This window comes from Psychrobacter sp. TPE 89C, assembly GCF_055522395.1.
The window spans coordinates 1-46,291 of sequence record NZ_JBVFXW010000027.1 but is presented as its reverse complement, the minus strand read 5'-3'; the positions used below and the strand labels follow the sequence as shown (position 1 = coordinate 46,291).

General features: G+C 43.7%; 42 protein-coding genes. 26 read left to right on the top strand and 16 right to left on the bottom strand.

Annotated features, from left to right (window positions below):
- Positions 1-88: 88 nt before the first annotated feature.
- From ACZW67_RS09435 to ACZW67_RS09425, 3 genes are all read right to left on the bottom strand, one after another.
- The gene (locus tag ACZW67_RS09435; protein ID WP_465183043.1) at positions 89-490 is read right to left on the bottom strand and encodes an ExbD/TolR family protein; all 402 of its coding nucleotides are present in this window, start codon (positions 488-490) and stop codon (positions 89-91) included.
- 134 nt (positions 491-624) lie between these two features.
- Positions 625-1,296 (bottom strand): MotA/TolQ/ExbB proton channel family protein, encoded by a 672-nt coding sequence (locus ACZW67_RS09430; RefSeq protein WP_465183042.1) that lies wholly within the window; start codon positions 1,294-1,296, stop codon positions 625-627.
- A 196-nt stretch (positions 1,297-1,492) separates the two neighbouring features.
- Positions 1,493-2,383 (bottom strand): hypothetical protein, encoded by an 891-nt coding sequence (locus ACZW67_RS09425; protein ID WP_465183041.1) that lies wholly within the window; start codon positions 2,381-2,383, stop codon positions 1,493-1,495.
- A 424-nt stretch (positions 2,384-2,807) separates the two neighbouring features.
- Here ACZW67_RS09425 and ACZW67_RS09420 point away from each other — a divergent pair, with 424 nt between their 5' ends.
- The 5 genes from ACZW67_RS09420 to ACZW67_RS09400 all read left to right on the top strand — a co-directional run bounded on the left by ACZW67_RS09420 (position 2,808) and on the right by ACZW67_RS09400 (position 7,354).
- Positions 2,808-3,833, top strand: a complete 1,026-nt coding sequence (locus ACZW67_RS09420) for a siderophore ABC transporter substrate-binding protein (RefSeq protein WP_465183040.1) — start codon at positions 2,808-2,810, stop codon at positions 3,831-3,833.
- 206 nt (positions 3,834-4,039) lie between these two features.
- Positions 4,040-5,017, top strand: a complete 978-nt coding sequence (locus ACZW67_RS09415) for an ABC transporter permease (RefSeq protein ID WP_227686696.1) — start codon at positions 4,040-4,042, stop codon at positions 5,015-5,017.
- Between the two features lie 36 nt (positions 5,018-5,053).
- Positions 5,054-6,196: an iron chelate uptake ABC transporter family permease subunit gene (locus tag ACZW67_RS09410; protein ID WP_465183039.1), complete on the top strand. Its 1,143-nt coding sequence runs from the start codon at positions 5,054-5,056 to the stop codon at positions 6,194-6,196.
- 40 nt (positions 6,197-6,236) lie between these two features.
- On the top strand, positions 6,237-6,995 hold the full coding sequence (locus tag ACZW67_RS09405; RefSeq protein WP_465183038.1) for an iron ABC transporter ATP-binding protein: 759 nt from the start codon (positions 6,237-6,239) through the stop codon (positions 6,993-6,995).
- A 35-nt stretch (positions 6,996-7,030) separates the two neighbouring features.
- The gene (locus tag ACZW67_RS09400; protein ID WP_465183037.1) at positions 7,031-7,354 is read left to right on the top strand and encodes a hypothetical protein; all 324 of its coding nucleotides are present in this window, start codon (positions 7,031-7,033) and stop codon (positions 7,352-7,354) included.
- 74 nt (positions 7,355-7,428) lie between these two features.
- On the opposite strand, the gene ACZW67_RS09395 is transcribed toward ACZW67_RS09400, so the two are convergent.
- The 4 genes from ACZW67_RS09395 to ACZW67_RS09380 all read right to left on the bottom strand — a co-directional run bounded on the left by ACZW67_RS09395 (position 7,429) and on the right by ACZW67_RS09380 (position 14,849).
- Positions 7,429-8,778 carry a PepSY-associated TM helix domain-containing protein gene (locus tag ACZW67_RS09395; protein WP_465183036.1) on the bottom strand — a complete coding sequence of 450 codons (1,350 nt, stop codon included), beginning with the start codon at positions 8,776-8,778 and terminating at the stop codon, positions 7,429-7,431.
- Between the two features lie 145 nt (positions 8,779-8,923).
- Positions 8,924-11,221 carry a FepA family TonB-dependent siderophore receptor gene (locus ACZW67_RS09390; protein ID WP_465183035.1) on the bottom strand — a complete coding sequence of 766 codons (2,298 nt, stop codon included), beginning with the start codon at positions 11,219-11,221 and terminating at the stop codon, positions 8,924-8,926.
- A gap of 535 nt (positions 11,222-11,756) precedes the next feature.
- Positions 11,757-12,515 carry a siderophore-interacting protein gene (locus tag ACZW67_RS09385; protein WP_465183034.1) on the bottom strand — a complete coding sequence of 253 codons (759 nt, stop codon included), beginning with the start codon at positions 12,513-12,515 and terminating at the stop codon, positions 11,757-11,759.
- 231 nt (positions 12,516-12,746) lie between these two features.
- The gene (locus ACZW67_RS09380) at positions 12,747-14,849 is read right to left on the bottom strand and encodes a TonB-dependent receptor domain-containing protein (protein ID WP_465183033.1); all 2,103 of its coding nucleotides are present in this window, start codon (positions 14,847-14,849) and stop codon (positions 12,747-12,749) included.
- 778 nt (positions 14,850-15,627) lie between these two features.
- Here ACZW67_RS09380 and ACZW67_RS09375 point away from each other — a divergent pair.
- Positions 15,628-17,034, top strand: coding sequence for a uracil-xanthine permease family protein (locus ACZW67_RS09375; protein WP_194197767.1), 1,407 nt, complete (start codon positions 15,628-15,630; stop codon positions 17,032-17,034).
- 93 nt (positions 17,035-17,127) lie between these two features.
- Here ACZW67_RS09375 and ACZW67_RS09370 read toward each other — a convergent pair whose 3' ends face one another.
- On the bottom strand, positions 17,128-17,793 hold the full coding sequence (locus ACZW67_RS09370; RefSeq protein WP_194197766.1) for a TetR/AcrR family transcriptional regulator: 666 nt from the start codon (positions 17,791-17,793) through the stop codon (positions 17,128-17,130).
- A 284-nt stretch (positions 17,794-18,077) separates the two neighbouring features.
- On the opposite strand from ACZW67_RS09370, the gene uraD reads away from it, so the two are divergent.
- The 10 genes from uraD to ACZW67_RS09320 all read left to right on the top strand — a co-directional run bounded on the left by uraD (position 18,078) and on the right by ACZW67_RS09320 (position 27,563).
- Complete coding sequence (gene uraD, locus ACZW67_RS09365) at positions 18,078-18,599, top strand: 2-oxo-4-hydroxy-4-carboxy-5-ureidoimidazoline decarboxylase (RefSeq protein ID WP_465183032.1); 522 nt, start codon at positions 18,078-18,080, stop codon at positions 18,597-18,599.
- Positions 18,600-18,634: 35 nt separating this feature from the next.
- The gene (gene uraH / locus ACZW67_RS09360) at positions 18,635-19,003 is read left to right on the top strand and encodes a hydroxyisourate hydrolase (RefSeq protein WP_465183031.1); all 369 of its coding nucleotides are present in this window, start codon (positions 18,635-18,637) and stop codon (positions 19,001-19,003) included.
- Between the two features lie 161 nt (positions 19,004-19,164).
- Positions 19,165-20,520 (top strand): urate hydroxylase PuuD, encoded by a 1,356-nt coding sequence (locus tag ACZW67_RS09355; protein WP_465183030.1) that lies wholly within the window; start codon positions 19,165-19,167, stop codon positions 20,518-20,520.
- Between the two features lie 121 nt (positions 20,521-20,641).
- Positions 20,642-21,622 (top strand): allantoinase PuuE, encoded by a 981-nt coding sequence (gene puuE / locus ACZW67_RS09350; RefSeq protein ID WP_465183029.1) that lies wholly within the window; start codon positions 20,642-20,644, stop codon positions 21,620-21,622.
- A 74-nt stretch (positions 21,623-21,696) separates the two neighbouring features.
- The gene (locus tag ACZW67_RS09345; RefSeq protein ID WP_465183028.1) at positions 21,697-22,533 is read left to right on the top strand and encodes a bifunctional allantoicase/(S)-ureidoglycine aminohydrolase; all 837 of its coding nucleotides are present in this window, start codon (positions 21,697-21,699) and stop codon (positions 22,531-22,533) included.
- A 180-nt stretch (positions 22,534-22,713) separates the two neighbouring features.
- Positions 22,714-23,250, top strand: coding sequence for an ureidoglycolate lyase (locus tag ACZW67_RS09340; protein WP_227686689.1), 537 nt, complete (start codon positions 22,714-22,716; stop codon positions 23,248-23,250).
- 216 nt (positions 23,251-23,466) lie between these two features.
- Complete coding sequence (locus ACZW67_RS09335; RefSeq protein ID WP_201591764.1) at positions 23,467-23,742, top strand: Trp family transcriptional regulator; 276 nt, start codon at positions 23,467-23,469, stop codon at positions 23,740-23,742.
- Between the two features lie 244 nt (positions 23,743-23,986).
- On the top strand, positions 23,987-25,399 hold the full coding sequence (locus ACZW67_RS09330) for an anthranilate synthase component I family protein (RefSeq protein ID WP_201591762.1): 1,413 nt from the start codon (positions 23,987-23,989) through the stop codon (positions 25,397-25,399).
- A gap of 78 nt (positions 25,400-25,477) precedes the next feature.
- Positions 25,478-26,125, top strand: a complete 648-nt coding sequence (locus ACZW67_RS09325; protein ID WP_201591760.1) for an anthranilate synthase component II — start codon at positions 25,478-25,480, stop codon at positions 26,123-26,125.
- Positions 26,126-26,609: 484 nt separating this feature from the next.
- Positions 26,610-27,563, top strand: coding sequence for a DMT family transporter (locus ACZW67_RS09320; protein WP_110923193.1), 954 nt, complete (start codon positions 26,610-26,612; stop codon positions 27,561-27,563).
- A gap of 115 nt (positions 27,564-27,678) precedes the next feature.
- Here ACZW67_RS09320 and ACZW67_RS09315 read toward each other — a convergent pair whose 3' ends face one another.
- The 4 genes from ACZW67_RS09315 to ACZW67_RS09300 all read right to left on the bottom strand — a co-directional run bounded on the left by ACZW67_RS09315 (position 27,679) and on the right by ACZW67_RS09300 (position 31,226).
- On the bottom strand, positions 27,679-28,425 hold the full coding sequence (locus tag ACZW67_RS09315) for an amino acid ABC transporter ATP-binding protein (RefSeq protein ID WP_465183027.1): 747 nt from the start codon (positions 28,423-28,425) through the stop codon (positions 27,679-27,681).
- A gap of 153 nt (positions 28,426-28,578) precedes the next feature.
- The gene (locus ACZW67_RS09310) at positions 28,579-29,322 is read right to left on the bottom strand and encodes an amino acid ABC transporter permease (protein WP_110923335.1); all 744 of its coding nucleotides are present in this window, start codon (positions 29,320-29,322) and stop codon (positions 28,579-28,581) included.
- Positions 29,323-29,336: 14 nt separating this feature from the next.
- Positions 29,337-30,173: an amino acid ABC transporter substrate-binding protein gene (locus tag ACZW67_RS09305; RefSeq protein WP_465183026.1), complete on the bottom strand. Its 837-nt coding sequence runs from the start codon at positions 30,171-30,173 to the stop codon at positions 29,337-29,339.
- Positions 30,174-30,482: 309 nt separating this feature from the next.
- Positions 30,483-31,226 (bottom strand): UTRA domain-containing protein, encoded by a 744-nt coding sequence (locus ACZW67_RS09300; RefSeq protein WP_465183025.1) that lies wholly within the window; start codon positions 31,224-31,226, stop codon positions 30,483-30,485.
- Between the two features lie 303 nt (positions 31,227-31,529).
- Here ACZW67_RS09300 and hutU point away from each other — a divergent pair, with 303 nt between their 5' ends.
- The 4 genes from hutU (at position 31,530) to hutI (ending at position 37,356) form a co-directional block, all read left to right on the top strand.
- Complete coding sequence (hutU, locus tag ACZW67_RS09295) at positions 31,530-33,248, top strand: urocanate hydratase (RefSeq protein WP_465183024.1); 1,719 nt, start codon at positions 31,530-31,532, stop codon at positions 33,246-33,248.
- Between the two features lie 63 nt (positions 33,249-33,311).
- The gene (gene hutH / locus ACZW67_RS09290; RefSeq protein ID WP_194197752.1) at positions 33,312-34,874 is read left to right on the top strand and encodes a histidine ammonia-lyase; all 1,563 of its coding nucleotides are present in this window, start codon (positions 33,312-33,314) and stop codon (positions 34,872-34,874) included.
- 23 nt (positions 34,875-34,897) lie between these two features.
- The gene (gene hutG / locus ACZW67_RS09285) at positions 34,898-35,956 is read left to right on the top strand and encodes a formimidoylglutamase (protein WP_465183023.1); all 1,059 of its coding nucleotides are present in this window, start codon (positions 34,898-34,900) and stop codon (positions 35,954-35,956) included.
- Between the two features lie 110 nt (positions 35,957-36,066).
- Positions 36,067-37,356, top strand: coding sequence for an imidazolonepropionase (gene hutI / locus ACZW67_RS09280; protein WP_465183044.1), 1,290 nt, complete (start codon positions 36,067-36,069; stop codon positions 37,354-37,356).
- Positions 37,357-37,492: 136 nt separating this feature from the next.
- Here the strand turns inward: hutI and ACZW67_RS09275 are convergent, their stop codons facing one another.
- Together ACZW67_RS09275 and gdhA are read right to left on the bottom strand one after the other, a co-directional pair.
- The gene (locus ACZW67_RS09275) at positions 37,493-38,074 is read right to left on the bottom strand and encodes a PepSY domain-containing protein (RefSeq protein WP_465183022.1); all 582 of its coding nucleotides are present in this window, start codon (positions 38,072-38,074) and stop codon (positions 37,493-37,495) included.
- A gap of 310 nt (positions 38,075-38,384) precedes the next feature.
- Positions 38,385-39,731 (bottom strand): NADP-specific glutamate dehydrogenase, encoded by a 1,347-nt coding sequence (gene gdhA, locus ACZW67_RS09270; protein WP_465183021.1) that lies wholly within the window; start codon positions 39,729-39,731, stop codon positions 38,385-38,387.
- A 621-nt stretch (positions 39,732-40,352) separates the two neighbouring features.
- On the opposite strand from gdhA, the gene ACZW67_RS09265 reads away from it, so the two are divergent.
- The 5 genes from ACZW67_RS09265 (at position 40,353) to ACZW67_RS09245 (ending at position 43,602) form a co-directional block, all read left to right on the top strand.
- Positions 40,353-40,715 (top strand): roadblock/LC7 domain-containing protein, encoded by a 363-nt coding sequence (locus ACZW67_RS09265; protein ID WP_010201036.1) that lies wholly within the window; start codon positions 40,353-40,355, stop codon positions 40,713-40,715.
- Positions 40,716-40,892: 177 nt separating this feature from the next.
- Entirely contained in the window at positions 40,893-41,387 is a 495-nt protein-coding gene (locus ACZW67_RS09260; RefSeq protein WP_465183020.1) for a PAS domain-containing protein, read from the top strand.
- A gap of 3 nt (positions 41,388-41,390) precedes the next feature.
- Positions 41,391-42,140: a PhnD/SsuA/transferrin family substrate-binding protein gene (locus ACZW67_RS09255; protein ID WP_465183019.1), complete on the top strand. Its 750-nt coding sequence runs from the start codon at positions 41,391-41,393 to the stop codon at positions 42,138-42,140.
- Positions 42,141-42,223: 83 nt separating this feature from the next.
- Complete coding sequence (locus ACZW67_RS09250) at positions 42,224-42,847, top strand: hypothetical protein (protein WP_465183018.1); 624 nt, start codon at positions 42,224-42,226, stop codon at positions 42,845-42,847.
- Positions 42,848-42,987: 140 nt separating this feature from the next.
- Positions 42,988-43,602 carry a hypothetical protein gene (locus tag ACZW67_RS09245; RefSeq protein WP_197216660.1) on the top strand — a complete coding sequence of 205 codons (615 nt, stop codon included), beginning with the start codon at positions 42,988-42,990 and terminating at the stop codon, positions 43,600-43,602.
- A 127-nt stretch (positions 43,603-43,729) separates the two neighbouring features.
- Here ACZW67_RS09245 and ACZW67_RS09240 read toward each other — a convergent pair whose 3' ends face one another.
- Positions 43,730-44,266, bottom strand: coding sequence for a GNAT family N-acetyltransferase (locus ACZW67_RS09240; RefSeq protein WP_465183017.1), 537 nt, complete (start codon positions 44,264-44,266; stop codon positions 43,730-43,732).
- Positions 44,267-44,462: 196 nt separating this feature from the next.
- A complete protein-coding gene (gene nfsB / locus ACZW67_RS09235) occupies positions 44,463-45,119 on the bottom strand; it encodes an oxygen-insensitive NAD(P)H nitroreductase (protein ID WP_465183016.1) in 657 nt (218 codons plus the stop codon).
- A 417-nt stretch (positions 45,120-45,536) separates the two neighbouring features.
- Here nfsB and ACZW67_RS09230 point away from each other — a divergent pair, with 417 nt between their 5' ends.
- A complete protein-coding gene (locus ACZW67_RS09230) occupies positions 45,537-46,190 on the top strand; it encodes a DsbA family oxidoreductase (RefSeq protein ID WP_465183015.1) in 654 nt (217 codons plus the stop codon).
- Positions 46,191-46,291: the final 101 nt, after the last annotated feature.

Genomic DNA, 46,291 nt, shown 5'->3' with positions numbered 1-46,291 from the left:
TACTAGCTACCTATCTTGCTATATACCTATCTGATGGTTGGCTATCTAACAATCGTCATATGACGATTCCACCATTTATACACTCACCTTACTCATTGACAAAGGCTATCTTAGTCAGCCCTGCTTCGCTGGCAGATGCCAGTACTTGTGCAACCATGTCATACTTGCTTTCTTTATCCGCACGCAGTTGAATAGAAGGGTTTTTGCCTTGCACACTTTCTTGTTGCAAGCGCTTATCCAGCTCTTCTATCGTGATAGGATCACTGTCCCAAAACACACCTGCATCCTGATCGATACTGATCTGAATAGCTTCTGGTGGTGGTTCATTGACTTGTGCACTCGTCTCCGGCAGGTTAAGCGGAACAGTCGGATTAAGAACGGTCGCAGTCAACAAAAAGATAATCATCAAAACCAGCATGACATCGATAAGCGGAATGAGGTTCATCTCATTCATGCCTTGGACGTCATCATCACCTAACTGAAATGCCATAATTACTCTCAATATATGCTTGCTATGTGTGCTTAGTCAGTACTTGTCTTCACTGTTTATCTCATCGTTACTTATACGATGATAGGAAGCACTGTTACCCGCTAAAGGTCACCGTCGCTATCCCATGATACCGTCTATAACTGCGAAGTAGACACATTACGATACTGTTTATTAGTATTGCTCGCTTGGGTATCAGCTGAGCTTTTCACTGAAGTTACTTGCTCGGTAGGCTGCGTGCTCGCTACTGCTTTTATATTCGCAGAATCCGCCAGCAAGTCGTGCGCTCTATCATTTGCATGATACATTACACGGCGATTGATACGCACAGCGAGGTTATAAAACACCACTGCGGGAATAGCCACCGCAATACCCAAGCCTGTCATGATAAGAGCCTCACCGACTGGCCCTGCTACTTGACCCAATCCTGCTTGTCCGCTCGTACCGATATTATGCAGCGCATGAAAAATGCCCCATACGGTACCAAACAAACCAATGAATGGTGCAATCGCTGCCGTCGTACCAAGGATAGGCAGTCCACGCTCACTAGAAAAGCGATAGCGCCCGATATGCTTGAGCAACGCCTGCTCTATCACTAAGCGACGAGTGGGTGCATCTACTTCTCTCAACCCAGTCTGTTTGGCTTGGACTTGATGAGTTAAATCATCGGCAACCGTCGCCGCCAACTTGCGGCTCTGTAGTACACGAATGATACCCGTTACCCAAGAGATAAGGGATAAGGCGAATAGTACAAAGAACAAGGTTTTGGTCACCATGTCACTATATTGCCAGTATTGCATAAAGTCCATGTCAGACTCCTTCGTCTTTTGTGTTATGGCTTAGTATTGATACGTTTTGTCGTGTTATACATCTATTAATTAAAATCATGATAAGAGTTAAAACAGATAGTTATAGATTTTGAAACTGCTTGTCAGAAAATTACTTTTACTGATGTTACTTTTATAAATAATACTAACTATCAGGTAGTAGACTTCATATAAACCTTTATTGGACAACAACTGACATAGTAACGTTACCCACGACAGCTACCCCGCCTCTTATAAAAGGCTTTATTTTACTATTACCCATTCTCCTTTTAACTTCCCGAACTGCATCTCGATCCTTACCACTAACATTGATACTTTGAATCACACCTTGTTTTGTCACAGTAAACCGTATCGTCAAGGTCTGGGCTTTACTAGAAATATCTGTAAAATCTGGCGCTACTATCCATGATGCATCGCTACCACTAAAATTTTGTGGGGTATTGCTTGCTTCAGCTGCGGCTTCTGCATCAGCTTTTGCCTGTGCATCGGCTTTTGCCTGTGCATCGGCGGCGGCTTTAGCATTAGCTATTTCTTGAGCTCTCTTTGCATTATCAGCAGCTACCTGTGCTGCTTTTCTATCAGCATCGGCTTGTGCTTTTTGTTGTTCAGCTAATAATGCATCTCTTCTCGCTTGTTCGGCTTTCGCCGCCAAAAGTCTACGTTCCTCATTAGCCACTTTCGTATCAGGGCTCTTTTTGGGTGTAGTGTCTTGTTTAGCAGGTGGTGGCGTCAATTTGGCAGGTTTAGGCTTCTCTACTGGCTGATTTTTCTGAACAACTTTAGGCTTGGGTGCAGCAACTGGCTTCGCTTTTGGCTTAGGCTTAACCTCTCTGACTGGCTCTGGATCTTCTTTCAGATTTACCTCTTCAATCTCCACAGGTGGCGGAGGAGGCGGTGGCGTAATCAGCTCTATTTCAATAGGTGGCGTCACTTTTTCTGGTTCTACTTTCATCTCAGGCGTTTTGACCGCCGCTAATGCTACTGCCGTCAGTACATGCAATCCCACAACTACCGCAATAGTCGCAAGCGTCAACTTAGGTGATGGCGCGTCTAAATTCGTTGAACTCATAACACCCTAATATTAATTAACTGAGATAGAATGGCGTAGATAATAATGCAAACGATAATTATTATCAATAATAAATTGAGATAATTGCTCTTTTATTAATACAATTATAACAAACGGAATCTACCTTGTTAATAAAAATCATTATCATTTATATTGATAATGAATCTCAATTGCCTTATCATTGCGGTTCTTGAGTTGTTTATCGAAGATTGCTTATCGAATACTATCTCTTATTTTACACCGTAAGATAATTAAACAATTTAAGTTATAAGTGCACAACCACCTCATAAAAACTATAACAGTTAAATAAATACCGCCGAGCATTGTCTGGTATATACATCACATTGGACAAACTCATTTCATTTTTATATGGGTAATCATCTTTTTAACAATCTGCCCAAACTGCTAATATACCGAGTTATTTATGTCTATCGCTTTATTGTCTAACCGCTCTCCTAGCGCCTTTTTTAAACGCCCATTACTGACTGCTATGACGACCGCACTCGTTGCTAGTATCAGTGTGGCAGGCTGTAGCTCACCAGAATCAACGGACTCTGAGCCAACAGATACCACGACTGAAAATCAAACTGCCGACAACAGCGCTGCTAGCACTATCACAGTGGATACCGTAAAAGGAGACGTCGAGTTAGCGGTAAACCCATCGCCAATCGTGGTGTATGACATGACATTGATGCAGGATTTGGCAGCGCTTGATGTGGCTATTGATGGCGCGCCAGCCACAACACCTCTAGATAACTTACAAGCCAAAAATCAACCAGCACCTGCAGGCGTCGGTACGGTATTTGAGCCAGATCTTGAGGCATTGAATGCTATGCAGCCGAAAGCTATCTTAGTTGGCTCACGTATGGCTGAAAAATATGACGAGCTCTCTAGCATTGCCCCAACGCTAGACATGTCTATCGATACGGCCAATATTTATGAATCAAGCAAACGCCGCTTGGCCGATTTAGGCGCATTGTTTGGCAAAAGTGAACAAGCCGCTAAATTACAACAAGACATTGATGGTTTGATTGAAGAAACCAAAGCCGTCACCAAAGACAGCGGTACTGGCCTAGTGGTCATGGTCAATGGCAATAAAATGTCTGTCTATGGTGCTGAATCACGCTATGGCTTTATTCATAATGTCGTAAACGTACCCATCGCTGATGATCAAATCAAAGAAGGGCGTCATGGTCAGCCAATCTCTTTTGAGTACTTACAAAAGACAAATCCAGACTGGTTATTTGTAGTGGATCGTAGTGCGGCTATCGGCGAAGACAGTGTCGGTGCAAAAGCGGTATTAGACAATCCACTAGTGGCACAAACCACTGCATGGAAAAAAGACCAAGTGGTTTATCTAAGCCCAGATTCTTACCTTGCATTTGGCGGCTATTATCAGTGGATGCAAGATTTGACGACCATCAAAGATGCCTTTACTAACGCTAAGTAAACGCCATCATTGCTTAATTAACTGTTGTTGATGGCCGTTTTTAATGACCGTTTTTATACCTCATCTGTATGCCAGTAGCCGTTATGTCATTATTTTCACATCGTGCACAGCCCAGCGTTAAAGCCAGTACTTCTTCACCAGCCGCATCAGCGAGTTGGAAAGGAAGTACTGGCAACAGTCTAAATGCTAAACATCGCCGTGCCGCCATGCCACCATGGTTAATCAACACGGGAAGCCTCATTATTATGGGGCTTTTGGTGTTATTGAGCTTATCTATTGGTGTCGCAGATTTTTCGTGGTCCGGTTTTCTACACAGCCTTATCAATCATAGCGCCAACTCCGATAGCTCGCTTTTTTTAGTCAGCCGACTACCCCGCACTATTGCGATTATCTTGACCGGTATCTCGATGGCAGTTGCAGGGATGATTATCCAAGTGGTGCTAAAAAACCGCTTTGTTGAGCCTTCAATGGTTGGTGCCACTCAGAGTGCAGCGCTTGGATTATTGGTGGTCAGCCTGCTGTTTCCAGCCAGCGCACTCATTATCAAAATGGGTGTGGCGACCGTCGCAGCCGTATTTGGCATGATGCTGTTTATGCTGCTTATTCATCGGATTCCACCGACAGATTTTTTGATGATTCCACTTATTGGTATTGTCTTTGGTGGCATTCTCGAAGCAGTGACAACCTTTATCGCTTATCAGACTGAGTCATTGCAGATGCTCAGTGTTTGGCAGTTTGGTGATTTTTCTGGTGTGCTAGCCGGACGCTATGAGTTGCTATGGCTGACCGGAGGTCTGTGTGTATTGGCCTACATCATTGCGGATAAGCTCACCATCGTAGGATTGGGCGATAATATCGCACTGAACTTGGGTATTAGTAAACGGCAGGTCACTTGGCTTGGTGTCGGCATGGTCGCAATGATGAGTGCTGTTGTCGTAGTCACTGTTGGGATGATTCCTTTTATCGGCTTAGTCGTGCCCAACATTGTCAGCCGATTGATGGGAGATAAGTTACGTCGTAGCTTGCCAGCAGTCGCATTACTCGGTGCATCCGCTGTCCTACTCTGCGATATCATTGGTCGCTCTATCCGCTATCCATTTGAAGTGCCCGTTGCGACGGTATTTGGCGTGGTTGGTACCGTGCTATTTTTGTGGCTACTATTGCGCGCACCGGCTGATCGATAAGCCTGATATTTATGCTTGATACTACAGGATTCGCGTATGTTTTCACCGTCTACGCCTCGCTCTGAAAAAACGACCATGGCTAAAACCAATACAACAAAATACAGCTCGATAGAAAGCGGTGCCTTGGAAAATAGTATTTTGGAAAACAGTACTTTAGAAAATAGTGCTTTGGAAAACAGTGCTACTGCCACAGCTTGGCAAAGTCGTCTATCACAACTTTGGGCATGGATCGTCAATCATCCAAAGTCGATTGCCACTGCTATCTTGGTTATCTCAATGTTGCTATTTTTGACACTCAACGTCAACGGACATTGGGACTTTGCCCTACCATTACGTGGCAAAAAACTGCTAGCCTTGATGGTGGTGGGCTATGCTATCGGGGTGTCGACACTACTGTTTCAAACCTTAACGCACAACCCTATTCTCACGCCCTCCCTGTTAGGCTTTGACTCACTATATATCTTACTACAAAGCCTACTGGTGTTCTTTTTGGGTGCGATTAGCTTTACCAGTATCGACCCTCTTGCCAAATTCACACTTGAAACTGTTTTGATGTTTGGCGCGTCATTATTGTTATTTAAGCTACTATTTTCAAAAAGCAGTCAAGATTTGACGCGGCTAATATTGGTAGGCGTTATTTTTGGCGTGCTATTTCGTAGCTTATCAACCTTGATTGCTAGGCTGATTAATCCTGATGATTTTGTCATCGTACAATCTAGCAGTTATGCGCAGTTCAATACGGTCAATCCACAACTGCTTGGCATCAGCCTAGTTATTTGCCTTATTAGTGCCGTGTTTATCTGGCGATGGCGCTATCAATGTGATGTATTGATGCTCGGTAAATCACAAGCCATCAACCTTGGTATTCATTATCAACGTCTCGCGTTTGGACTATTGACTGTCATCGCCATATTAGTCGCCACTGCGACGGCTTTGGTCGGCCCTGTGACTTTCTTTGGCTTATTGGTATGTGCATTGACCAATCGTATCGCCCGTCACATGTACCATAGCGAACGACTGATATTGGTCAGTCTGGTCGCTATGATTTGCATGGTACTCGGTCAGACCATCTTTGAGCAAATACTGGGTATGGCAGGTGTGTTATCAGTCGTGATTGAACTCGCGGGCGGCTTGGTATTCTTATTATTAATTTTTACGACACAACGTCGCCGTCGATAATACCAATAAAAATTAGCACTCTATAAAGACAAGAAGCTCTATGATTAAATTAGACAACATCTCATACCACATCGGTAAACAGCAGATTCTACATGACATTACGTTGTCCTTACCAAGTGGACAAGTCATTGCGTTGATCGGTCCAAACGGTGCTGGTAAATCCACCTTGTTTTCCGTTATGGCACGCCTGCAACCGCTGCAGTCAGGGCAAGTGTGCTTTGGTGAGCATGATATCGTCAGTTGTCATGCGCGGACATTGTCCAAGACAGTCGCTATGCTCGGGCAGGAAAACCACGTGCAAGGACGACTGCGCGTACATGAGCTACTGATGTTTGGGCGCTATCCTTATCATCAAGGGCAGCCAACCGCTGACGATCAGCAGAAAGTGCTAGAGATTATTGAGCGATTTGAGCTGGAACTATTGGCCGACCGCTTCTTATCGACATTGTCCGGTGGTCAACGCCAGCGCGTATTGATTGCCATGATTGTTTGCCAAGATACGCCGTATCTATTGCTAGATGAGCCACTGAATAACTTAGACATGTATCACGCTGGTCGCCTGATGCGAGAGCTACGAGAACTGAGCCACAGTCAGCAGAAGACCGTCATCATCGTCTTACATGATATCAATCAAGCCGCACAATTCGCTGATACCGTGGTCACGATGAAAGAAGGCCAAGTGATGGCTGTTGGTCAGCCTGTCGATGTCATCACGCAAGAAACGATGAAACAGTTATACAATGTCGATGTGACCGTGCTAAACCATCAAGGTCGCCCAGTGATTGTTGATGCGGTTTAAGTACAGGACTTTGCAAACGAAAAAAGGAATTGTCGATGCATAAAGCTTTATTGAATAATCGATGGATAAACTATAAAAATCTATCTATATTAATTTTAGTGATTAGCTTTTGCTTGTTCATTTTTAATGCTTTAAATAAAGAGATAGCAAATACTTTTTTTTGGCTAGGAATCACTTTATATGCTTTAAGATTGGTGGTTATTCCTATGGATTTTACTCAAAACATCTCTTCAGTAGATTACACAAAGAACTACGATGAAAATAATATATGGCATAAATGGGTCATACTAGGTGAGAGATTTTCTTCCTGTATTTTTACTGTCTTGATAGCATACACAATATTTTTGCAATTCAGGTGATAACTAGGGCTTGCCTTTAATTCAGTACATAGCTATTTACTGAATTAAAAGCCTACCTTAGAAATCTGGCAATATTACCTACCCTTTTGCAACGCTTTTAAGCGCTGTTGACGCCCTTTCCACCACAGATAAACGCCAGTAATAGACAACACTGTCACAGCCAAACCTATCAATGCTAAAAATATTTGATACAGTAAATGGCCAATACCTTGACTAATATGCCCCATATGTAAGGTCGATAGCCATTGATCGGCTTTGCTGCCAAATGATGAGCTTTGATAGCCAAAGTTGACGCGCTCGATGCTACCAGTCCCTGCATTGACAGTAATAGACGAAGCGCCGCCTTTTTTGCCGATATCTCTATCTGTTTTAAAGCGCAGTTGCCATTGACCTTCATCCTCTACCCAGCGTACGCCCAATAGCTGCTGTACTGTCATACCCTGACTTTTAGCCGCGATGTTCGCATGCTCACTGAGATAAGCAATGCTATTGGCTTTGTTGACGACATCAATAGTATCGACATTACTAGCCTCGTTACTCAAAGCCTCGCCCTTTGCAGCGCCAATCCTCGCACCTCTGTCTGCACTAGCAGTCTGCCCAACTTTTTCACGTGGTTTTTTTGATTTTTCTTGTTTTTCGCCTCTGCCTTCGAGCCCAACGACTGCCTGCATGACAGGGCGATAAACTTGCTGTAAATTGAAGCCAACACTCGACCAAGCAATGACAAATAGCATGCCCCAGAGCCACAACCCAAAGGCATGGTGCAAGTCATAATTCAGTTTAAATAGATTGCTCTTGGTACGAATTTTCCACGCTGGTAACCAACGCTTAAAAAAGGACGCACGTTTTTTAGAAGAAGATTTTTTTTGTGCGTTTTTCTTTTTAACTGCTCTCGGAAACGTTAAGTAAAAGCCGATAAAGCAGTTAATCGTCCAAACGACAGACACGATACCTAATACCCATTTGCCGATATCGCCAAGCAATAAATCGCGATGCAACCAAAAAACTTTCCACATGGTATTGTGCAATGCCCATTGGTCTTTATCACGAGTTCCAATGATATTACCGTCATAGGGGTTCACATACACTTCTTGAAACGGTGCTTTTGGTTGATTTTGAGCAGCCTTACCTCGGGCTCTATCTACCGAAAATACTGCCGACCTGTCTGCCGCTATCGACGTTGGCATGCTAGAAAAATTATGTTCTGGATAGGCACTAAGAACCCTATCATGCAGCACCGCAATAGGAAGATGCGGCGTGTCTTGGACATCAACCTGAGCCAGTTTATGATTGAACACATCGTCCAATTCCTCATGAAATGCCAACAATGTGCCAGTAATACCAGCGATAATTAAAAAAGCTGCCATGGCAAGCCCCGTATAACGGTGAATCCAAAGACAGCTGAGGCGAAGATTGAATGACATAAATAAATCTGCTGTTATATTGTGATAGTTATTGATTAGAGAATTTTAATTAAAAAAATCCATTTAAAAAAAGTTACTGACAGCACAAAAGGCCTGAACCAATAGCTCAGACCTTTTTTAATCTAACAAACCCAGTGTTTACCTATTAAAAGTCAACGCTAACGTCAAACACATAAGTACGACCCGGCTCATTGAAGGTACGTGCACCAGCATCGGTACTAGTACCTTCGCGATAAACACCCGTATCAAACAAGTTTTTGACACCCGCACCAACGGTAATCGCCTTTGTCAGATCATAGCGAGTGCTCACATTAGCAATGGCGTACGGATCACGGTCGAGCGACAAGGTATCAAGATCGTCACCTGTTGTCACCGAAACATTAGGCGCCTCAATCGTGCCATAGTAGCTCACGTCAGCGTTAGCATTCCAACGCGGCGTAATATCCCAATCGACACCAGTATTTAGAGTAAATTTAGGAATCAATGATAGCGGCTCGCCATTGTCTTTTCGCTCTGAGCGCAGAATACCGGTTACGTTAGAAGACCATGACACCGTATCGGTAACAGGGACTTTTACAAACCCCTCTAAACCTTCGATAACGGCCTCGCCTTGATTTTCCCATATAAAGATAGAACGATTAGTCGCTGTATCTACTGCCACACGGTCGACACCAGCACCAATGCGATTATCATAGGCATTATGATAGTAGGTCAAGCCAGCAGACAACCCAGTACCATCATCATAAGTAAAGGTCAGCTCTTTGTTCCAAGAAGTCTCACTTTCTAGATCAGGATTACCCAATACCTGACACCCTCTTTCGTCGGTGGGCACCCAAGATGGGCAGCCATTACCATTGGTATAGTAGATATAGTTTGGATCAAGTTGATATAGCGAAGGCGCTTTAAATGCACGACTGACACCGCCTTTCACTGACCAATCAGGGCTAAAATGCCAAGTGCTGTTAATACTGGGCGACCAGTTACTACCCGCCTCGCTATGATAGTCAAAGCGTAGACCTGGTGTAATATACCAGTCAGGTGTAATCTCATAGTTGTCTTCTAAGTAAGCACCGACAAGATAAGCATCTGAGGTTGGATCACGCTTCTCAGGGTCAGTCTCTACATCACCAAACTCAAAACCATCAGCAAAATCTAAAGTAGAAACGACAGGGTTATCTAGCTTTTCACCACGGAACTCAGCGCCAGCTGTTAAAGTATGACGGTCAAAATAGACATCCCACTCTGATTTGGCATTTAACGTATCATAAGTCGCCTCTACCCATGCAAAGTCCTCTCCATCGTCAGGTATGACAATCTGACCTTCGCCACCACCAGCACTGCCTTCACCCAAGCGCTCATTAACTGTCTTAGTATATTCTATGAAGCTGTTACTGCTGGCGTTATCGTACTCACCGCGGTGAGTGATTGCCGCGCCATAGCGCTGCATTTTATTGGTTGTTTCGCCTTCTAACTCATCCACTAGGGTCTCATTGATGGATTGGAACTGTGAGTCACCTGCCCAGCGATTCTCTTGGCGGCTATAGTTCACTTCAAAACCGACGGTATTCATCGCATCCATTGCATATTCGAACAGCTGACGCACATCGATATTTTCGACACCTTCAGTACCTGCGGCAATAGAATCGTCTTGCGCTTCTGCTGCATTAATAGAAGGATCGTCCGCTTCACTATCGTGGTAACCAAGAGTGGTACGCGAGGACAGCTTATCAGTCAATGCACCAGACATATTGACGTTGGTACGCCAGCTACTGCCTTCTAGATCGCTTTCTGGTGCTTCGTAATGTCCACTGACAGAAAACTCCGTTTCTGTTGGGCGCTTGGTAATGATGTTTACCACACCGCCCATGCTACCAGAGCCATAACGGGCTGCTGCTGGTCCACGCAGTACTTCGATACTCTCAATAGCGCTTGGTGGTACCCATTGTGAGTCACCACGCGTGTCTTGCTCACTAGCACGGCCAGGGCGTACGGCATTGCGAGAGGTCACAGGACGACCATCGATTAAGATAAGCGTGTTGTTTGGACCCATGCCACGCAAATCAATTTGACGTTGGTTACCACGTTGACCCGAAGTCGATGAACCCGATAGATTCACACCTGGCATTTTACGTACAATCTCTGAGATGTCATTAGAAAGCGAGGCTTTTTCGATGGCCTCTTCGCTAATGATAGACAGCCCTGCCGCCTGCTCTAACTCCTCTCTCGCCGCTCGTACCACAATCGTGTCTAGTGTGGCTGTAGGTACTGCTTCCTGCTCAGTCGCTGCTTGCGTCACCATCTCATCGCTTTCTGCTGCAACAGCCGTGCTACTAAGAATAGAGGCCACAGCGATACTGAGCAAAACTTTGCCCGTCACTAAGCGTTGAGAGTTCTTTGGAGAAGTGAGGTATGAATGATCAGAGCGACCTGATTGGTTTAACATAAATAACGTTCCTTGAAGCACTTAGGCTCATTAGTACCTTTCAATTGCACCGACAGCGAATATTTTTAGCCACTTCGTAACAAACATGTCATGAAGTATGCGTATGCAAAGTGTGACTAAAGCATGGTCAAGTGGCTTAAATATCGATGTAAGACAAATTAGTAAAGGTAAGTACTGAGTAGGGTTAAAAGTTTGGTAACGCGACAACTGGCATAGACCAACTGCTTAAAATATGAATCACGATAAGTTCTCTAGAATAGGTACAGCAAAGAATCTTTAACTATTCTGTAATGAACGGAACACACTTTAGCAAGATAGAAAAGATAATGCAAACATTAATGATACTTATTCTCATTAATGTTTGCACACGCTATCTAATAGCTATATTAAATGCGAAATCAGTGATCAACATGCCAATAGAAACGCCTCATAATACCGTCCGTATAAGCCAAGAACTGCCAAACTTTATCAGCACCTTCAAGAGCTATCAGAACATACAAAACCTTCAGTGATAGCCTACATCGTTATATAAACGCTATGAATCAGATTCTGCATCCTGACGCTTGATCACCTTATGCTCATCTTCGCTATTGTCCAGTTTCCAATAGCTCGAAATATACAAATGGGTTTTAGCCACATTTCGGTCATTTTTGAAGTACTGGCGCAGTGCTCGCATACTATTGAACTCACACGCTGTCCACACCGCGGCCTCGCCCTCTAACCAAGTCAGTGCTTTGACTTGCTCTAGCAAGGGATAGTGGCTATCGCTTGTAGCTGGATTGATAACCCAATGAATCTCTATATTTTGCGGTTTTTTAATAGACTGAATATCAGCGTCGCTCAGCACTTCTATGACCGCATAACCCACTGCGTCATCAGGTAGCTGTGCTAAATTCACCGTGATAGCTGGCAGTGCCGTCATATCACCTACCAACAAAAACCAGCCTGCCTGATGATTGATCAGCTTTTTTTCACCCGGGCCGCCAATCAAAATCCTATCTCCTATGGTAGTTGTTTTTGCCCAGTGCGATGCCAGTCCTTCGGTACCTTGATGATTGAGACCATGTAATACAAAATCGACATCGATCTCATTGTCACGCTGCTGAACAATGGTGTAAGTGCGCAGAATTGGTTTGCGCCCTTCACCCTGTGGAAACATCAACTTGATATAGCCGCTTTCCTGATCGGCGGGAAAGCCGTCAAACGCCTCCCCGCCTAACGTAATACGGCGCATGTTGGGCGTGATATCAACAATACTTTTAACCTCTAAAATTCTAGGCGTTGGTTTGGCCATTTTTTACATCCTTTTCTATAAATTTATCTCTAACGTTTAGTGTCTGATAACAACTCAATCAATAGTTCTTTAACAGGGGTAAAAATAGAACAGTCAATCTCATATAAACATTAAAAAGCCAGCCACCTCAAAAAGGTAACTGGCTACTATTAGCTGTCAAATTGACGTGTTCAACATGAATTATTAAATGCCAGTTTTCTAGCTATTAAACCTATCTATCAAACCTAGCTATTAAAATTGATAGGTTAAAGAGGTTTTGATGTTGCGACCCATTTCAAAATCTGTATAGTTGTCATCTAACGCGTTGTTACGCGAGGCATGGCTAGCATAAGTTTCATCAAATATATTATAGACCCCAAGTGTGGCTTTTAAGCCTTCAATTTGAGCTGGAGTGTAAGTCATATAAATATCATGCACATCATAGTTAGGTTTTTCGATATCATCATCACCTGTATTAGGTGTTACTGAAGCAACGTACGTACTACGCCATCCAAGGTCAATAGTGTCCGTTGGTGCATAACCAAGGTTCACCATATACTTATCACCAGATTCAGAGCTACTACCGCTCACTGACGCGATATTATAACCAGTATCTTCGCCTTTGCTACGTGCTCGGGCATAACTTAAACCCATACTAAAGTTATTAGCTCTGTAATCAGCTGCTAGCTCAACACCTTTAATTTTATAGTCTTCATCGCTATTAACCACACCCTGACAGCTGCCGCCTAGCGCTCCTGTATTACAATCTAAACCAATTCTAGTACCGCCCGTACGTACAAACTCAATATAGTTTTCGATATTAGTTTCAAAGTACTTGGCACTCAATTGTAGCGTATCATCACTGGTCGTCAGACCACGCAACGTCTTGACAATACCGACTTCAGTGTTATCACCTTCCTCTGCTTTTAGATCGCTATTCACAAAAGTGTCTGAGCCGTCTTGGTTGAAGATTGCTTGGCTTAAATCTGGGCCATTGAACAGCTGAGTATAACTGGCAAATACTTGTGTGCTTGGGGTAATTTCATAACTGGCCGCTAGTGCACCGACGACATTGTCGTAAGTTTGGCCAGCAGATACAAACTCTGGAGACTCGTAACGATCATAACGAACCCCAGGTGTTAGGGTTATTTTACCTATCTGCCACTGGTCTTCTAGATAGACTGAAGTATTGGTCGCCTCATCACTACCAGTCGTAACCGCATCTCGCGACATCTCTGACTCTTTTTTGTAGTGCTCAATACCTGCAATCAGCTTATGAGTGCCTGTGATACCTTTAATGATGCTACTGTCAATAACACTGGTATTTTGAATTTTGGCACCAGTGGTTTGGACGCCTGCTTCCCAATCATAACCTAGGTTTTCGGTGTAATCCGTATCCCGTGAGATGGTCGTCTCTGTTTGATAAACATTGGCATCTACATCGATCAGGCTACTCGCTGGATTATAGTTATAATCTAGCGCATAAGTCTCACGTTTTACTTTTTGTGGAAGAATTTCATTCCAACTTCCCACACCTGTGCTCGCTGGAAAATCGGGACGCAAAGGATACAAACCTTCGTTTTCGGTACTACTAAAGCTAGCACCGACATGATGTGCATCGCCAACATAAGCACCCGCTTTTAGTAGGATGTTTTCACCTTCGCTATCTTCTGTCTGAATACTGCGACCTTTACCATCTTCACCAGAATCGGCATTACGCTTACCATAATAAGCAAGCAAGTCGATGTTGTCTGTCGGTGCAGCATAGACGGTCGCTGATGTTAAAAGCTCATCATTATTACTACCATACCCTGCATGTAATTTGGCACCGATTTTTTGACCTGATTTTAATAGGTCTACAGCATCGACAGTCTCGAAAGCAACCCCGCCACCAATAGCATCATTACCAAGCGTCACTGAGTTGTTACCAACTGCAACTTCTGCTTGTTTTAACAAATCTGGGTCAATCGTGACATCACCCATATGATAAAACAAAGCGCCCTCTTGACGTGCGCCATCAATCGTTACTTTTAGATTGGTATCATCTAATCCACGGACTCGTACACGCTGATTAACTGATGATGTGCCGCCAACTTCAACGCCTGGCACTACGTCTAAAAAATCGCTCAAATGGCTCGCTTGTGCAGCAGGTACATAGTCATCTATATAAACAGAATCCGATTGTACTCCATCACGTACAGAGCTATTGGCTGTCACTGTGATGGTCTGTAACGTGACGTTTGGCACGTCTTCTGCCGGAGCCGCACTAGTCGCTTGCGACCATAATACCGCAGCAACACCCATAGATAATACCGTTAATGGGCTAGAGAGCTTTGATGATTTTACTTCACGCATAACGAACTTACTCACTTTATTTACTATTAGGAATTAGAAGTTTTGAGACGATTTATTCAAACGTTGATTGTTTTGAATAACCGCTTCTATTAATGATTAACAACTGCTTTTTGCATGATAGGCATTCAGATGAATAGCCATTTTTACCATGCTAAATCTATCTCATAAATAAAAATGCTAATGATAATTGTTAGCATTTATTGAAGACAGGTATCCTAACTAAATATTAACAATTTAGCAATAAATACTATGATTAATTTCATATTTAGACAGATTTGAAGTCCTAACCCTTCATCAAAACATTCTGATTATTTATTAGTCAAAGCCTTATATAACAGTTCATCCAACGTAAAACCTATATCCACATTCTTATAATAAATAACCATTATTTTATAAATAAACATGCTAATGTTAGAAAAATGTTGCAATAACTAACCCTTTCCCTATACCCTTAGGTAGTTGACCAATTAGTCAGGTTTGTAATAATGGCTATTTGCTAGACTCATAAATAACTAATAGCTACCTACTTTTATGTATTCACATAAGAATAAGTGCGACTCTTTGTGAGATGGCTAAACAATACGACTGGTTCTCTAAACTAGAATCAATTCAGTTGGAAAGTATGACAGGGCAACCGAGTGTAGAGGTATATTGGATACTTCAAGTGAGGCTGACGCTGTAACGCATTTATAGTGCATTGATTGACACTATGTATCATCGCATTGCTTAATAATCTCCATAGAGCTGGGACTGAAAGTCACCTTAGGAGGAAGCCAAGATGAGTGAGCACACTCAAGGGAACCCCGATTTATTATATGGACTGCATGACCGTCCTGCTCCTGCAAAAGCATTTTTAGGGGCAGTACAACACGTACTTGCCAGCTTCGTTGGTATCATTACTCCATCATTAATCATAGGCGGTGTCTTGGGTTTAGGGGAACATATCCCCTATCTCATCAGCATGTCATTGATGGTTTCAGGTATTGCAACTTTTATCCAAACACGTAAAGTTGGGCCAGTGGGTTCAGGTTTAATGGCGTTACAAGGCACCAGTTTTGGCTTCTTAGCCGCGGTACTAGCAGCAGGCTTTGTGGTAAAAAACAGAGGCGGTAGTCCAGAGGAAATTCTCTCTGTCATCTTTGGGGTGTCATTTCTTGGTGCCTTTGTCGAAATTTTCTTGAGTCAGTTCATCACCAAACTCAAATCATTGATGAGTCCAATCGTGACAGGTTGTGTGATCGTAACTATCGGTCTATCACTAACTAAGGTTGGTTTGACAGATTTGGCAGGCGGTGTCGGTGCTGAAGACTTTGGTAGTATGCAAAATTTACTACTAGGCGGTGGTGTATTGGTCAGTGTGGTACTGATTAGTATCGTCAATAATAAAGTCATTCGCTCAAGTGCGATATTTATTGGGTTGATGCTAGGGCTGATAGCTGCTGTCTTTATGGGGCGTATAGATTTTTCTTTGGTCTCTGAAGCCCCTCTATTTACGATGCCTGTGCCTTTTAAATTCGGTTTTGGTTTTGACTGGCAGGCTTTTATCCCTATTGCCTTTATGTATGTCATTACCAGTATTGAGACATCAGGTGATTTGACAGCGACTTCGATGATCTCAGGTGAGCCAATCAAAGGCCCAGTATACGAGAAACGTATCAAAGGCGGTGTACTAGGTGATGGTGTCAACTCATTGATTGCAGCCGTATTTAACACCTTCCCAGTGACGACTTTTAGCCAGAACAATGGTGTTATTCAGATGACGGGGATTGCCAGCCGCTATATTGGCTTTTATGTTGGCGCTATCTTATTCACCATGGGCATGTTCCCTATCCTTGGCGCTATCTTCACTCAGTTACCCAAGCCGGTCGTTGGCGGTGTGACATTGCTGATGTTTGCAACGGTAGCGACTGCTGGTATTCGCATTCTATCAACAGTGAACTTCACCCATCGCAATATCCTAATCATCGCGACCTCTCTAGGTCTATCAATGGGTGTGGCCTTTGTACCTGATGTATTCGCACAAGCACCGCAGCTCTTCCGTAATATCTTTGGTTCAGCGGTGACCATGTCGGGTATCGTCGCCATTGCACTTGATATGATTTTACCCAAGAACTACGGTGTTGAATTTGATACAGCAGAGCAGCATTTGGATGATGGCTTAAAGCCGCTTAGACAAAAAATTTAACCTTTCCTAATGAAAATAACGCTAGCGCATTGATAATGCACTAGCGTTATTTGTTTTTATAATTCGTTTTTATGAAATGATAATAAACAATCGTTATTCAAGACCACAGCCGCGTAAGATAAACGGCACCAAGAAATCAGCGGCACGTGTTTCGTCCTGCTGGTCATAATCAGTCTTTTCCATCAAGCCAACGATTTCTGTTTCAAATTCAGCATAGCGTTGCGTTGTTGCCCAAATCAAAATCAATAACTGTAATGGGTCAGCAATGCCAATTTTGCCTTGCTCATGCCAGACTTTCATGACCTTTGCCTTATCAATCGCCCACTCTTTCATCGTCGTCGACATAAAATTATTCAAATGTGGTGCACCGCCGATGACTTCCAGCGCAAACAGTTTATGTCGGTTTGGATTAGCAAAGGCTTGATGTAGTTTGGTACGAACAAATTTTTCGATGACCACTTTAGGATCACTATCAACTGTCATGGTCACTAGACCATCGTTCCACTCTTGAATAATAGAGTGCAACACCATCTGATACAGATTCTTTTTATTTTTAAAATAGTAATGAATATTGGCCTTTGGCAGCTTGGCTCTATCAGCGATACTTTGCATCGTCGCACCACCAAATCCTTGCAGCACAAACTCCTCTTCAGCTGCCGCTAGAATAACAGCCTGATTGTGTGCACGAATGCCTTGCTGGTTATGCGGTGTCGCCGCCTCAAACGTCTCTTGTATGTTTATGTCGGTCTCTTGGGCCATGTGAGTTATACCTGTCGTTATTATGATGAATAAATAGCAGGATTCGAATAAGTATCTCTATTTAATTTCTAATTTTTATGAAATATAAGCCACTTAAATAAAATATCCTGATAAAGTAGTTGACCAAATGGTCAGGTTTGAGCAGAATAGTAATATTAAACCAATTATTATTCGATAAATACTATTTCAGTATGTGATTTTGTATCTAGCAGTATGAGCGTATCACCATAAACCCAATGCTCGCCCATTCTAATCCATCACTGTTAAATGAAAAGGAGATTACTGTGAAATTATCTTTACAGCAATTTAACGAACTCTCGCCAGCTGACGCAACCTCACATCTATTGACCTGTTGTACCAGCACTCATTGGGCGCAGACATTAGTAAATAAACGTCCTTTCATCGACATGCACGCCGTGCTCGCCCATAGTGATGACGCTTGGATGCAATCTCAAACGGATGAGCAGAATCTATTAGAAGCGTTTGATGGGCATCCACAAATTGGCAATGTCGATTCGTTAAAAGCAAAATATCGCAACACGCAAGACAGTGCAGCACACGAGCAATCAGGTGCCAATGACGCTGAAGACGATGTCATTGCAGCATTGGCACAAGGCAATCAAGATTATCTCGATAAATTTGGTTTTATCTTTATTGTATTTGCCACCGGTAAGAGCGCTCAGCAAATGCTAGATCTACTGTTAGCGCGGCTACCAAATGATCGCGATACTGAACTCGTCAATGCCGCTACCGAGCAAAATAAAATCACGCGTTTACGGTTACAGAAACTGCTGAGCGCCGAGTAAACCTCATCTGCCCCACATATATAAATGGAGTTATTATGTCAGCCACTCTCTCATCACATATTTTAGACACTCATCTAGGCAAACCAGCGGCTGATGTCGCCGTGACCCTACATCGTATTAGCGATAGCGGCGAAGCCACTCTATTGGCAAACGGTATCACCAATGCCGATGGCCGCGTGGCTCCTGACAGCTGGCAGTTTGGCTCAGAAATTAATGGTAGCGAATCTGATTTGAGTCATGGCCGTTATACGCTGACTTTTGATACGCAGTCTTATTTTGATACGCAGCAGCTCACCGCATTTTATCCGCAAGTCATCATCGATTTTATGGTGCGTGATGCCAATCATTACCACATACCGTTATTGCTTAGCGCACATGGCTACAGCACTTATCGTGGCTCGTGATTGTATTTAATGTCATTTGATTTGATGGCATTTAATTTGATGTCATGACGACGAAATGACGGTGCAAGAGCACATCGCAGTACAACGGTATATTAAATACCAAAGCATATCGAACAAAAAAACGCTGACGACAGAATATCGTAAAAAAGGACATTTGCCACATGGGCGCTTATTATCTCGACTGGTTAAATTTATTTTTCCGCTGGTTCCACGTCATCGCTGGCGTAGCATGGATTGGGGCTTCATTTTATTTTGTTTGGTTAGATCTCAGTCTACGTAAACCACCACAGTGGAAAACGGACAAAGGTATTTCCGGTGACCTATGGGCGGTACATGGCGGTGGCTTTTATGAAATTGCCAAATATAAGCTCGAACCTGAACAGATGCCCAAAACGCTACATTGGTTCAAATGGGAGGCTTATACCACTTGGCTGACGGGTATGGCCATGCTGTCTATCGTCTACTATGCCAATGCTACGGCGTATCTGATTGACCCAAGCAAAGTTGCCTTTGGTAGCAGTGTTGGTGCTATCTCGACCAGCTTGTTGTTCTTATTCGGTAGCTACTTTATCTATGAAGTGATTGTCCGTAGTCACTTGGGCAAAAACTCACTCATCTTTAGTAGCATTATTTTTATCCTATTGATTATCGCTTGCTGGGGTTCGTACCAGTTATTTAGTGACCGAGCATCATTCATCCATATTGGTGCCATTTTAGGTACGGTCATGGCAGGTAACGTCTTCTTTGGTATCATGCCCGCCCAACGAGCGCTAGTCGATTGCGTGAGGCGTGGAGAGAAACCGGGCAAGGAAGTAGCCGATTTGGCACTACAAGCCAAAAACCGCTCATTGATGAATAACTACTTCACCCTGCCGCTTATTTTTATCATGATTAGCAATCACTATCCGATGATGTACGCTCATGCTCACGGTTGGTTGGTTTTAGTCTTTGTCTGTATTATCACTGCAATCGTACGTCATTACTTTAACCAAAAGCATTTGGACAATCATAAGCCGCGCTATTTGGTTATCCCTGCTGTATTAACGGTTTTGTTAATTATTTGGATGCGTCCTGAGCCAATTGAACCATTGCCTGTTGCTACTGCTGCTACTGCAGTCGCAGCTGAAACAGTAACACCTGACAGTGTGCCACCAACTACTGAGAGTGCAGTTGCCAGTTCTGCTGTGAGTACTGATGCCCTCTCTGATGAAGCTGTCTCCAATGAAAGTGTCACTGCCGATGTCGTACCAGTTACGGCCTCTGTAGCTACTGGTGTTGACGACGCCATGATGAATGTTGTGCACACTCGCTGTAGTACTTGCCATGCGGCACAGCCTACTCAGCAGGGATTTGCCGCGCCGCCCGCAGGTATTATCTTACAAACGCCAGCAGACATAAAAATGCATAAAGCCAAAATCATTACTGCCGTACAAACAGGCTATATGCCATTGGCCAACCTCACTCAGTTGACGGATGAAGAACGTCAGCAGATGGTTGCCTATGCGTCAGGGTTATAGATCACAGTCGATAGATACAGATCATATAAATCCAAAGTTACGCCTTATAAAGCTACGCCTTACTTTGCTGCAGTTGCTCTAGTTTATTTAAGGCATTTAAGATATTGAGGATACATTTACAATGAGTAAAAAAATAACCAGTGATTTCAATCAAGATGCCTACCCTCGCGACTTAAAAGGCTATGGTGATAAGCCACCAAAAGCCAACTGGCCGGGCGGTGCCAAAATCGCTGTTCAGTTCGTTCTCAATATTGAAGAAGGCGCAGAAAACAGCGTCATTCATGGTGATGGTCAGTCAGAGCGGTTTTTATCGGATGTTTTGGGCACGCCAGAGTTTAACAATCGCCACCAGTCGATTGAGTCAGCATTCGAGTACGGTAGCCGCGTCGGTGTGTGGCGAGTATTGGATACCTTTAAAGAGTATGGTTTGCCTATTACTACCTTTACTTGTGCTGCGGCTGCCGAAAAAACACCACATATTATCGAGCGCGTATTAGAAGATGGACACGAAATTGCCAGTCACGGTTTACGCTGGATTACTTATCAAAATATGTACCGCGAAACCGAGCGTGAGCACGTGCGCCGCGCGACTGAGATATTCGAGAGCATGATTGGTGGTCAGCCGCTTGGTTGGTACACTGGTCGCGATAGCCCCAACACTCGTGAGCTGGTCGCCGAGCAAGGTGGCTATATTTATGACTCTGACTCTTATGCGGACGAGCTTCCTTACTGGCTCAATGTCAAAGTAGAAGACGGTAACAAAAGCGCGCGCAAACCGCATCTCGTTATCCCTTATACGCTAGAAACCAACGACATGCGTTTCGCTTCTAGTCCCGGGTTTACCAATGCTGAACCTTTTTATCAGTATCTAAAAGACAGTTTCGACACCTTATACGAGGAAGGCGAACATACACCTAAAATGCTCACAATCGGTTTGCATTGTCGCATCATTGGCCGTGCAGGTCGCATCACCGCCCTCAAAAAGTTTTTGCAATACATCACTAGCAAACCTGACGTGTGGGTATGTCGCCGCGATGACATTGCCAAACATTGGTATAAAAACCATCCAGCCACTGCGGACAACACGGCAAACTGGCTGTAACCCTACGTTTAGATACCCATTTATCGCAGCACACCATTATTATCGCGGCACAACACCATTAAGGAATATTAATAATGTCAAAAAAAAGCACCTATTACGCACCAACTGGCGGATTACCTCCACAAACACAACTACTATCCGATCGCGCTATCTTCACCGAAGCCTATGCAATTATTCCCAAACGTGTCTTAACCGACATTGTTATTAGCTACCTACCATTTTGGGAAGGCATGCGGATGTGGGTAATTGCACGTCCTTTAACTGGCTTTTCAGAGACCTTCTCACAATACATCGTTGAAGTAGCGCCAAACGGAGGCTCTCAGAAGCCTGAGCTAGACATGAAAGCCGAAGCCGTATTGTTTGTCGTTGAAGGTGAAATGGATATTACCATTGAAGGCGAAGCGCATCATATGGAAGCAGGTGGCTATGCTTTCTTACCGCCGGAATGTAAGTGGACGGTGAAAAACAACAGTGATAAGCACGTTAAATTTCATTGGATCCGCAAGGCTTATCAGTTTGTAGACGGTATCGATGCGCCCGAGCCTTTTATCACCAGCGATCACGAAGTTGATGCTATTGAGATGCCGGGCACAGATGGCGTATGGGCAACCACTCGATTTACAGAGCAGTCTGATATGCGTCATGACATGCATGTGAATATCGTTACTTTCCAGCCAGGTGGCGTGATTCCATTTGATGAAACTCATGTGATGGAACATGGGTTGTATGTACTAGAAGGTAAAGCCGTCTATCACTTAAACGGTGAATGGGTAGAAGTGGAGGCAGGTGATTTTATGTGGCTACGCGCATTTTGCCCGCAGTCTTGTTATGCCGGTGGACCGGGTCCATTTAGATACTTGCTATATAAAGATGTGAATAGACATATGCCATTTATTCGCCCAGAGCGATAAGTCGTCTCTTTTTTGTATTAACCTGACTATAAATAAACAATATAGACGCATCATCGTTTATTTGAGTATGTCATTTATTCTCAAGTGGTGATTTAAGTCACATACTGGTTTATGATAAATTAGCTCATAATAATTATAAACAGTGATTATACATAGCAATCACCAAAAGTAAGGCAAGTCATGAGTACTCTTATGAAGACTACGATCGTTGCAAAACCTTTAACCAAAGCTGATTTTGCGCCCTATGGCACCGTTATCGAACCCTATGACAAGGGCGAGCAAACGCCTGAAAACAGCTACCATATCAATAAAGGCTATGCATGTCGCCATCATGCCATCGCCGAGGCTAAGCTTGACGGTGGTAATGTCGGCATGAGTATCTTCCGTGCCAAAAAACGTGATTTCCCTATCTGCTTATCGGTGATGGAATACCATCCGTTTGGCACGCAGGCGTTCTTTTCCATGAATGCTCAGGACTATGTCGTTGTCGTTGCGCCCGCAGGTACGCCACCTCAATCTGCTGATGATTTGACCGTGTTTTATGCCAAATCTCATCAAGGGGTGCAGTATGACGCCAATGTTTGGCATCACCCCCTACTCGCACTGGGTCATGACTCTGACTTTTTAGTGATTGACCGTATCAATGGTGAAGGCAAAAATTGCTATGAGCTTGATATAGACGGTTGGCAGGTACAAATTGAGCTTGCCTCAGAGTAGGTTAAAACAGTATTAATAATAAATGATAGACAGACCAGCTAATCACCATTAGCTGGTTTTTTACTTTGGACGAATTGAATATTATAGAAAGGTTTAGTGAAAGTAAGACAGCATTTTATGACTTTACTTGTTTTTTACGTACTACTGTACTAGAATACTGAAACAAAGCTAAAGCAAGCAAGATAATCATCTATCCTTTTATTAAGATTGAATATTATGAGTACCGACCCTTATCGCAGTTTATTAAAGCATCTAGCGGATTGTCATGACAGTGCTGATATCGAAGTACTGTTTAGTGCGCTATTGACCGACAAAGAACAACGCGAAATTGCCAACCGTATCCGTATTTTTGACTTGTTAGAACACAACATTACCCAACGTGAAATCTCTGAGAAGTTAGGCGTCGGTATCGCAACCGTCTCGCGCGGTGCCAAAGTTATGCAAAGTCATGACGTCAGCGCGCTGTTAGCGACACACAGACAAGACACTTAATGTATTAAACAATACTCTCAACATTCTTTTTATTTTTAGCTAGGGCGTGTCATCAATTAGATAATGAGGCTTAAAATGAGAAAAATTGTAGATAAACAAGGAAGCAATTGCCGTTAATATGAATATATTGACAAAATTGCTGACGATGTTTAGCAAAATTTAGCCATTTTAAGGCCATTAAATGCATTAATGTGCTAATTGGTGACACGCCCTAATACATATTTGAACTATTTCGGACTTTGTTATGACATCCACGACTCGTATACAGACCACGCCTGCTCCTATCGATATTCCGAGCAAACCACAACGTATCAAACTCACGCAAGATATTGATTTTTTCGCATTATTCAAACGCATCGAAAGCGCTTTTGACACCTGTTATTTACTCGAATCCTTGGGCGAAGATAGCCATATCTCACGTCATCATGCCATTGGTTTTGATCCAGTTATGACCATCGCAGCATTAGACCGCACTACCCTTGCGATTACGGACAACAAAACTGCCCAAACAAGCCATTATCAAACTGAAAACCCGTATCAGCTATTACGTCAGATTACTCCTCAGCATGTCATCGCTCGTGATCAAAGTGGTGGTTTGGTCGGCTATCTAGGCTATGACAGTGTGAATTTCTTTGAGCCCAGCCTCGATGCCAAGTCTAGCGACGACTTTGAACCATTTAAGTTTGGCGTATATTTAGATGGCTTGACGCTCGATAAGATGACGGGTGAAATTTTCTATTTCTATTATCCAACCGCGCAGCAAGAAAACCGCATCGAGCAAATTAAAGCCTTATTTGATATCGATATTCCAAGCTATGATAAGCCTACGGTTGAGTTTTTGGGCGATGGTATGAGCCAAGAGGAACATGCCAAAGTAGTAATGAAGGTCAAAGAAGACATCATCTCTGGGCGTATCTTTCAGTGTGAAGTAGGGTTCAAGTCTAAGTATCGTATCGCTGGTGATAAGATGCCAATTTATGAAAAACTGCGCGCTGTTAATCCTTCACCGCACATGTACTTTATGAAGTTTGCTCAGCAGTGCATCATCGGTGCCTCACCTGAGCTACTATTTCGCTTACGTCAAGGTGAGATGGAAACCTATCCACTTGCAGGGACAGCCAAGCGCGGCGTCGATGTGATCGAAGACCGTAAGCTCGCCCGTGCATTGCTCAACGATGACAAAGAGATTGCCGAACACAATATGTTGGTCGATTTACATCGTAACGATATTGGCCGTGTGGCACGATTTGGCACCGTAAAAGTCCGTAGTTTGATGGATATCAAGCGATTCTCACACGTGCAGCATATCTCCTCTGAAATCGTCGGTATCCTACATCCCAATGAAGACATGTTTAGCGCACTTGCCAGCAACTTCCCAGCAGGCACATTGTCTGGTGCACCAAAAGTTGAAGCCATCAAAGTCATCAATGAACTAGAGCCTGATGGTCGCGGTGCCTATGGTGGTGCGCTTGGGTCATTCAATTTCAATGGCGATTGTATCTTTGCTATTCCTATTCGCAGCCTCTTTATCAGTGGCGAATCTGCCTATGCACAGACCTGTGGCGGTAACGTTTACGACTCCAATCCTGCCGATGAATACTTGGAAATTCAGCGCAAACTGTCTGCGATGAAAGTAGTACTAGACAGCTTTATGTAGCTGTCATTTGTACCAGCCACAATTCGTAAATTGACCACATTTTACCTAGCTATATTTTTATCAAAGAGTTTATGACCCATGAATGTTTTAATTATCGATAACTACGACTCGTTTACTTTCAATCTTTACCAATATATTGGTGAGATTTTACAAAACATGGATGGCGATGAAGAAGCAAGCGTCATCGTTAAACGCAACAATGAAATTACGCTGGCTGATGTGCAAGCGATGAATCTTGATCGAATCATTATCTCACCAGGCCCTGGTGCACCTGATGACCCTGCCTACTTCGGTATTTGTGCTGAGGTCATCGAAGTGATGGGCAAAACGACGCCGTTACTGGGTGTTTGCTTAGGTATGCAAGGCATTGCTCATGTGTTTGGTGGTGATGTGATACGTGCCAATGTACCGATGCATGGCAAGGTGTCATCAATTAGCCATGATGGTTCAGGTGTCTATCAAGGCCTGCCGCAAGAGATCGAAATCATGCGCTATCACTCATTAATGGTGAAAGCAGATACGTTACCAGATTGCTTGACTGTCACCGCCGTCGTGACTAACGATGCCCATGTTGAGCATAGCTTAGCGGAATCGGCGTTAGCAGGTGATGAGATTATGGGACTGGCGCACAAAGTCTATCCCATTCAAGGCGTACAATTTCATCCGGAATCTTTTGCTACCGAAGGTGCCAAGCGCTTGCTCAGTAACTTTTTGATGCAGGTATAAATCCGTCATATTAGGGCAATTATATTTATATCGATGGCATTTCTGAGCGACTCCATAATATTTTCATGATAGACTAAAATAACGAACAAACAAAAGACAGCCCTCAATCGGGTTGTCTTTTCTTATTTCAGTATTGTATTACGTCAGACCATTCACAAAATTTGAGCAGTGAAGAAAGCGAGTTCAAACGCTATTTTTGGTAATGCCTGAACATAGTAGTGCCTGAACATAGTAGTGCCTGAACATAGTAGTGCCTGAACATAGTAGTGCCTGAATAAGTTAACACAGCTGACTGTATTTTTTGAGTTTGGTATATCGTCAGCACGCAATATCGATATAAGAAAACCTTATTAGCCATACGTTGGTATGGTTAACGAAGTTGCTACCCTAGCAGTTTTATAGTGATTAGATTGTAGTTACCCAAGAGGCTTGGACAGCCTATAACTTGTAAATCTTGCGACACTCAAATAAAAAAGAGAACGATATGGCGAACATGGATACAGCAGTGCCATCACCAAAATCATGGATAGGCATCATTCAAATTATCACGGCAGCTATTTGCTGGGGAACACTGGGTATATTTTCTACCTACCTTAATCAAATCGGCTTTAGTGGCTGGCAAGTGACCATACTACGGATTGTCACGGCCGCTTTTATTATATTGGCCATGCTCCCAAAATTATGGCCTGATCTGATTAAGCTGCGCCCAAAACACTGGCTCGGACTGGCACTTCAGTCACTAATAGGTGTGCTTAGCATGTCCATCTGCTATTTTTTTGCCGTCAGCTATGTTGGCGCAGGTCCTGCTGTCGCGCTGCTGTACACTGCGCCCGTGTTTAGTTTACTGTTTTCGGCCTTTTTGCTCAATGAGTCTATTACGCGAAAATCAGCACTGCTGTCACTAATGGCTGTGTTTGGTGTGGGCTTAACCATGCTAGGCGAGCAGGCGCAAGTCAACTGGGGTATCGTGCTGGGATTATTAGCAGGCATGTCCTACTCCCTATACGGTGTGCTTGGTAAACGCGCGATGCATTATGCTCACCCTGCTCCGTTGGTATTTTTCACGTCTATCATCATCAGTGCAGGTGTGCTGCTGCTATTGCCAGAGACTTATAATACTTATGAGCAACTATTTAGCCTGCCTCTGCTGACTTGGGGTTATGTCTTAGGGCTGTCTTTACTCGGAACCGTGGTGCCTTTTGGGTTGTACATGAAAGCGTTAGAGAAGCTCCCTGCCAGTCGCGCTTCAGTATTTACGATTTTTGAGCCTCTGACAGCCATTGCCCTTGCCATACTCTTACTACATCAATCACTGTCTTTGATTCAGTATGTAGGTGTGGTGCTTATTTTACTGGCAGCTTTGTTTAATGCTGTGCTAAATGGTACTGCCACTCGCGTACCACGTTGGTTAAGGTTAAAGAAACGACAAAAAGTTTAAGTGCTCTGTCTCATTATTTAACATCGCCTGCTATCTGCTGTTATAAAAAAAGCCCCAACCATGACATCATGATTGGGGCTTTTTTCGCTTAGAACGTCAGTTGATTGTCATAACGCTATGACTTCTCGATACGCTGTAAAAACGCCTGCGTACGAGGATGCACTGACAATTCAAACATCTGCTCAGGGCTACCTTCTTCGACCACATGACCATCTTCGATTAGTATCACATGATCTGCGACTTCACGAGCAAAATTGATTTCGTGGGTCACAACAACCATCGTCCAACCTTCAGAGGCCAGTTGCTTCATAGTGCCTAATACATCTTGAACCAGTTCAGGATCAAGCGCAGAGGTCGGCTCATCGAACAACAGTAATGATGGCTCGATAGCGAGCGCACGAGCAATACCGATACGCTGCTGCTGACCACCAGATAGCTGAAACGGATACAGATCCGCTTTGTCTGACAGACCAACCTTCTCCAGTAGCGCCAATGCCTGCGTACGGGCTTGCGCTTTGGTCTGACCCTGTACTACTGTAGGCCCAAGCATTAGGTTCTCAATGGCAGTCTTATGTGGAAACAAGTTATAAGACTGAAACACCATGCCAGACTTACGCTGTAGTGCTAGCAATGTTTTCTTTTTAGGCTTAGTAGCAAAGTCTACTGTCAAGCTACCATCATCAAAAGCAATGACACCTTGATCGGGAATTTCTAGCGCATTGAGACAACGCAAAAACGTCGTCTTACCTGACCCTGATGGCCCTAATATCACCACCACTTTGCCTTTATTGATGGTCAAGTCGATGCCTTTGAGCACCTGATTGCCGCCAAAGGCTTTATGAATATTAGTGACTTTGATCATAAAAATTCCTGTTGTACTGGTCTCTATTTGCGACTGTTTGTTCTTAAATACTTGTTCTAAAGCGCTTGCATGACTAATGACTAATGACTAATGACTAATGGCTAATGGCTATCTAGCTAATAGCTGTGTAGCTAAGAATTATTCAACCATCACTTATTTTGCCACGTAACGATCTAGCCTAGTTTCAAGCTTGCCTTGAATAAAGGTCAAGAACAGACAAATACCCCAATAAATAATCGCTGCCTCAGTATAAACCAGCATAAACTCATAGTTACGTGCTGTGATAATCTGAGCTTGTTTAAATAGCTCAGTGACCAAGACAAGTGAAGCCAAAGAGGTGTCTTTTACCAAACTAATAAAGGTATTGGATAACGGTGGTACTGACACCCGAAGCGCTTGCGGCAAAATGACATGTCGGAAGGTCTGTAGATACGTCAAGCCAACCGTCGAGCCTGCTTCCCACTGTCCTTTTGGAATCGACAAAATAGAAGCACGCACCGTCTCCGATGCATAAGCGCCAATATTAAGCGAAAACGCGATAATCGCTGAAGGAAAGGGATCAAGCTTTATCCCAATACTTGGCAAACCATAGAAAATAATAAATAGCTGCACAAGCATCGGTGTACCACGAATCGCCGACACATACACGCGCGCAAGTCGATAGATTACCTCATGGAACCAACTGGCACGCGGTACGATACGAATCAATGCTACTGTCAACGCAATGGCCATACCAATCGCAAATGAGATCAATGCTAGCGGTATCGAGTAATAGATACCGCCTTTGAGCATCGGCCAAAATGACGAGATGACAATCTGTGCTCGATCAGGACTCATGAATGGCAATACTGCCAATAAGTCCGCGAACCATGATGCTGACATTACAGAAGCTGGCATGATAAAACCTGACATTATTTTTGTTGACTTATATCAGCACCAAAGAACTCTTTGCTAAGCTTGGTGAGCGTACCATCAGCGGTCAATTCTGCCATCGCGTCATTTAGTTTTGCTACGACTGCATCATCACCTTTAATCAATACTAAACCTGAACCACGCATCTCGCTAGCAGGAGCCGTCAGTTTGATCTCAAGATCTGCATCTGGGAATTTTTTGAGATAATCGAGTACAGCCAAGTTGTCATTCATCGTAAAGTCAGCACGGTCTTGCTTCACCAATTGAATAGCTTGCGCCATACCATCGACAGGAACGATTTCTGCCTCATAACGTTCTGCTAGCTCACCATAGTTACTGCTGAGTGATTGGGCGGTACGCAAACCCTTTAAGTTATCCCATGAGCTATAACGAGTTTCGTTAGTCGGTGCCAATACTACTGCACCTGACCAGCTATAAGGATTGGCTTTGTCATACTTAGCAAGGCGTTCAGGCGTGGTCAAACTGACTTGGTTGGCAACCATATCGAAACGTCCTGAATCCAAACCTGCCAACATCGCGTCCCATTGGGTTTCTTTAAACTCGACGTCTACGCCTAGTTTATCCGCAACGGCACGTGTCACTTCGACATCATAACCCGTCAGTTTGCCACTCTCATCATGATACGTGAACGGAGGATAAGTACCCTCTGTACCGACGTTGATGGTGCCGCCATTATTGATACGCTGTAGCAAATCAGAACCACCAGTCGCAGTGCTGTCAGTCGCAGTAGTATCGGCATCATTGGTAGTAGACTGACCACAAGCGGCAAGGAACATAGTGCTGGCGGCAAGGGCTAAAAGAGTACGACGTTTCATAAGACGTCCTTATAAGAGTGAATGAATAAAGTGAAAACACATACAACCAATAAATAGGGAAAAGCCGATATAAGAGACCAGTGTAATAACTGCCCTGCAATATTCGGCTTTGGCTGCTCGATTTGAGGTTATTTAGCCTATTTTTCAATACTGTTTCTGGTTTATTTTTGAATTTTTAACGACTGTTCAATTATTATAGCGCATTCAGTCAATGAAAATTGCTGCTCATTAAATAGCAGCTTACAAACATAGTATCTCAATTTAGACATAAAAAACGTACAAAATCCGTGAGCATGCGAAAGGTAACACCTATAAATCACCTGAAAACTGGTAGCGATCGCCAGCATGCCACATTTTAACAAAGGTGAGGACTTGACCAGCCGAATAGGTTTGGCGACACAATACAAGCGTTGGTGACTGCGGTAAGACTTGTAGAAAGTTAGCAATCTCATCAGGTGCGGCCAGCGCTCGGATGGTATAACTACCACGCTCCAGTGGGCTTTTAGCGATTAGATAATCACTGGTATTGACCACACTAAAATCTTGCTCAATGAACTCCGGTACTTTTGCCGCATCGACCCAGCGCTCTTCAAACTGAATAGGCTGACCATCCGCAAAATGAATGATTTTTACTTCATATAGCACAGAGGCTTCACTACTATCCGTGCCAAGACTGCTATCAACCTTATTAATACCAAAATCACGCCGTAGTTCATCATCGAGCATGTCGGCCGTAATAGCACGCTTACTCACGACCTCTGCTCGGTAGTCTCGATTGGCTGACTTGAGATCCTCTGCGATATTGCGCACTTCTACAAACGTATGGTTGAACTGCTGCTGCGCGACAAACGTTCCTGACCCTTGCCGACGCTCTAATACCCGCTCCTCGCTCAACTCTTTTAGCGCGCGATTCACCGTCATTCGTGACACACCGAACTCTTCGGCCAGTGCCATTTCTGTCGAAATCGCGTTACCTGCTTGCCATTTACCAGAGTGAATATTGTCTAATATGGCATTTTTTATTCGTTGATACGCCGGAACTGTCTTTGTCATATCCGTTTTTAACCGTCAGCTTTACTAAAAATAATAGCCACATAATATCACGAGACCACCACGCAAGCCTTAGTCAATATGTCTAAGCGTTTAGTCTTAACCGAGTTAATAACAAAAATAATGCGGCTATCCATAAAAAATCCTTGCATGAAAAAAATATCTTTGATAATTTGTATATACAACTTTACGACAGTATCAATAATCTAGCCAATTTAGCAAGCAGTTAAGTGCACTCTTAGACTGATCGTAAACCACTCACTTTAATTGCCCAATTGACTTAAAAGATTTCACAAGGATTTGACCATGACTACTGATAGCAATAGCAACAAACCTACTCGACGCGATGAGAGCCGTAATATTGCTGCGCCTACTGGCTCCACACTACATTGCAAAAGCTGGCTGACTGAAGCCCCTTATCGCATGCTGCAAAACAACTTGCATCCTGATGTGGCGGAAAATCCAAAAAGCCTAGTCGTCTACGGTGGTATCGGACGCGCAGCCCGTAACTGGGAAAGCTACGATCAAATCCTAGAGTCGCTAAAAGAATTAGAAGATGACGAGACATTATTGGTGCAGTCTGGCAAACCCGTCGGCGTGTTTCAAACGCATGAAAATGCACCACGCGTGTTGATTGCCAATTCCAACCTTGTGCCGCGCTGGGCGACGTGGGAGCACTTCAACGAGCTCGATCGCAAAGACTTAATGATGTACGGTCAGATGACTGCTGGCAGCTGGATCTATATCGGTACACAAGGCATTGTCCAAGGTACATATGAGACTTTTGTGGAAGCAGGTCGTCAGCATTATGATGGTAGCTGGGCAGGTCGTTGGATTTTAACTGCGGGTCTCGGTGGTATGGGCGGCGCACAGCCACTAGCCGCAACTTTTGCAGGGGCAACTTCATTAAACATTGAGTGTCAGCAGTCTAGTATCGATTTCCGCTTGCGCACTGGTTATGTCGACAAGCAAGCAGACAATCTTGACCACGCTTATGAGCTAATCAAACAACATACTGATGCGGGTGAAGCTGTCTCTATCGCCTTACTTGGTAATGCCGCAGACATCTTGCCTGAGATGGTTAAGCGTGCTAACGCTGGTGGTATGAAGCCTGACTTAGTCACCGATCAAACCTCGGCGCATGACCTGATTAATGGCTATCTACCAAGTGGCTGGACCGTTGAACAATGGAAAGCCGCACAAGAAGATTCAGAGCAACATGCAGCTTTGACTAAAGCAGCCGCTGAATCTTGTGCCGTACACGTACAGGCGATTTTAGATCTGCAATCGATGGATATCCCAGCGACCGATTATGGCAACAATATCCGTCAGGTTGCTTTCGATGAAGGGGTCAAAGATGCCTTTAACTTCCCAGGTTTTGTCCCTGCTTATATTCGTCCGTTGTTTTGCCAAGGTAAAGGCCCATTCCGCTGGGTAGCACTATCAGGCGATCCAGAAGATATCTATAAAACTGATCAAAAAATCAAAGAGCTGTTCCCTGAAAACCAACATATCCATCGCTGGTTGGATATGGCAAAAGAGCGTATTCAGTTCCAAGGCTTGCCTGCTCGTATCTGTTGGTTAGGTCTTGGTGAGCGTGACAAAGCAGGCTTAGCATTTAATGAAATGGTCAAAAGCGGTGAGCTAAAAGGCCCTATCGTTATTGGTCGCGACCATTTAGATACAGGCTCTGTTGCCAGTCCAAACCGCGAAACAGAAAGTATGAAAGATGGCTCAGACGCCGTATCTGATTGGGCATTATTGAACGGTATGCTTAACGTGGCAGGCGGTGCGACTTGGGTATCACTACATCATGGTGGCGGCGTTGGCATGGGCTACTCACAGCACTCAGGCATGGTCATCGTCGCGGATGGTACTGACGCCGCAGCCAAACGCTTATCGCGTGTATTAGTCAATGACTGCGGCTCAGGGGTTATGCGTCACGCCGATGCAGGTTATGAGTTAGCAATCAAAACAGCGAAAGATTATGGATTGAATTTGCCAATGATTAAAATGATTAAGTAGTTTGAACTACCTTAATATTATAAAAACAAACAATTATATGACTATGCAACTAGGATTACCCCTATGAACGACATCAAACAACTAACCCTACACCCTCGCCAGCTTAGCTTTAAGATGCTACGTGATATCTACGAGCAGCCTGTCATATTGACACTACCTGAGAATGCTTATAAGGCAATAGATGCTTCGCACGAAGATGTACGAACCATCATTGCACGAGATAAAAGCGCTTACGGTATTAATACGGGTTTTGGCCTATTGGCAAAGACGCGTATCAGTGATGACCAACTTGAGCTACTTCAGCGCAACCTAATTGTTTCTCACTCTGTGGGCACTGGTGAAGCATTACCAGATGGCGTGGTACGACTGATTATGGTGATGAAAGTTGCCAGTCTGGCGCAAGGTGTCTCTGGCGTACGTCGCGAGGTAGTAGATAGTTTACTGGCCTTAATCAACAATCAAATCACGCCAAATATCCCAGCCAAAGGATCAGTTGGTGCATCTGGTGACTTAGCACCGTTGTCACACATGACACTTGCGATGATGGGCGAAGGTGATGTCTTTGTCGCTGGTAAAAAAGTGCCAGCTGCTGATGCCCTAGCGCAACATGGACTTAAGCCTATTACTCTTGCAGCCAAAGAAGGCCTTGCGCTTATCAACGGTACGCAAGTCTCAACTGCGCTAGCGTTACGTGGTTATTTTTTAGCACGTGATTTACTTGAGACTGCGACCATTGTAGGCTCACTATCAATTGATGCTGCAAAAGGCTCGGATTCACCATTTGATGCGCGTATTCATGAAGTACGTGGTCATCATGGTCAAATTGAAATCGCTAAGGCACATCGTCAGCTAATCAAAGGCAGTGCCATTCGTGCCTCACATGATGGCGAGCAGGATGATCGAGTTCAAGACCCTTACTGTTTACGCTGCCAGCCGCAAGTCATGGGTGCCTGTCTTGATATCATCAACCAAGCAGGTAAAACGCTATTAATTGAATCTAATGCGGTGACAGACAATCCACTTATTTTCAACAACGAAGATGGTCCTGTCGCCATATCAGGTGGTAACTTCCATGCTGAGCCTGTCGCCTTTGCCGCTGATATTTTAGCCTTGGCAATCGCCGAGATTGGCTCTATGTCTGAGCGCCGTGTGGCTTTGCTTATCGATGCGACTCTATCAGGTGGTCTGCCACCATTCTTAGTAGATAACGCTGGGGTAAACTCAGGCTTTATGATTGCCCATGTGACCGCCGCAGCACTGGCTTCAGAAAACAAATCTATCGCTCATCCCGGTAGCGTCGATAGTATCCCGACTTCTGCCAATCAAGAAGACCATGTGTCAATGGCCACCTATTGCGCACGCCGCCTATACGAGATGGCACAAAACACTGCCACCATTATCGGTATTGAACTATTAGCTGCTGGTCAAGGTATCGATTTCCATCGCGGATTAGACACCTCAGAGCCGTTGACAGTCGCACATCAGAAACTACGTGAGCAAGTGACTTTCTATGATAAAGATCGCTACCTTGCCCCTGATATTGAAGCAGCTAAACAGTTGGTATTAGACGGTACGCTTGCTGAACATTGGCAGTCACTACGCAGCGATTGGTACGAGTCTAAATAAATATTAATGTGCGGAGAGCAGCGATGACAATAGCGAGAGCAACAGCAACGACTGCCACTCACATTAGCCATACACCTGCTAATATGACCAAGTGGACAGGCCGTGCAGAGCCTTTTGAGACGGCACGCGCCCGCTGTTGGTATCAGCTTGCTCAGCCTTACGAGGATCAGCATATTGGGCTAATTGGTTTTGCCTGTGATCAAGGCGTCAGACGTAATCAAGGCCGCGTGGGTGCTAGAGCTGCTCCGCCATTGATTCGTCGAGCTTTTGCTACGCTGCCAGTCATTGCTAATTTACAACAACGTTTTGATGGTCAATTATCAACCTTATTGGGTGATGCTGGCGACATTCATTGTGATGATAATGATGGCTTTGCCGAGAGCATCCTTGAGCAAGCTCAGATCAAATATGCCGATGCAGTGAGCAATGTTATCAAACAGGGTGGTCTACCCATCGGGCTTGGCGGTGGTCATGCCATTGCTTATGGTAGCTTTTTGGGATTATGGCAGGCATTAGAAAATACAAGCGAAGCAAATATCAGCACGAACACAGTGCCTACTATCGGAATTATTAATTTTGATGCCCATCTTGATATTCGTCAGTCTGATGTAGCGACCTCTGGGACACCATTTCGCCAAATTGCCGAACATCTTGACGCACATAATCAGCCTTTTCACTATTGTTGTATCGGCGTCAGTCGGTTCTCTAACACGGTGGCGCTCTTTGATCGCGCTAAACAATTGAGCGTACAGGTCATCAGTGATGAAGACTGTCATTATCAGCCTTGGGACACACTTGCTGAGCGGGTCAAAATCTTTGTAGATCAGGTCGATATAATATATCTAACCATCGATATGGACTGCTTACCATCTAGTGTCGTCCCAGGTGTGAGCGCACCTGCCGCCTTTGGCATTGAGCTGGGTTTCGTTGAGCGTATGGTTAAAACCATCATGGCTACTGGCAAAGTAAAAATGGCAGACATTGCTGAGATTAATCCTACTTTTGACATTGATAGTCGTAGCTGCAAAGTCGCTGCTCGACTGCTGGCAACGATTGTAGAGCAGCACTTACTTAGCGCTTAGATCTTGCCAACAAAGATCACTGACCTCACAAAAATCAGGAGCATATTATGAATGAATCAAAGAACTCCGTATTGAAAAACCCTACAGAACAGACGCTCGACGAATCTACTATGACATCATTTGACCATGTCATTATTAACGCCAATATCGCCACCTTTTCAGCGCGGCATGGTTTTGGTATTGAGACAAGTAATGATGAAAATGAGCATGCTGATAGCATCCCATACGGTCAGTTAGAAAAGGCGGCTATCGGTATTAAAGACGGTAAAATCGCTTGGGTTGGCACGCACGATCAAATCACTGCTCATTTGTCTAAATATCAAGCTAGCCAAATCAAAGATGTGGATGGTCGATGGATAACCCCAGGGCTTATCGATTGTCATACGCATATCGTCTATGCTGGCAACCGTAGCAATGAGTTCGAAGCACGATTACAAGGCGCTAGTTATCAAGACATTGCTACACAAGGCGGCGGTATTGTCGCGACGGTCAGTGCTACCCGCGCCGCCAGTATTGAATCGCTATTTGCACAAAGTGAGAAACGCTTAGTCGCGCTTATGAAAGAAGGTGTCACCAGTATCGAAATTAAGTCTGGGTACGGCTTAGACTTAGACACTGAGCGCAAAATGCTCACGGTCGCCCGTCAGCTAGGAGAAAAATACGACATTCATGTGAGCACCACTTACCTAGCGGCGCATGCCCTACCACCCGAATACAAGTCTCACATGCAAGACCGTGCGGACGACTATATTGAGCAAGTTTGCGAGTGGCTGCCAATTCTGCATGCAGAAGGTTTAGTCGATGCGGTCGATGGCTTTTGTGAAAATATCGCCTTTAGCACAGAGCAAATCAGACGAGTGTTTGAAGTAGCGCGCTCATTGGATCTACCAGTCAAACTGCACTCTGAGCAGCTGTCCGATATAGGTGGTAGTGCCTTAGTTACTGAATATAAAGGGCTATCGAGCGATCATCTAGAGCATTTATCAGAAGAAGACATCAAAAAAATGGCGGCTAGCAATACCATTGCCGTGATATTGCCAGGGGCATTTTATACGCTACGTGACACCAAGTTGCCGCCGATTGAGGCTTTGCGCAAACACCAAGTTCCTATGGCTATTTCAACCGACTGTAATCCTGGCACCTCACCATCAACGTCGCTTTTGTTGACGATGAACATGGGCTGTACGTTATTTTACCTGACACCCGAAGAAGTACTGGCAGGCTCGACCGTCTATGCAGCACAGGCTTTAGGATTACCTAATAAAGGCAGAATAGAAGTGGGCTGTGATGCTGATTTGGCACTATGGGATATCGCCCGTCCTGCGGATTTGGCCTACCAGATGGGTTTAAACCCTATCCAAGGTATCATGGTACAAGGTAAATGGCGCGAGACAATGTAATCAACCTACCTTGTAATCAACCTACCTTTATTTATCGCCATTAAAAAAGCCACTAGCTGATATGTTCAGCCACTGGCTTTGGTTTATTTGAACATTGCTATTAAAGTTACTATTAACGTTGTTATTAACATTGCTACTAGCGCTTATATTTGTTGGCAAACGTCTCACCTGTATTGGCATCGATGTTGATACTGACGATCTCATCACCTTTTAATAAATCCACTTTGTAATATAAAGGGTGATCACTGTAATCACGGTCTGCTTCAAACTCGACTTCTAATGTCATTCCACCTATTTTTTTCTCAGCGATACCTATCGCACTCATGACATTTACTTTCACACGGCGCTGTACGTTGTAATCGTTAATATCATCACGATCTAACCGTTCAGTATCAGTGCTGACAACTTCCCCCGTAATAGCATCAACGATCACTTCATAGCTATCGCTAGCAGTGCTAAATTCTATTTCGTATACACCGTTTTCTGTATCATCGTCGTCCTCATCATAATCAGCACTGATGAGCATACCTGATGCATGTTCGGTTGCGATAGTGATCGCTTGCTTTAAGCCAACCTTATTACCTTTTGCTGCTTTCACTTCGGTAGATAGATTTGTTTGAGCGGCTATGACAGTCGTGCTCATGACACCTGCGGTTAATGCGACTGCTAGGCCTGCACCTAAAGCGGTCAACTGCATCTTTTTAGACAGTTTTCCCATGATATTATCTCCTTCACTAATGACTTACTTTTTTAGCCAAATGCTTACTTTTCATTATCAATAGACGTTGGCTTCGTTATTCGTAGGTACATGTTAGCGAGGTTTTATACTCGCTGTAGGATAAAAAAGTATCAAAGTGTAATTACTTTGTTTGAACAATCAATCTAAATACATCAGCTATATAAACGTTTACTCTCGATTAATACTTGCTATTATTTCGACAAAAAAATACTGCGTTTGTCTCAAGAGGACAAACGCAGTATTGGTTATTGCAATGATTAGATGAGGCTATGAGTTATATAGTAGAGCCTTAGTTCAAAATACCGAAAGCGACCAACGCATCAGCCACACGTTTGAAACCAACCATATTGGCACCAGCCATATAGTCGACATAACCATTGTCAGTTTGACCATATTGTTCTGAAGCATTCGCAGCACTGTCGTGGATATCTTTCATAATACCTTTTAGACGCTCATCGACTTGCTCAAAGGTTTGATACTGACGGACAGAGTTTTGAGACATCTCAAGCGCAGATACTGCTACCCCGCCCGCATTGGCAGCTTTACCAGGTGCATAATGGACACGGTGCAAACGGATATGATCAATCGCTTCAGCAGTGAGCGGCATATTAGCGCCTTCAACCAGGTACTTCACACCATTTTCGACGAACAGTTTGGCGTCAGCTTCATTGACTTCATTTTGAGTGGCGCATGGAATCGCAATATCAGCCTTAAACTGCCATGGTTTTTGCTTGGCAAGCCACTCTCCACCATAGACTTCAACATACTCTGCTAATGGTTTGTTCTGCTGTTTTTGTTTTTTTAGCCAATCGATTTTTTCTTGATTGAGGCCTTTTTCATCATGTAAAGTCCCTTGTGAATCGGACACAGTTATTGCCATACCACCAAGTGCATTCACTTTTTCGGCAGCATGTAATGAGACATTACCTGCCCCTGATATCAGCACCTTTTTGCCTTTGAGCGTGTCATTTTGGGCGAGAAGCATATTTTCTAAGAAATATACCGCACCATAGCCGGTCGCTTCTGTACGCATCAAGCTGCCACCGAAGCCCACGCCTTTTCCAGTGATAACGCCCGTAGATTCACGTGTTAAATTCTTATACATCGCAAACATGTAGCTGACTTCTCGACCACCGACGCCGATGTCACCGGCAGGCACATCCATATCTTTACTCACATAATGATGCAGCTCACGCATAAAGGCGTAGCAAAAACGGCGAATCTCACTGTCCGTTTTACCTTTAGGGTCAAAATCTGACCCACCTTTACCGCCACCAATAGGCAAGCCTGTTAGCGCATTTTTAAAGATTTGCTCAAAGCCTAAGAACTTTAATACCGACTGATTGACGGTAGGATGGAATCTGAGACCGCCTTTATAAGGGCCTAAAGCATTACAGAACTGCACACGCCAGCCACGATTGACTTGCACGTCGCCTTTATCATCTTCCCAATTGACACGAAAACCAAATACCCGATCAGGCTCCACCAAACGCTCAAATACTTTCAATGCACTATATTCAGGATGGGCATCATATAAAGGTTGAATCGTAATCGCCACTTCTTTTACTGCTTGAATAAACTCTGGCTGATGCGCATAACGTGCTTCGATTTTTTCGATGGCCTGACTGATACTCATACATCTCTTCCTTAGGATAAAACTGGGGATCACATTTACTTACGTCAATGTCGCTTGATATCACAACGGATAATGAGATTGCGAACGTTGATGTAAAACTGAAATCGTCCCTACAACACGTTAGCGTTTGTAGAGACAGATGGAATTAAAAAAGCTGACTGAATTTATGTATCTATAGAGAATAGATAAGTGTCGATATTTTTCACCTTATAACTATATACCATCTTTAAGACTTATAAGTCTAGTAAATATCTCCATCATAGAAACATATAATCAATTTTTGTTAGCTAAATCTAAGCTGCACTGTTTAGCAGAATTTTTAGACATCGATTAATAGCTATACAGATAGTATTTCTGATCAAAAAATATAAATAATTAGGCTAGCTTTTTCATTATCTCCTTACTAAAAGCAATGGATTTCTATCAAATTCCTGTAAAAACCAAGGATAAAAGGCAAATATTCGATGATAAACGGCAAAAAATTCCAAAAATGTCGTTTTTTATTGAGCAAATGTATATCAATATCATTAGTAAGGAGTTAGAATACCTTTCTTAAAGCAAGGATATAGTTAACCAGTTTTTTTACTTAAACAATCCACCACTGATCATAGAGAAAGCGATATGCGTACAGACTCATTTCAACAGATATTGGAAGACTTAAACAGCTCATCAGCAGATGTTGAAGCATCTGCCCTAATCTCTAACGATGGTCTGATGATTGCTTCAGCTCTACCAACTGGCGTCGATGAAGACCGTGTGGGTGCTATGTCAGCAGCATTATTATCGTTGGGTGATCGTGCAGGTCGTGAGTTGGCGCGTGGTAGTATCGATCGTATTATGATTCAGGGTGAAAAAGGCTACGTTATTATGACGTCATCGGGAGATGAGGCGGTGCTCACTATTATGGCAAAACCCAATGCCAAGCTTGGTTTGATATTCTTAGATATCAAACGTGCCTCAGAAGCCCTTGCAAAGCTCATTTGATTGGCGACTGCTTATCGAATTTATTAGCTTTTTAATTACTATAAACATAGTCGGTTCAATATAATTTGGATACAAGGAAGTCGAGTGAAAGTACTACAAGTAGTAGACTAAGCAAGGCTGACACCGTATCCAATTTATGCAGGATTGACTACATAACGACCAATGAAGGAGATGACCATGGGTTCTCCAATCCCTGATGCACACAAGCCTGATATGCCTGCCGAACAGCTTACCTTGACTTACCACGATGGCACGTCGCGTACTGTCTATGACACGGGTATCGAACGCCCTTATCCAGATGGTAAATTGATTGTATCGCGTACTGATTTGGATGGCGTACTGACACACGTCAACGATGCTTTTGTTGAGATTAGCGGTTACCATGTCGATGAATTGATTGGCCAGCAGCATTATATTTTGCGCCATCCTGACATGCCAAAAGCGGCTTACAAAGATCTGTGGGACACTGCTACAGCAGGACAAAAGTGGCATGGCTATGTCAAAAACTTATGCAAAGATGGTAGTCATTATTGGGTCTATGCAACCGTCGTACCTAACGTTCGTCACGGCGAAATCGTCGGCTATACATCCGTACGACGCAAGCCATCACGCAGCAAAATCGAAGCGGCAATGGCGCAATATGCCCAAATGAAACAAAATGAGGAAGGCTAAATCATGACGACACACAATATGTTAATCGCCCCAGATTTTTCGCCTGAGCGTTTTGCAGGCTGGCACATGCTCAATACGTTGATTCAAAAACGTGCCAATTTAAATATGCACTTGAACATCCCTGCATCTCATGCCGAACAAGAGCAAGTCATTAATGCGGGTGACATTCAGGTCATTTACGCCAATCCTTTTGATGCCGCAACCCTAATCCGTGAGCAAGGCTACCGTGCCGTCGCTCGCCCTATCGGAAAGTCTGATGAAATGGTCATTGCCGCTGCTGCAAATAGCGACATTAACCACTTAGAAGACATTCAGGCTGGTGCTACAGTCGCCATGGCAGACAACCGAGATGTCAAACTGATTGGCTTACGATTACTAGAAGCCGTTGATATCGAAGAATCTGATCTGACATGGGATGTCACTGAAACCTATCAGGCAGCTGCCCGTAAAGTCATTAAAGGAGATGCCCAAGCCGCGTTCTTTTTAGCAGAAATTTTTCATAGCTTTTCACGTCTGACCAAGACCCAGCTCTCCGTACTTATCGAAAGTGACTTGGCTGACATAAGCCACGTGCTACTTATTAAAGACGGCTTCCCTGATGCACAAATTTTTATAGAGGCCATTCTCAATCTGCACAATGATGATGACGGTAAAGAAGCCTTAGCCGAACTTGGTATGCCTCAAGGGTTTGAAGCGATGAATGAAGAAGATGCCGAATTTATGGTAGATTTGATGCAGACGTTGCTAGATTAAATACGTATTAGCATATTGCACCTTCATAATCGCTATATCATCACTAGCCATATCATAGCGACCGTGGCTCAAAGGATACTGTTATGTCTGACTCGGATCTTATTAAAGAAAACGAAATGGAAGCGCGGCGAGTATTTCGCTTATACTCACGCAAAGTGTTTTTGGCACCCAGCAACCGTCACTTTCATGAACAACGCATCAATGCGGCGCTACTATTGACTGAGAGAGAGCCGCTGCAAGGCGCTGTTGCAGATTTTTTTTACGGCTGTTGGTATGATATTCCTTACGATGTAAATAACCTGTTCATTCGTGTCAAAGATCGCCTGTACCCTCATATTCAACAAGGATTCCACGACTGTATCGATAAAAAAAGATATATTCAACGCAATAGTATGCTCGCGACCCGCTGGAGCGTATTGATATCACCCTCTCTCAATGAGCAAAAACAACGACTACGTATCAGTAGCGATGATGCCAAAGAAATCTCCAAAGAAATCACAGCCGAGCTGATGCAAGCACGTACTAATGAGGATTGGGGTACGATTGAGCAAGTCGAAAACGAGTTCTTTGCACACTGTATCGCTCGCAATGATCGACTTGCCTTTTCCTTAGTGTGGTTTCGCTTGGGTAAAAGTGACTGGCAATTCGATGCGCGTTGGAATAACTGTCAACAGCGCCTTGATCAAACTATAGTCAAATCCATATAAATTCGCTACATCGTCATCCTCGCTAAGCATACTAATGTATAACTTGGACTCGGTTTCCTTGTATCAAAATTATTTGAACTCGACTATATGAAAACCTAATTTATCGCCACTCTATAACCTTCATCATAATGGTAGCTGCTATGTCTTCTTATTTAAATGCTGATAAAACGTATCTGACTCTAACCCCAGCCGGTATTTTTGAGGCATTTTCACAAGGCGAACCCACTGAGGAGCAGCTATCACTACAAGACTTGTTATCCTATGCGCAGACGTTACTCGCTGCCGATTGGCTTGAACGCTACTCTGATGAGTGGTTGCAAAACTTCATAGAACAAGGTTGGATTGAGAAACTGTCTCTCCTATTGCCAGCACCCAACTTGCCACTAGATCAGTTTTTACCCTATGTGGTGGCCAGCTTATCGGGCAAACGCCGTGCTGCTATTGGCTCTGATGAAGGGTTTTGCTTGGCACGTATTGGCTACAGCCAAGAAGAAGCGGATATGCTCAGTGTCGCGGCAGCTGATTTTTCAGGATTTATGCTACGACAAAAGCAACGTGGATGGGCCGTAGAAAGCCAAGCGATCTCATTCTTTCAGCAGGTCGATCTGCTCATTCCTGAGACCAGTTTTGTATTCTTATGGATTGATGGTTCAGGCTATGTGCTCATTATCGATGGTGAGCCTCTGACGAATAGTCGCGCCTTTGTAGAGCTGGTATGGGCACTTAAAACCTCTGGATTGAGGTTTCTTAACTAGGGAGATTTCCTAGCTAGGGCGCGTCCTCATATTTAGCGCATCCTACATTACCTATGTTTTCTACTCTTATTCTAGAACTGCTATTTCGTAATGCTCACATAGTAATAAAAATATACTGAGAACATACTCACGACCTCTGCTCCGGGGTAATCTTATACAAAACGTGCTCAGCAAGTCGATGATTAGAATCAAGCATTGGATGATAAAAGTTTTCTTGTGTATTACTCATGCCAATACGCTGCATGATAAGTTGCGAGTGCTCGTTAATCACTGCAGTAAAGGCCACGACTTCATCGAATCCTAATGTGTCAAATGCAAAATTTAATGAAGCCCGTGCCGCCTCCGTTGCATAACCTTGTCCCCAATAATCTTTGTGTAGTCGCCAAGCAATCTCAACAGCAGGTGCAAAAGGCATATCGGCATGCGCTTCATTTAAGCCAACCATACCGATAAAGGTATCTGTCTCTTTTAGACTGACCGCCCAAAACCCCCAACCTTTATCTTTAATAAGCTGCGAGCATTTATTGGCTATCGTATCGCTCAGTTTTGGCGATAACGGCTTGGGAAAGTATTTCATCACGTCAAGATCAGCATTCATTTCAGCAAATATCGCAAAATTACTTGTTCGCCATTGTCTAAGATATAAGCGTTCTGTTTCTATCATGTTGGTGATTGGGCTCTCTCATCAGGGCGTATTGAATATTCACATAGAGATGATATAGCCAAGCCAGAATAAAAGTAGTACATACCATCATCATGTTCTACTGACCCTACTATTTCTTCTGGCCCTGCTAACATAATGTCGTGTGTCCATTGTATTCAGGATCGACCACATCCTTTCATGATGCTGTCGTGATAGCTTAAGCTTTTGTAATAATGCTCTCTTCATCAAAACGTGATTTTGGCAACTCAGCGTTAAAATCATCTTCACTACGATAACCAAGCGATAGGACCGCAACAGCCGTATAGCCCTTGCTACGTAAATCAAACTCTTCATCAAGTGCTTTCAAATCCACCCCTTCCATCGGCACAGCATCAATACCTAAAGTCGCAGCTCCGAGTAGCAAAGCGCCCATGTTGAGATATAGCTGCTCTATCAACCAGTGTGGCTCGTCTTTTTGCTCATAACGGCGAATATCCAAAAACATCTTACGCACTTGGTGCATTTGCTCTTTAAATTTTGGTTCCGCAAAACGGCCATCAGCATCTTCTTTGTCTAATATGTTATCCAAAAATTCGTCATCAGCATAGACACGACTACAGAATACGATGACATGTGAGGCGTCTTTTACTTTTGCCGTATTGAATTCATACATGCCATCCGTGCCTTTAGCGATTCGAGCTTTACCAGCCTCATCATCAGCAATCACAAAATGCCAAGGTTGGATATTGGTGCTCGAAGGACTGAGACGCAAGATATCTTTTAGGCTCTGAACATCTTCTGCTGAGATTTTTTTATTGGTATCAAATGCTTTTGTGCTGTAACGCCAGTTCATCGCTTCAGTAATGTTTTTCATTTGTGCATCCTTTATCGAATATTAAGTTTTTATTATCTGCTAAATACTTGGTGTTAGCATGGGTTATAAGTCACGACTACCCATGTCGGCAAAGCTACTGTAGAGAAAAACCCATTTCATGGCCATGACAGATTGGTTAAATATTCATACGTTTTGTTATCAGAGGTTGATTTTTGACCGGCTTATCGCAAAAAAGCAGCTATGAATAATAGCAATCCAGTGAGCAAATGAGTCACTCAGAGCGCATTGTGTTCACCTGATTATGCTTTGAATATTCATTAACGCTTGATGTTTAAAGCATGATTATTACTGAGGCTTCTTGGTCGACGACTATATCCAAGCGAACACATTTAGATGAGATATATGAGCAATTAGAAGCCTTAAATAAAATACAAATAACAATCTCTGCGAGGAAATATGAGCACATCAGAAAAAACACTCCGAATAGACATCGTCTCAGACGTCGTCTGCCCTTGGTGCGTCATTGGCTATCGTCAGTTGGCAGCAGCACTTGAGCGAACCAATACAGCTCACACTATCCACTGGCACCCGTTTGAGCTAAACCCCAATATGCCAAGCGAAGGTCAAAACCTACGTGAGCACATCATCGAAAAGTATGGCTCTACCAAGCAAGAGTCAGATGCTAGTCGAATCAGAATGGCTGAAGCTGGCTCTGAGGTTGGCTTTGAGTTTAACTTCAATGATGACACGCGCATGCACAACACCTTTGATTTGCATCAGCTGCTACATTTCGCTGATCAGCAAGGCCGCATGCATGAGTTAAAACAAGCATTGTTTGCCGCGCATTTCACCAATAACAGAGATATTTCAGATATCAACGTGCTTGCTGATATTGCAGCAGAGACTGGACTTGATCGTAGTGAAGCGCTAGCAATATTAGAGGGTCAGCTCTTTGCTAAGGAAGTACGAGCAGAAGAACAGCATTGGCAACAACAAGGTATTCAAAGTGTACCGGCAATCATTTTTAATGAGCGTCATCTGGTTAGCGGTGCTCAAGGGGTCGAGAATTACGTCAGTATCTTAGAGCAATTGGCTAGCATGACTGAGTGAATGCATCTGTAACCATATATATATATAATACTGTAGAAAAAATAACGCTTAAAAAATGTGCCTATTGAGTGGTTATTTGTTTTTTCTAAGACGACTTTATA

Coding starts and splice junctions, on each gene's coding strand:
- ACZW67_RS09305 (WP_465183026.1), bottom strand. CDS start 30,173: ATGAAACGTCGTACTCTTTTAGCCCTTGCCGCCAGCACTATGTTCCTT.
- ACZW67_RS09340 (WP_227686689.1), top strand. CDS start 22,714: ATGAGTACTCTTATGAAGACTACGATCGTTGCAAAACCTTTAACCAAA.
- hutI (WP_465183044.1), top strand. CDS start 36,067: ATGACATCATTTGACCATGTCATTATTAACGCCAATATCGCCACCTTT.
- ACZW67_RS09260 (WP_465183020.1), top strand. CDS start 40,893: ATGGGTTCTCCAATCCCTGATGCACACAAGCCTGATATGCCTGCCGAA.
- ACZW67_RS09310 (WP_110923335.1), bottom strand. CDS start 29,322: ATGCCAGCTTCTGTAATGTCAGCATCATGGTTCGCGGACTTATTGGCA.
- ACZW67_RS09330 (WP_201591762.1), top strand. CDS start 23,987: ATGACATCCACGACTCGTATACAGACCACGCCTGCTCCTATCGATATT.
- ACZW67_RS09265 (WP_010201036.1), top strand. CDS start 40,353: ATGCGTACAGACTCATTTCAACAGATATTGGAAGACTTAAACAGCTCA.
- ACZW67_RS09400 (WP_465183037.1), top strand. CDS start 7,031: ATGCATAAAGCTTTATTGAATAATCGATGGATAAACTATAAAAATCTA.
- ACZW67_RS09345 (WP_465183028.1), top strand. CDS start 21,697: ATGTCAAAAAAAAGCACCTATTACGCACCAACTGGCGGATTACCTCCA.
- ACZW67_RS09390 (WP_465183035.1), bottom strand. CDS start 11,221: ATGTTAAACCAATCAGGTCGCTCTGATCATTCATACCTCACTTCTCCA.
- ACZW67_RS09405 (WP_465183038.1), top strand. CDS start 6,237: ATGATTAAATTAGACAACATCTCATACCACATCGGTAAACAGCAGATT.
- ACZW67_RS09355 (WP_465183030.1), top strand. CDS start 19,165: ATGGGCGCTTATTATCTCGACTGGTTAAATTTATTTTTCCGCTGGTTC.
- ACZW67_RS09380 (WP_465183033.1), bottom strand. CDS start 14,849: ATGCGTGAAGTAAAATCATCAAAGCTCTCTAGCCCATTAACGGTATTA.
- ACZW67_RS09250 (WP_465183018.1), top strand. CDS start 42,224: ATGTCTGACTCGGATCTTATTAAAGAAAACGAAATGGAAGCGCGGCGA.
- ACZW67_RS09255 (WP_465183019.1), top strand. CDS start 41,391: ATGACGACACACAATATGTTAATCGCCCCAGATTTTTCGCCTGAGCGT.
- ACZW67_RS09325 (WP_201591760.1), top strand. CDS start 25,478: ATGAATGTTTTAATTATCGATAACTACGACTCGTTTACTTTCAATCTT.
- nfsB (WP_465183016.1), bottom strand. CDS start 45,119: ATGAAAAACATTACTGAAGCGATGAACTGGCGTTACAGCACAAAAGCA.
- ACZW67_RS09385 (WP_465183034.1), bottom strand. CDS start 12,515: ATGGCCAAACCAACGCCTAGAATTTTAGAGGTTAAAAGTATTGTTGAT.
- ACZW67_RS09335 (WP_201591764.1), top strand. CDS start 23,467: ATGAGTACCGACCCTTATCGCAGTTTATTAAAGCATCTAGCGGATTGT.
- ACZW67_RS09320 (WP_110923193.1), top strand. CDS start 26,610: ATGGCGAACATGGATACAGCAGTGCCATCACCAAAATCATGGATAGGC.
- ACZW67_RS09245 (WP_197216660.1), top strand. CDS start 42,988: ATGTCTTCTTATTTAAATGCTGATAAAACGTATCTGACTCTAACCCCA.
- ACZW67_RS09240 (WP_465183017.1), bottom strand. CDS start 44,266: ATGATAGAAACAGAACGCTTATATCTTAGACAATGGCGAACAAGTAAT.
- hutU (WP_465183024.1), top strand. CDS start 31,530: ATGACTACTGATAGCAATAGCAACAAACCTACTCGACGCGATGAGAGC.
- ACZW67_RS09415 (WP_227686696.1), top strand. CDS start 4,040: ATGCCACCATGGTTAATCAACACGGGAAGCCTCATTATTATGGGGCTT.
- ACZW67_RS09435 (WP_465183043.1), bottom strand. CDS start 490: ATGGCATTTCAGTTAGGTGATGATGACGTCCAAGGCATGAATGAGATG.
- ACZW67_RS09395 (WP_465183036.1), bottom strand. CDS start 8,778: ATGTCATTCAATCTTCGCCTCAGCTGTCTTTGGATTCACCGTTATACG.
- ACZW67_RS09410 (WP_465183039.1), top strand. CDS start 5,054: ATGTTTTCACCGTCTACGCCTCGCTCTGAAAAAACGACCATGGCTAAA.
- gdhA (WP_465183021.1), bottom strand. CDS start 39,731: ATGAGTATCAGTCAGGCCATCGAAAAAATCGAAGCACGTTATGCGCAT.
- hutH (WP_194197752.1), top strand. CDS start 33,312: ATGAACGACATCAAACAACTAACCCTACACCCTCGCCAGCTTAGCTTT.
- ACZW67_RS09420 (WP_465183040.1), top strand. CDS start 2,808: ATGTCTATCGCTTTATTGTCTAACCGCTCTCCTAGCGCCTTTTTTAAA.
- ACZW67_RS09300 (WP_465183025.1), bottom strand. CDS start 31,226: ATGACAAAGACAGTTCCGGCGTATCAACGAATAAAAAATGCCATATTA.
- ACZW67_RS09375 (WP_194197767.1), top strand. CDS start 15,628: ATGAGTGAGCACACTCAAGGGAACCCCGATTTATTATATGGACTGCAT.
- ACZW67_RS09370 (WP_194197766.1), bottom strand. CDS start 17,793: ATGGCCCAAGAGACCGACATAAACATACAAGAGACGTTTGAGGCGGCG.
- ACZW67_RS09275 (WP_465183022.1), bottom strand. CDS start 38,074: ATGGGAAAACTGTCTAAAAAGATGCAGTTGACCGCTTTAGGTGCAGGC.
- ACZW67_RS09425 (WP_465183041.1), bottom strand. CDS start 2,383: ATGAGTTCAACGAATTTAGACGCGCCATCACCTAAGTTGACGCTTGCG.
- puuE (WP_465183029.1), top strand. CDS start 20,642: ATGAGTAAAAAAATAACCAGTGATTTCAATCAAGATGCCTACCCTCGC.
- ACZW67_RS09430 (WP_465183042.1), bottom strand. CDS start 1,296: ATGGACTTTATGCAATACTGGCAATATAGTGACATGGTGACCAAAACC.
- ACZW67_RS09315 (WP_465183027.1), bottom strand. CDS start 28,425: ATGATCAAAGTCACTAATATTCATAAAGCCTTTGGCGGCAATCAGGTG.
- ACZW67_RS09230 (WP_465183015.1), top strand. CDS start 45,537: ATGAGCACATCAGAAAAAACACTCCGAATAGACATCGTCTCAGACGTC.
- uraH (WP_465183031.1), top strand. CDS start 18,635: ATGTCAGCCACTCTCTCATCACATATTTTAGACACTCATCTAGGCAAA.
- hutG (WP_465183023.1), top strand. CDS start 34,898: ATGACAATAGCGAGAGCAACAGCAACGACTGCCACTCACATTAGCCAT.